This window comes from Maribacter sp., assembly GCA_020629415.1.
GTDB classification, from domain to species: Bacteria; Bacteroidota; Bacteroidia; order Flavobacteriales; family Flavobacteriaceae; genus Maribacter; species Maribacter huludaoensis.
Genome location: JAHDDL010000001.1, coordinates 1 through 46,974, shown reverse-complemented (window position 1 = coordinate 46,974; position 46,974 = coordinate 1). Strand labels below are relative to the sequence as shown.

Annotated in this window: 39 protein-coding genes; 26 read left to right on the top strand and 13 right to left on the bottom strand. The window is 36.8% G+C overall.

All coding sequences use genetic code 11. The annotated features are described in order from the left end of the window. The 3 genes from QZ657_RS00195 to QZ657_RS00185 all read left to right on the top strand — a co-directional run. A partial coding sequence (locus QZ657_RS00195; protein ID WP_291964204.1) for a class I tRNA ligase family protein occupies positions 1 to 711 on the top strand: 711 nt, incomplete at its 5' end. A 258-nt stretch (positions 712 to 969) separates the two neighbouring features. After that, a complete protein-coding gene (gene ald / locus QZ657_RS00190) occupies positions 970 to 2,070 on the top strand; it encodes an alanine dehydrogenase (RefSeq protein ID WP_291964202.1) in 1,101 nt (366 codons plus the stop codon). 135 nt (positions 2,071 to 2,205) lie between these two features. Then, positions 2,206 to 2,901, top strand: coding sequence for a zinc metallopeptidase (locus QZ657_RS00185; RefSeq protein ID WP_276470931.1), 696 nt, complete (start codon positions 2,206 to 2,208; stop codon positions 2,899 to 2,901). 50 nt (positions 2,902 to 2,951) lie between these two features. Here the strand turns inward: QZ657_RS00185 and QZ657_RS00180 are convergent, their stop codons facing one another. Together QZ657_RS00180 and QZ657_RS00175 are read right to left on the bottom strand one after the other, a co-directional pair. Next, positions 2,952 to 3,422 carry an Lrp/AsnC ligand binding domain-containing protein gene (locus QZ657_RS00180; protein ID WP_276470932.1) on the bottom strand — a complete coding sequence of 157 codons (471 nt, stop codon included), beginning with the start codon at positions 3,420 to 3,422 and terminating at the stop codon, positions 2,952 to 2,954. Positions 3,423 to 3,574: 152 nt separating this feature from the next. Then, entirely contained in the window at positions 3,575 to 4,948 is a 1,374-nt protein-coding gene (locus QZ657_RS00175; protein WP_291964199.1) for a saccharopine dehydrogenase family protein, read from the bottom strand. Positions 4,949 to 5,029: 81 nt separating this feature from the next. Between QZ657_RS00175 and QZ657_RS00170 the strand changes: the two genes are divergently transcribed. The 4 genes from QZ657_RS00170 to pckA all read left to right on the top strand — a co-directional run bounded on the left by QZ657_RS00170 (position 5,030) and on the right by pckA (position 9,952). Continuing rightward, entirely contained in the window at positions 5,030 to 5,422 is a 393-nt protein-coding gene (locus QZ657_RS00170; RefSeq protein ID WP_291964197.1) for a DUF423 domain-containing protein, read from the top strand. A 61-nt stretch (positions 5,423 to 5,483) separates the two neighbouring features. Next, a complete protein-coding gene (locus tag QZ657_RS00165) occupies positions 5,484 to 6,950 on the top strand; it encodes an SLC13 family permease (RefSeq protein ID WP_291964196.1) in 1,467 nt (488 codons plus the stop codon). Next, the gene (locus tag QZ657_RS00160) at positions 6,951 to 8,078 is read left to right on the top strand and encodes a glycerate kinase (protein WP_291962222.1); all 1,128 of its coding nucleotides are present in this window, start codon (positions 6,951 to 6,953) and stop codon (positions 8,076 to 8,078) included. Between the two features lie 257 nt (positions 8,079 to 8,335). Then, positions 8,336 to 9,952, top strand: a complete 1,617-nt coding sequence (gene pckA, locus QZ657_RS00155) for a phosphoenolpyruvate carboxykinase (ATP) (RefSeq protein WP_291962221.1) — start codon at positions 8,336 to 8,338, stop codon at positions 9,950 to 9,952. A 53-nt stretch (positions 9,953 to 10,005) separates the two neighbouring features. On the opposite strand, the gene QZ657_RS00150 is transcribed toward pckA, so the two are convergent. From QZ657_RS00150 to QZ657_RS00140, 3 genes are read right to left on the bottom strand one after another with little or no spacing between them, the layout of a single operon-like run. Then, positions 10,006 to 10,749, bottom strand: a complete 744-nt coding sequence (locus QZ657_RS00150; RefSeq protein WP_291962220.1) for a uroporphyrinogen-III synthase — start codon at positions 10,747 to 10,749, stop codon at positions 10,006 to 10,008. Positions 10,750 to 10,757: 8 nt separating this feature from the next. Beyond that, positions 10,758 to 11,357: a DUF4271 domain-containing protein gene (locus QZ657_RS00145; RefSeq protein ID WP_291962227.1), complete on the bottom strand. Its 600-nt coding sequence runs from the start codon at positions 11,355 to 11,357 to the stop codon at positions 10,758 to 10,760. Positions 11,358 to 11,410: 53 nt separating this feature from the next. Continuing rightward, the gene (locus QZ657_RS00140; protein WP_291964194.1) at positions 11,411 to 13,084 is read right to left on the bottom strand and encodes an ArnT family glycosyltransferase; all 1,674 of its coding nucleotides are present in this window, start codon (positions 13,082 to 13,084) and stop codon (positions 11,411 to 11,413) included. A 135-nt stretch (positions 13,085 to 13,219) separates the two neighbouring features. Between QZ657_RS00140 and QZ657_RS00135 the strand changes: the two genes are divergently transcribed. Genes QZ657_RS00135 through QZ657_RS00125 form a run of 3 tightly spaced genes read left to right on the top strand, consistent with a single transcriptional unit; the run spans position 13,220 to position 15,719 of the window. After that, a complete protein-coding gene (locus tag QZ657_RS00135; RefSeq protein ID WP_291962218.1) occupies positions 13,220 to 13,948 on the top strand; it encodes a polyprenol monophosphomannose synthase in 729 nt (242 codons plus the stop codon). A gap of 2 nt (positions 13,949 to 13,950) precedes the next feature. Beyond that, positions 13,951 to 15,288, top strand: coding sequence for a dihydroorotase (locus QZ657_RS00130; RefSeq protein ID WP_291964192.1), 1,338 nt, complete (start codon positions 13,951 to 13,953; stop codon positions 15,286 to 15,288). Continuing rightward, a complete protein-coding gene (locus tag QZ657_RS00125) occupies positions 15,285 to 15,719 on the top strand; it encodes a DUF4296 domain-containing protein (protein ID WP_291964190.1) in 435 nt (144 codons plus the stop codon). The genes QZ657_RS00130 and QZ657_RS00125 overlap by 4 nt, the downstream gene beginning before the upstream one ends. Here QZ657_RS00125 and QZ657_RS00120 read toward each other — a convergent pair. Continuing rightward, entirely contained in the window at positions 15,700 to 16,707 is a 1,008-nt protein-coding gene (locus tag QZ657_RS00120) for an SDR family oxidoreductase (RefSeq protein WP_291964188.1), read from the bottom strand. The two genes, QZ657_RS00125 and QZ657_RS00120, sit on opposite strands and share 20 nt — an antisense overlap. 104 nt (positions 16,708 to 16,811) lie before the next feature. On the opposite strand from QZ657_RS00120, the gene tyrS reads away from it, so the two are divergent. The 4 genes from tyrS (at position 16,812) to QZ657_RS00100 (ending at position 19,640) form a co-directional block, all read left to right on the top strand. Continuing rightward, positions 16,812 to 18,104, top strand: coding sequence for a tyrosine--tRNA ligase (gene tyrS, locus QZ657_RS00115; RefSeq protein WP_291964186.1), 1,293 nt, complete (start codon positions 16,812 to 16,814; stop codon positions 18,102 to 18,104). 22 nt (positions 18,105 to 18,126) lie between these two features. After that, complete coding sequence (locus QZ657_RS00110; protein ID WP_291962212.1) at positions 18,127 to 18,510, top strand: hypothetical protein; 384 nt, start codon at positions 18,127 to 18,129, stop codon at positions 18,508 to 18,510. A gap of 77 nt (positions 18,511 to 18,587) precedes the next feature. After that, entirely contained in the window at positions 18,588 to 19,121 is a 534-nt protein-coding gene (locus QZ657_RS00105; protein WP_291964184.1) for a hypothetical protein, read from the top strand. A gap of 69 nt (positions 19,122 to 19,190) precedes the next feature. Next, positions 19,191 to 19,640: a hypothetical protein gene (locus tag QZ657_RS00100; protein WP_291964183.1), complete on the top strand. Its 450-nt coding sequence runs from the start codon at positions 19,191 to 19,193 to the stop codon at positions 19,638 to 19,640. Here QZ657_RS00100 and QZ657_RS00095 read toward each other — a convergent pair. From QZ657_RS00095 to QZ657_RS00075, 5 genes are all read right to left on the bottom strand, one after another. Next, entirely contained in the window at positions 19,637 to 20,614 is a 978-nt protein-coding gene (locus QZ657_RS00095; protein ID WP_291964181.1) for an acyl transferase, read from the bottom strand. The genes QZ657_RS00100 and QZ657_RS00095 overlap by 4 nt on opposite strands. 74 nt (positions 20,615 to 20,688) lie before the next feature. Next, on the bottom strand, positions 20,689 to 21,012 hold the full coding sequence (locus QZ657_RS00090; RefSeq protein WP_276470949.1) for a T9SS type A sorting domain-containing protein: 324 nt from the start codon (positions 21,010 to 21,012) through the stop codon (positions 20,689 to 20,691). Positions 21,013 to 21,279: 267 nt separating this feature from the next. Next, positions 21,280 to 21,588 (bottom strand): T9SS type A sorting domain-containing protein, encoded by a 309-nt coding sequence (locus tag QZ657_RS00085; protein ID WP_276470950.1) that lies wholly within the window; start codon positions 21,586 to 21,588, stop codon positions 21,280 to 21,282. A gap of 244 nt (positions 21,589 to 21,832) precedes the next feature. Continuing rightward, positions 21,833 to 23,887, bottom strand: coding sequence for a hypothetical protein (locus tag QZ657_RS00080; RefSeq protein WP_291962144.1), 2,055 nt, complete (start codon positions 23,885 to 23,887; stop codon positions 21,833 to 21,835). 54 nt (positions 23,888 to 23,941) lie between these two features. After that, a complete protein-coding gene (locus QZ657_RS00075) occupies positions 23,942 to 26,770 on the bottom strand; it encodes a TonB-dependent receptor (protein ID WP_291964179.1) in 2,829 nt (942 codons plus the stop codon). A 184-nt stretch (positions 26,771 to 26,954) separates the two neighbouring features. Between QZ657_RS00075 and QZ657_RS00070 the strand changes: the two genes are divergently transcribed. From QZ657_RS00070 to QZ657_RS00050, 5 genes are read left to right on the top strand one after another with little or no spacing between them, the layout of a single operon-like run. Beyond that, on the top strand, positions 26,955 to 27,641 hold the full coding sequence (locus QZ657_RS00070; RefSeq protein ID WP_291964178.1) for a response regulator transcription factor: 687 nt from the start codon (positions 26,955 to 26,957) through the stop codon (positions 27,639 to 27,641). Further along, entirely contained in the window at positions 27,642 to 28,712 is a 1,071-nt protein-coding gene (locus QZ657_RS00065; protein ID WP_276470954.1) for a sensor histidine kinase, read from the top strand. It begins immediately after the preceding gene. Positions 28,713 to 28,764: 52 nt separating this feature from the next. Next, on the top strand, positions 28,765 to 29,433 hold the full coding sequence (gene trmB / locus QZ657_RS00060) for a tRNA (guanosine(46)-N7)-methyltransferase TrmB (RefSeq protein ID WP_058104947.1): 669 nt from the start codon (positions 28,765 to 28,767) through the stop codon (positions 29,431 to 29,433). A 4-nt stretch (positions 29,434 to 29,437) separates the two neighbouring features. Further along, a complete protein-coding gene (locus QZ657_RS00055) occupies positions 29,438 to 30,064 on the top strand; it encodes a LysE family transporter (protein WP_099190987.1) in 627 nt (208 codons plus the stop codon). A 13-nt stretch (positions 30,065 to 30,077) separates the two neighbouring features. Continuing rightward, positions 30,078 to 30,422, top strand: a complete 345-nt coding sequence (locus tag QZ657_RS00050) for an MGMT family protein (protein ID WP_058104949.1) — start codon at positions 30,078 to 30,080, stop codon at positions 30,420 to 30,422. 2 nt (positions 30,423 to 30,424) lie between these two features. On the opposite strand, the gene QZ657_RS00045 is transcribed toward QZ657_RS00050, so the two are convergent. Beyond that, positions 30,425 to 31,771, bottom strand: a complete 1,347-nt coding sequence (locus QZ657_RS00045; protein WP_291964173.1) for a sensor histidine kinase — start codon at positions 31,769 to 31,771, stop codon at positions 30,425 to 30,427. Further along, entirely contained in the window at positions 31,771 to 33,135 is a 1,365-nt protein-coding gene (locus tag QZ657_RS00040; RefSeq protein WP_291964171.1) for a sigma-54-dependent transcriptional regulator, read from the bottom strand. Before QZ657_RS00040 ends, QZ657_RS00045 begins: the two co-directional genes overlap by 1 nt. 202 nt (positions 33,136 to 33,337) lie before the next feature. Between QZ657_RS00040 and QZ657_RS00035 the strand changes: the two genes are divergently transcribed. From QZ657_RS00035 to QZ657_RS00005, 7 genes are all read left to right on the top strand, one after another. Beyond that, complete coding sequence (locus tag QZ657_RS00035; protein ID WP_291964169.1) at positions 33,338 to 34,690, top strand: TolC family protein; 1,353 nt, start codon at positions 33,338 to 33,340, stop codon at positions 34,688 to 34,690. Between the two features lie 8 nt (positions 34,691 to 34,698). Next, positions 34,699 to 36,006, top strand: a complete 1,308-nt coding sequence (locus QZ657_RS00030; protein ID WP_366934130.1) for an efflux RND transporter periplasmic adaptor subunit — start codon at positions 34,699 to 34,701, stop codon at positions 36,004 to 36,006. A 174-nt stretch (positions 36,007 to 36,180) separates the two neighbouring features. Continuing rightward, positions 36,181 to 36,876 carry an ABC transporter ATP-binding protein gene (locus tag QZ657_RS00025; RefSeq protein WP_291964167.1) on the top strand — a complete coding sequence of 232 codons (696 nt, stop codon included), beginning with the start codon at positions 36,181 to 36,183 and terminating at the stop codon, positions 36,874 to 36,876. 147 nt (positions 36,877 to 37,023) lie between these two features. Beyond that, positions 37,024 to 39,441 carry an ABC transporter permease gene (locus QZ657_RS00020; protein ID WP_291964165.1) on the top strand — a complete coding sequence of 806 codons (2,418 nt, stop codon included), beginning with the start codon at positions 37,024 to 37,026 and terminating at the stop codon, positions 39,439 to 39,441. Positions 39,442 to 39,464: 23 nt separating this feature from the next. Continuing rightward, positions 39,465 to 41,810 (top strand): ABC transporter permease, encoded by a 2,346-nt coding sequence (locus QZ657_RS00015; protein ID WP_291964162.1) that lies wholly within the window; start codon positions 39,465 to 39,467, stop codon positions 41,808 to 41,810. 151 nt (positions 41,811 to 41,961) lie between these two features. Further along, positions 41,962 to 44,394 (top strand): ABC transporter permease, encoded by a 2,433-nt coding sequence (locus tag QZ657_RS00010; RefSeq protein ID WP_291964160.1) that lies wholly within the window; start codon positions 41,962 to 41,964, stop codon positions 44,392 to 44,394. 36 nt (positions 44,395 to 44,430) lie between these two features. Beyond that, positions 44,431 to 46,860, top strand: a complete 2,430-nt coding sequence (locus QZ657_RS00005) for an ABC transporter permease (protein WP_291964158.1) — start codon at positions 44,431 to 44,433, stop codon at positions 46,858 to 46,860. Positions 46,861 to 46,974: the final 114 nt, after the last annotated feature.

Genomic DNA, 46,974 nt, shown 5'->3' with positions numbered 1-46,974 from the left:
CGCGAAGTCGAAAAAATGTCCAAATCCAAATACAACGTAGTAAATCCAGATGCTATTTGTGAAGAATATGGGGCGGACAGTCTGCGCTTGTATGAAATGTTCTTAGGTCCGTTAGAGCAATCTAAACCTTGGAATACGGCAGGTATTACCGGAGCACATGGTTTCTTAAAGAAACTGTGGAAATTGTACACGCCATTTTTAGATGAAACCGCGATCGCTGAGCGTAGCCGAAGTGGAGAAGAACCTTCTAAGGAATCTTGGAAAACATTGCACAAGACCATTAAAAAAGTAGAAGAGGATATTGAAAACTTTAGTTTTAATACATCGGTATCTACTTTCATGATCTGTGTCAATGAACTTTCAGCTCAAAAATGTATCAGCAGAAAAGTATTGGAGCCATTGGCAATATTGGTATCGCCATATGCGCCACATATTGCGGAAGAACTGTGGAGCAAATTGGGTCATTCAGAGTCTATTGCTACCGCACCTTTTCCAAAATTTGAAGAAAAGTATATCAAAGAAAGTGATAAAGAATATCCGATATCCTTTAACGGTAAAATGAAATTTACCATGCAGTTGTCCTTAGATTTAAGTAAAGATGAAATAGAGGCTGCGGTCATGGCACATGAAAAAACCCAACAGCAGTTGGCAGGGCGTACTCCTAAAAAGGTGATTGTAGTACCTGGTAAAATTGTAAATATTGTTGGTTAACTCTTAAATAGTATAACTGGAAAAGAGGCAATGAGAATTGCCTCTTTTTTTTTGCATTAATTATGTATCAAGATTATGGTTAAATTGAGGGGTATAATTTAAAAATTAATATAAAAATGAAATATACCCCCTAAAAAATTAGGGTATGTTTGTGCTAAAATGATAATTATGACACAATACCCCTGTGTTTTGTCGAATTAATGTTTGATATGTTATTAATTAGTTTCAATTTTGCAATGTAACATTAAATGATAAATCATGATTGTTGGTATTCCAAAAGAAATTAAGAACAATGAAAGCAGGGTAGGTATGACACCGGCCGGAGTTTTCGAATTGGTAAAGAACAACCACAAAGTATATGTACAATCAGGTGCTGGTGAAGGAAGCGGTTTTTTCAATCAAGATTATCAACAGGCAGGTGCTATAATACTAGATACTATTGGTCAAGTATATGCTATGAGCGAAATGATCGTAAAGGTAAAAGAGCCTATTGCAGAAGAGTATAATTTAATACAGGAAGGTCAAATACTATTTACATATTTCCATTTTGCGTCAAGTGAGGCATTGACCAAGGCAATGATCAAGCAAAAAGCGGTTTGCATAGCATATGAAACGGTAGAGGATGAAGAAGGAACATTGCCACTTTTAACGCCAATGTCAGAAGTTGCCGGTAGAATGGCCATACAACAAGGTGCTAAATATTTAGAAAAACCTGTAAAAGGCCGTGGAGTGTTATTAGGTGGTGTGCCAGGTGTGGCCCCGGGCAAAGTTTTGGTGTTAGGTGCCGGCGTAGTGGGCATACAGGCTGCTAAAATGGCAGCAGGTTTGGGGGCTCATGTAACTATTTTAGATATTAACATGAAACGTCTGCGTTATGCAAATGATGTAATGCCACCACATGTGGTTACTGAATTCTCTAATGAATTTAATATAAGAAGATTGATCAAGACTCATGATCTTATAATAGGTGGGGTATTGTTGAAAGGTGCCAAAGCTCCAAATTTGATTACTAGAGACATGCTGAAAGAAATGAGACCGGGAACGGTAATCGTTGATGTTGCCGTAGATCAAGGGGGTTGTGTGGAGACCACAAAGCCTACAACACATGAAGATCCAATTTATATCATTGATGATGTGGTGCATTACTCGGTAGCAAATATGCCGGGAGCAGTACCTTATACATCTACCATGGCATTGACCAATGTAACATTGCCGTATGCATTGAAATTGGCAAATTTAGGTTGGGAAGCTGCTTGTGAAAAAGATGCATCTTTGAAGAAAGGATTAAATATAGTAGAAGGGAATGTAGTATATCAAGAAATTATTGAAGCCTTTGGTTGGGAAGAGATAGTGGCTTAATCTGTACATTTTGTCAGTAAAATATGCCTCGTCATATCCGAAAGGAATTTGGCGGGGTTTTTGCTTTTCTATAAATAGATTCTTTAAAAAGTGGGAATCTTTAGTATATTTAATCGATTTAAAAATTGAAACATTATGATGGGATATTATATATTGATCGGAGCAATTGCTTTGGTCAGCTGGTTAGTGAGCAGTAAATTAAAAAGTAAATTCAAGCATTACTCTAAAGTACATTTGCAAAATGGAATGAGTGGTGCGGAGATTGCGGAAAAAATGTTGGCAGATCATGGTATTAGAGATGTAAAGGTTGTTTCTACGCCTGGTATGCTTACCGATCACTATAACCCTGCAAACAAAACCGTAAACTTAAGTGAAGGGGTATACAATCAAAGAAATGCTGCTGCCGCGGCAGTTTCGGCACATGAAGTTGGGCACGCCGTACAACATGCACAGGCATATGAGTGGTTGGGCATGCGTTCAAAGTTAGTGCCTATTGTAAGTGTTACATCTAGCATGTCTATGTGGGTCGTATTTGGTGGTTTGGCATTAGGTGCCGCTGCCGGTGTAGGTTTTGGATATTGGGTAGCCGTTGCCGGTCTGGTAATGATGGGCATGGCAACATTGTTCAGTTTTGTGACCCTACCGGTAGAATATGACGCCAGTAATAGAGCATTGGCATGGTTAAAAAACAAGAATATAGTTACACCAGAAGAATATAAAGGTTCTGAAGATGCGCTGAAATGGGCTGCACGTACCTATTTGGTCGCTGCAATAGGTTCATTGGCAACTTTGGTCTACTGGGGGCTTCAAGTTTTTGGTGGTAGAGATTAAGTTATAATTGTTAAGAAATAGAAAAGCCTTCCGTTCCGGGAAGGCTTTTTTTATATGCTTATTTGTCGGTCTATTTGTTGGGCCAAAGAAATGAAAGTTTCTGTTCTTGAGACACCTTCTATGGCTTGTATTTCTTTGTTGAGTACCTGCATTAAATGCTCATTATCTCTACATAATACTTTAATAAGGATAGACCAGTTACCGGTGGTATAATGGCATTCCAAAACTTCGGGTATTTTTTCAAGCTGCTTCACGGCCATGGGGTTGCTCATCGCCTTGTCCAAATAAATACCAATATAGGCCATAGTTGTATAGCCTAAAGATTTTGGGTTTACAATGAACTTTGATCCGGATAAAAGTCCTGATGCTTCTAGTTTTCTTAAACGCTGATGTATGGCCGCTCCGGAAATACCGATACTTCTTGCAATTTCAAGAACCGGTTTACGGGCGTCTTCCATTAAAAAACGTAAGATTTTTTTATCTATTCCGTCAATTTTAGCCAAAGAAGATGGTGTTTTCATGTTATCTAAATCAAAGATCTCTTTTCTGGTGCTCCAGCTATGCTTCTACATACCTTAATTCTAGCAGGGCAAACCTTATTGTAATTTCAGTTGCTTTAAAGGTTTAAAATATAAAAGTACTTATTTGGTTTCAAAATGATACTTAAAATGTACTAATTGACTACAGAATTTGGATTATACCCCAAATAAGGTATATCGTATTCTTTAAAATTAACACCGTAATCTTCAAGTTCTTTAAGTATGGGTTCGTAAACTTCCTTGGATATCGGAATTTGAACTCCCGGTGTGGTTATTTTTCCGTTCAATATTTTTAAAGCGGCCATGGCTACCGGTAATCCTACGGTTTTTGCCATTGCGGTAAACGTTTGGTTTTCGCCGGTAACTACAAGTTTGGAATCAATTTGTTTCTTTTCACCGTTTAACTCGTAACCAAATTTATGATACATAACGATCATGTCCTTTTCGTTTGATTTCAACGTCCAGCTATCTTCAAGAATTTTCTGAAGCGCTTGGGCCGGAGTAGCGTTTGGTATGCCTATGAATTTATTTTGATCAAAAATGTTCAGCTCTAGCAACTTGTCCCAACGAATATCATCTTGATCTAATTTTAGATAATGTCTAAGTTTTAGCTCTACGGAATCGGTAGGGGAATACGGAAGAAATAGATTTATGAATTCTCGGTAACTCATTTTTTCAGAGTTTTCAATAGTATAGGTGTCATCTGTAGCGCCTAATTGAATGAACATGTTCCAAGCTTTTGAAAAGCCTACACGGCGCATGGTGCCTCTGTAAATTGTTAATGCATCTTGTAATTTATAAGCTTCGCGATAATTTAATGAATCGCGGTTGGCATAACCTTCAAAACGGCCATAACCTTCAATTTCAAAGAATTCTGTACGTCTAAATAACCGATGATAGGGAATGTATTTGTAAGTGCCTTCTTGTAGAAATTTGGCGGTACCGCCTTGTCCTGCCAAAACTACATTTCTAGGGTTCCAGGTAAATTTATAGTTCCAGAGGTTATTGTCATGTTCTGGGGCAACCAAGCCACCACAGAAAGATTCAAACAATATTATTTTACCGCCTTTATCACGAATACGGTCAATTACTTGCATGGCACTCATGTGATCCACACCTGGGTCCAAACCAATTTCGTTCATAAAAACTAGTCCGGCTTCCTTCACCTGTTCGTCAAGGGCTAGCAATTCATTACTAACGTAAGATGCTGTTACCAAATGTTTTTTTAGACGAACACAATCTTGGGCTACCATGATGTGAAAACGGGCAGGAAGCATGGAGATTACGATATCTGAATGTTCAATTGCTTTTTGTCTTGCGGTATCTTCAAAAATATCAAGAGCAATTACGGTGCAGTGTGTATGTTCGCCAATCGATGATGGAATTGCAGCGGGATTTATGTCGCCAATGGTGATTTCCAAATTTTCAGCTTCCGCTTTTCCTAAGAGATAATCCAATAAATAAGAGGTGGATTTACCTGCGCCAATAACAAGAATTTTTCGCATCATACGATTTCAGTATTTTTGATTTGTAACGAAGGACTAAGGTATCAAATTGTTACATTTATAAAAAAAGTTATCTTAAAAGTTATGAAAAAAACAATTTTAGGTACTGCTTGTTTGTTGGGAATGTTGGCGGTCATACTTGGTGCCTTTGGTGCACATGGATTGAAAAATTTGGTAGACGCACAATCCGTTACCACTTTTGAGACAGGGGTACGGTACCAAATGTATCATGCATTTTTCTTGTTTATACTTGGCCTGTTGCCCAATGAATACATAAAGTCTAGGAAAAGTATTTACATATGTACGGTAATTGGTGTAGCGTTATTTTCGTTTTCCATTTATATACTTTCTTTAAATTCATTAATGTCATTTGACTTTAAGGTGATCGGTATTATTACGCCTATAGGTGGTTTGTTTTTAATAGCTGCTTGGGTACTTATGGGTTATGGTATACTAAGGTCAAAATTTGTAAAATAGCGGTCAAATAAGTCAATGAAGCTTATAAATAGCGTATTTTCAATGTATCAATGGCATTTACATGACTAAAACAAAAATATTAGGACTAGTCTTGGGTCCGCTTTTATTCGTATTGATCCTTTTATTTTTTCGTCCGGCCGGGCTTTCACAACAAGCAAATGCGGTTTTGGCATCTACTATTTGGATTGCCGTTTGGTGGATTACGGAAGCTATGCCCATTGCTATAACGGCATTATTGCCCTTGGTGCTGTTTCCTTTATCCGGTGGGTTGGACTTGTCTTCAACCTCTGGTTCTTTTGGTCATAAATATGTATTTCTATATATGGGCGGCTTTATCATAGCCATTGCCATAGAAAAATGGAACCTGCACAGAAGGATTGCCTTGAATATTATCAACCTGATAGGTTCAGATGTTAGAAAGATCATTCTAGGTTTTATGATGGCAACTGCATTTCTGTCAATGTGGATATCGAACACGGCAACCTCTGTAATGATGCTACCAATAGGTCTGGCTATCATAAAACAGTTACAGGATAATCCGGATACGGTAGAAGATGAAAACAAAATATTCGGTAAGGCGTTAATGTTGGCAATTGCCTATAGTGCCTCTATTGGCGGTGTGGCCACTTTGATCGGCACGCCGCCAAATTTGGTTTTGGCAGGTGTTGTCTTAGATACCTATGGTTATGAAATTACCTTTATGCAATGGTTTGTCTTTGGTCTGCCCATATCTATAATTCTGATTTTTATTTGCTGGAAATATTTAACAAGGTATGCCTTTAGCTTTAAGCAGACATCTTTTCCTGGAGGAAAACAGGAAATTAAACGCTTACTATCCAATCTGGGTAAGATATCATATGAGGAGAAAATAGTGGCCTTTGTATTTGCATTGACCGCTTTCTGTTGGATCACGCGTTCGTATCTTTTGCAAAAAGTTTTGCCTGGTTTAGATGATACTATAATTGCCATATTCTTTGCTATCGTCTTGTTTTTAATACCTTCAAAGAAAAAAGCGGAACAGATTATTAATTGGGAAGAGGCGGTTAAAATGCCATGGGGCATAATTTTATTGTTCGGTGGTGGTATGGCATTGGCAAAAGGATTTGAGGTTAGCGGGTTGGCCGTTTGGATCGGTGGGCAAATGACATCATTAGCTGGTCTGCCTATTGTTGTCCTAATTTTAGTTTTGATAGCCGCGGTAAATTTTCTGACCGAAATAACATCTAACCTAGCTACAACGGCAATGCTTTTGCCCGTATTGGCGCCAATGGCGTTGACAATAGATGTACACCCGTTCGTATTAATGGTGGGTGCAGCGGTTGCGGCATCATGCGCATTTATGCTGCCGGTTGCTACACCACCAAATGCGGTAGTATTTGGTTCAGGCTACCTAAGAATACCAGATATGGTGGGCAAAGGATTATTTATGAATATAATTTCTATTATTATATTGACCTTTTTTGTATATTTTGTTCTCCCAGAGTTATGGGATATTTCAATAAATAGTTTCCCCAATAAATTCAAATAAATGAAGCTATTACTTATTCCGGATAAATTTGACGGTTCACTAACAAGTGAATCATTTGCCAACGCCTTTAATGATGGTATGAAGAAGTCTGGCGTTCCTTTTACATCGCGCTATATTAAAGCAACGGATGGGGGAGAGGGTTTCTTGAAGGTCATAAGTCACTATAAGCCTTGTATTTCTGTTGAAGTAATAAGCGAAAATCCATTAAGGGAGCCTATACGGTCATATTATTTATACAATAAAGAAGACAATTCTGCTTATATAGAGCTTGCCAATGCTTCGGGTCTGGATCTATTACCTTATGAAGAACGTAACCCAATGTTGACAACTACGTTTGGTACAGGCATTGAAATTAAAGATGCCGTAGAAAAAGGAATCAAGCATATTTATATAGGCTTGGGAGCAAGTGCTACCAACGATGGTGGAATAGGTATTGCAAGTGCTTTGGGTTATGATTTTTTAAATGCTAATGGAGTGGTGTTGCCCCCTGTTGGCTCTAGCCTGCAATTGATAAGGTCTATAGATGATTCTCGGGTTCCGGATAAACTAAAGCAGGTAAAGTTTTACACAGTTCATGATGTAATAAATCCGCTATTCGGTAAAAATGGAGCAGCGTATGTATATGCTAAATACAAAGGCGCAACGGATGATGCCATAGCAGAATTAAATAACGGTTTAATTAGATTGAACAGAGTAGTTTCAGATAGATATAATGTAAATTATAATGAAGTGCCGGGTACCGGTGCCGCAGGAGGGGCCGCTTTTGGTTTAAAAGCTTTATTGAATGCGGAGTTTTTAGGTGCAATGGATTTTATTTTGAAATTATCCGGTTTAAAGGAGATATTACAAAAAGAGAGTTTTGATTATATTATTACCGGTGAAGGTAAAATTGATGAACAAAATTTAAACAGTAAACTACTGCAAGGGGTGATAGGATTGGGCAAAGAATATGAAATTCCTGTAATAGCTATTTGTGGAGCACTAGAAATTTCTAAAGACGATCTAAAAAAGGTTGGTGTTTTTGATGTGTTCGATATTAAGGATGAGCATAAGGATCTTGAGTACAATATGAAGCACGCAGCCCTGCTTTTAACTACAAAAACGGCTGAATATTTCTCTAAAAACTAAGAATTGAGTGTCAAAAAAAGATCTCTTTTTTTATTTATTTCTTAAAATATTAAGCCTTAAATAACAATAATGCATTTAAAATACGTTATCTCCTTATAATGTGTATTAAAAGGAATAAAGTGCATGCGAATTTTTTTCATTTATAGCGATTCTATAATTGAATTCGTATTTCGACGGGAAATGACGCTAATTGAGCTCTGAAAATCAGTGGTTCAGCTTTTATTTTTTTAGTTTTACACGAACAAATTTTCTAAAGCATGAAAAGCTCAATGACAAATGCGAATACCATATCCCTAGAAAACTACGGGATTACACACGCCAATTTTCATTATCAGGAAACACCGGAACAACTTCAAAAGGCCACTTTAGATCTGGACATGGGAGTTGAAACCAGCAATGGAACACTTGCAGTCAATACCGGTGAATTTACAGGTAGGTCCCCCAAAGACAGATATATTGTTAAAGACGATATAACTAAAGATAAAATATGGTGGGGAGATATCAATATTCCTTTTGAAAAAGAAAAATTTGATGCCTTATACACTAAGGTCATTAATTATTTGAACGAAAAAGAACTTTTTGTTAGGGATAGTTATGCCTGTGCAGACGAAGATTATAGGTTGAATATTCGTGTTATCAATGAATATCCTTGGTCAAATATGTTTGCTTATAATATGTTTTTACGGCCTACGGAGAAAGAATTGGAAGATTTTACACCAGAATGGACCGTTATTAATGCACCGGGTTTTATGGCCAATGCAGATGAGGATGGTACAAGGCAACATAATTTTGCAATCTTAAACTTTACTGATAAAATTGCCTTAATTGGTGGAACAGGATATACAGGTGAAATTAAAAAGGGTATTTTTTCTGCGTTGAACTTTATTTTACCTGTTTATAAGGAAACTTTGCCAATGCATTGTTCATCCAATGTTGGTAAGGATGGTGATACGGCAATCTTTTTTGGATTGTCAGGAACAGGAAAAACAACCTTGTCTACTGATCCTAATAGAAAATTAATAGGTGATGATGAGCATGGCTGGACCAGTAGGAATACGGTATTTAATTTTGAAGGAGGTTGTTATGCAAAAGTGATCAACCTTTCTGAAGAGCAAGAGCCGGAAATCTACGGAGCTATCAAGCCTGGTGCTATACTTGAAAATGTAGTCTTAGATGATAAAGGCAATGTTGATTTTGCGGATACTTCTATAACGCAAAATACAAGGGTTAGTTACCCAATTCATCATATTGATAATATTCAACAACCGTCAATAGGTAAAAATGTAAAGAATATATTCTTTTTAACAGCCGATGCTTTTGGTGTTTTGCCTCCAATATCCAAGCTAACTCCTAGTCAGGCAGCTTACCACTTTATATCTGGTTACACTGCTAAGGTTGCAGGGACGGAAGCTGGTGTTGTAGAGCCTGTACCATCATTTTCTGCTTGTTTTGGCGCGCCTTTTATGCCATTGCACCCAACAAAGTACGCAGAAATGTTGAGTAAGAAAATGAAAGAATCTGGCGTAGATGTTTGGCTTGTAAATACAGGTTGGACAGGTGGACCTTACGGTGTTGGTACCAGAATGAAATTAAAGTATACTAGAGCAATGATCTCTGCTGCATTAAGTGGAGAGTTAGGTCTTTACTCTTATGATAAATACCATATACATTCAGTATTCGGTGTTGCACAGCCAAGGGAGTGTCCTGGTGTACCTACTTCGGTTTTGAGTCCAAGAGCAACATGGAACGATGATGAGAAGTATTATAAAACTGCATTTAAACTGACAAATGCCTTTAGGGAAAACTTTAAAAAATTTGAAAGTTATGCCAGTGAAGAAATAAGAAGGGGCGGTCCACAACGGTACGCGTTCTAAATAAAAAAAAGCCTTGCAATGCAAGGCTTTTTTAATATCTGGTTATAAACGTTTTATTTGTTTACGCTCATAATATATTTCTGTAGCGCCATGGTCATTGAAGGTGTCTCGGGCGTTGGAGCTTTAATATCTATTCGTAAGCCGGCATCTGTAGCGGCATCTACCGTAGAGTTGCCAAAAACAGCAATTCTAGTATTTTTTTGGTCAAAATCCGGAAAATTCTGTAATAACGACTCTATACCAGATGGGCTAAAAAATACTAGTATATCATAGTACACGTTGCGCAGATCTGAAAGGTCGCTAATTACGGTTTTGTAAAAAATAGCTCTTTTCCATTGAATACTCAAAGAGTCTAGCGTATCTGGTACATCTTGCTTGAGCACATCAGAAGAAGGAAGTAAGAATTTTTCATCCTTATATTTTTTTATCAACGGTACTAAATCCGTAAATAATCTTTTACCTACGTATATCTTACGTTTTCTATAGACAACGTATTTTTGAAGGTAATAGGCAACCGCTTCTGACTGACAAAAATATTTCATGGAATCGGGCACTTTAAAGCGCATCTCATCCGCAATTCTAAAAAAGTGGTCTACTGCGTTTCTACTGGTTAAGATTATAGCGGTAAAATCATTCAAATCTATTTTTTGCTGACGTACAGATTTGGCGTCAACTCCTTCTACGTGAATGAACGGTCTAAAATCAACCTTTACTTTCTCTTTATCGATAAGTTTGGAATAGGGGGAGTTTTCCATTTTCGGCTCAGGTTGAGAGACCAAAATCGTTTTTACTTTCATATGCTGCACTATTTTAGAAAGCTTCCCATAATAACTAAGGGTGCAATTTCGAGTGCGCAAAGGTACAAAATAAAATAGAAAAAATAGCTGCTTATAAATTTTTGGTAATTCCTGAGGACTGTTACCCAACCAATTATATTGATCGCCAAAAATAAAATGAGTGCAACAATTATTATGATTCTTGAGTCTTTAAAAACATAAGCAAGAAATACGTTGGCAATGAAAAGAACAAAACCTGCATAATTAAGATAGGTTAGTTTCTTAAAAATCAATTCATTAAAGGTGTTGTAAGAGTTAAATATGAATCCATTTAACAGTTGCGCCATTGTTTTCGCGGAAAAAAATAAGAAAACCCCTGCAAGCAATAAAGGAAAAATATAGGGGTTTTTTGTTCCTGAAATATTTATATAAGAACGCCAAATAAAAAAAATAAATAAGGTTAGATTGATGATCTGGAACACGCTCATTAGAAAATGAAACCAGTTGAACAACTTCTCTTTCTTCGTGTACATGGTAATGTACTTATTGTTAAAAGGAAGAATTATAAAGTTTAAAAAACGTGGGTAATAGATACTTTTGGCAATCAATGGAAATACAAGACTTGCCATAAGTGTAATGGTGATCCAGTCCGTCTGCTCTAAGGTTCTTGTAATAGGTTCCATCAATTAATATGAATTGCTTTTCCGTTTAGGCCGTATAAAAGATCATTTTCAGAAATTACCACTCTAAAGTAGCCAATCTTTTCCTTTTTCGTTTTAGGCAATTGAAATATAAAATGGGTAGTGTCCTGTTGTTTTAAGTATGCAGTGTTAACTTTTGTGGGTTTAGGTGTTATCTGCAGTGTTTCCTGGGGCTTTTTATAATCGTCCATATAACTGACCGCAAATTTCAATTTTTTAGGATCAATATCTTCCTTGTAAGGGTTGTAAACTTTAAGCTCAATTTGCTCCTCTGAATTTAAGGATACCGGGGTGTCGTCAATACTGCAATCTAATTTTCTGTACGATTGAAAGTTACTAATGAATTTGCCCTTATAGAGACCGCCATTCTCTCTGGTATAGGTAAATGTAGGGTCGTTTAGATATTTAGAAACATAGGCAACATCCTTGCCCCGTACTTTCTCTTCTGAATCATTGATGGAATATTGATTTTTTCGATACATAAAATTGTTCAAAGAAAAGGTAGGTGTTGCGCCAGTGTAAAAAGAATACATTGGTGCGTTTCTATAGGAGTTTTCAAAAACTACGGGGATATTACCTACTTCTTCTTTTATTGCAGCTGCCCACTCTTTATTGCCATGGCTTTCATAATAAAAATTGAACAGTAATGGTTGGTAGACGAGCCCCATTCTTAAATAAATAATCAATACCGTATTGATAAGGCCAAGTTTATAGATCCAAGCTAATGCTTGTTTATTTTGTAGCATGTAATTGTAAGCTATAACCGCCAGGGGAATACATACAATAATGATCCATTGAGTTTGTACCCTTCTGTTAAAACTCGATATAAAAAAGAATATGAGTACACCGTAGGTTAGATAAATCAGTGCCCTGTCGAAAAGATCGTTTCCTTTTGTTTTAAACAGTGATTTGTATATGAACGGAAAGGTAAGCCCAAAAATGGCCACTAAATTTACCAAGAAGCCCAAAGTGTATTTTTCAAAGCTATACGCACCATTTGGCCGCTCATATAAATGATATTTTATGGACACAAAGTCGTTCTCGTACAACCAATAAAAATGTGGGGAATAACAAAATAGCGCAATAAGAACGGCAAGCCAAGCATATTTGTTGGTAGTAAGTTTAAGATTGGATAACAGTACAAAGAATATAACCAGTACGGCATGATATTTACTGTACATTAACGCGGCCATAAATAAGCCTAAAAGAATGGCAGATCCCACACCTTCATTTTTTATAAAATGCTTGTATGTGAGTAAAAAGCAACTTGTAAAAAATAACAACGGCGTATCCGGTAAGGTGAAAAACCCGTAAGCGTTGAGCAAGGTCATTGAAAAAACCAGTACAAAGAAATGTTTAATGTAGTCGTTCTTTTTGGGGTTGTCTATCATTAACCAAAGAATAATAATGTTGGCTGCAGATAGCACACAGCTCATAAAGCGAACACCCAATTCACCATTAAAAAAGAAGTTACTGATCTTCACCAAAAGCGCTACCATAGGTGGATGGTCAAAATAGCCCCATGCCATATTTTGACTGTAATACCAGTAATAGGCTTCGTCAAAAATGAGTTGCGTAAAACTAGATTGAATAAGGTTTAAAATGAATATGGCAGCTAAAAAATAGTAAAACTGCTTTGGTATTTTAGTCAACATCTGCTTAGGTTACTAAATGGTAAAATTACAAATTTAAGGTTAGGTAACTAATGTAAAAATATCATAAAGGTATTGTTGCCCATTTTAATAAGACTTTTAAAACCTTACTTTTGTCGAAACACCTATAATTAACATATGTCCAATAGTATCGTAATCATACCTACGTATAACGAAATTGAGAATGTAGAGGCTATAATTAGGGCGGTATTTGTTTTGCAGAAAGAATTTCATGTACTAATTGTCGATGACAATTCACCGGATAAAACAGGGGACTGCGTTCGCGGACTTCAAGAAGAGTTCAAGAATAAATTATTTTTAGAGACAAGATTGGAGAAATCAGGATTAGGTACTGCCTATATTCATGGTTTTAAATGGGCAATTGACAAGGGCTACGATTATATTTGTGAGATGGATGCGGATTTTTCGCATACGCCCTCAGATTTGTTACGGTTACAGAAAGCATGTGAGAACGGAGCGGATTTAGCAGTTGGCAGTAGATATAAAAAAGGAGTTAATGTAGTAAACTGGCCCTTGTATAGAGTTTTGTTGTCCTATGGGGCATCAATCTATGTAAAGTTGATTACTGGTATGCGTGTAGATGATCCTACAGCAGGTTTTGTATGTTATAAAAGACATGTATTGGAAGCCATAGACTTAGATTCGGTTCGGTTTGTAGGTTACGCATTTCAAATAGAAATGAAATTTAGGGCGTATTTAAAGCACTTTAAAATAGAGGAAGTATCTATTATTTTCAGGGATCGGATATTGGGGAAGTCTAAAATGAGTTCCTCAATTATCAGTGAAGCTATTTGGGGTGTATTTATAATGAAAATGAGAAGTCTATTTTTGAAAAATAAGTTTTAAGTATGGGTAAAATTTTGTTGAAAAACGGAATAATGGTCAACGAGGGGGTAACACAGGAAAGTGACATCCTAATTATAGATGACGTTATCGCTAAAATAGGAAAAGACATATCTGATCCAGATGCAGAGGTGATCGATATTGCGGGTAAACATGTTTTACCCGGTGTTATAGATGATCAAGTTCATTTTAGGGAGCCGGGCCTTACCCACAAAGGAACAATTGCAACAGAAAGTAGAGCGGCACTTGCAGGTGGTATTACTACATTTATGGAGCAACCTAATACAACGCCACAAACGACTACTATAGAAAAATTGGAAGAGAAGTTCGCTACTGCGGCAAATGCTGCTTTTGCCAATTATTCTTTTCTTTTTGGCGGTACCAATGACAACCTGGAAGAATTAAAAAGATTGGATAAAAATGCCTGTTCAGGTATTAAGTTGTTCTTGGGTTCTTCTACAGGCAATATGTTGGTAGATGATGAAAAGGTAATAGAGAATATTTTCAGCAATACAGAAATGGTCATCTCCGCACATTGTGAAGATGAAACGACCATTAGGGAAAACTTGGCAAAATATAAGGCAGAGTATGGTGATGATATTCCTGTAGAAATGCATCCTATTATTAGAAGTGAAGAGGCTTGTTACCTTTCTTCGTGCAGGGCAATTGCGTTGGCCAAGAAAACAGGTGCAAGATTGCATGTTTTTCATCTTTCTACCGGAAAGGAAACAGATCTGTTTCGTAATGATATTCCGTTGGAACAAAAGAAAATTACGGCAGAGGTCTGTATACACCACCTTTGGTTTTCAGATGCGGATTATGCAAACAAAGGCACTTTAATAAAGTGGAACCCTGCGGTAAAGACCGCTAAGGATAAGGATATGCTTTGGGATGCGCTATTAGATGATAGAATAGATGTCATTGCAACAGATCACGCCCCACACTTATTGGAGGAGAAGAGTAATGTGTATACAAAAGCGCCATCTGGCGGTCCGTTGGTACAGCACGCATTAAATGCAATGTTGGAAAAAGTAAAAGAAGGAAAGATTACTTTAGAAAATATTGTACAGAAAATGTGCCATAATCCGGCAATATTGTTTCAAATAGAAAAACGCGGGTATCTTCGTGAAGGTTATTATGCAGATTTGGTTGTAGCGGATTTAAATAGTCCTTGGACGGTTACCAAGGAAAATATCGCCTACAAATGCAAATGGTCACCTTTTGAGGATACTACGTTCTCATCTAAAGTTGTACATACTTTTGTAAATGGCCATTTAGGTTATAGCAACGGACAGTTTTCCGAAAAGCGAAATGCCAAAAGGCTAACATTCAATAGACCATGAAACACATATTGTTTTTAGTGGCGGCACTTTTGTTGGTAACTTCTTGCGCCGAAGAATTAATTGAGAAGCCGGATAATTTAATACCAGAGGATAAAATGGTATTGATTATTAAAGAGATGGCTATCGTTAATGCCGCAAAAGCGACCAATTTGGGTAAGCTGCGAGAGAACGGGGTAGAGCCTACATCTTTTATATTTGAGAAGTTTGAAATAGATAGCGCTCAATATGTTGATAGTGACAGGTATTATGCTTCTAAACCTTTGCGATATGAGAATATGTACAAAAAGGTAGAATCTGATTTAGAGGAACAGCGCTTAAAATTAGAAGCAGAGAAAAAAATTAGGGATAGTTTAAGTATTGCCGAGAAAACTAAACAAAATATAGAAATTAAAAAGAAAGACTCGGTTTCGTCTAAAAATGTTCAGAAGTAAAAAGTTTAGAACTAAATTTTATTTGTTCGTCTAAATTCTCGAACTCTATATTCAAGGTATTTTTTATTTTCCCATTGTTGAATACAGTAGTGTATTTTAGTCCGTAAATAGCATTTTTTGTAATAGTTCTAGGGCTTCCGGTGAGTAAATTTCTAATTTTGTCTACAATCTTGCCTATTTCTAGTTGCCAAAATTTAAGCACGGTTGTAGGTGGTTTTTTGTTCATTGCCAAGGCTATCTTTTCCAATATTCGTTGGTAGGTCAAATTTTCGGCGACCAGAATAAATCGTTCGTTATAAATAGTAGAGTTCATAAGTGCGATCATAATATTGGTAACATCGTTTATGGTAATAAAACCTGTTCCACCGGGTGGGTAATATTTATATCCTTTTGCGGCAGTTTTAAAGAAAGCGCCACTACCACTGTTCCAAAATCCGGGTCCAAGAATAACCCCAGGATTTACGATCACAACTTTTAATTCTTCTTGTGCGCCACGCCAAACTTCCATTTCGGCCAGGTGCTTTGTTATGGCATACGGATTGGCATTTTGGCGCGTCCATTCAGTTTCTTCATCAGCCAATTCTCCGTTTAAAGACCTACCTATTGCGCCAATGGTACTCACATGGCACAATTTACTTATGGCATATGAGATACAAATATTTACAATGTTGGCCGTGCCTTCACGGTTTATGCGTTCAAGCTTTTTAAAATCTGAGGGGTCAAAAGAAATATAGGCTGCACAATGATAAACTTGGGTAACACCCTCTATGGCATTTTCTAAAGAAGGGATATCTAAAATATCTCCCTGTACCCATTCAATTTGGTCAAATAGGGTTATGGCGTTATCAGAATAATAAGAGAAAATTTTTTTTACCTGAACAAGTTTGTCCTTAGTTCTGAACAACGCTCTAACCTTTGTGTTGTTCATCGTTAATTTTAGTAGCAAATGGGACCCCACCAAGCCTGTGCCTCCTGTAACTAATACCATAATTCAAATTTAGGAAATACCGGTGGATAAATTCATGCTTTAAACTTCTGTGTACTGGCAAGAATTCCATTTATATTTGCAGTTCAATTAAAATTAAGCAAGAAATGACAAATTTTGTCAAAGAATTACAGTGGCGCGGTATGTTGCATGATGCAATGCCAGGAACGGAAGAACATTTATTGGAAGGTATGCAGTCTGCTTATGTAGGTATTGATCCTACTGCAGATTCTTTACATATAGGCCATTTGGTGGGCGTAATGATGTTACGTCACTTTCAACTGGCCGGGCATAAACCGTATGCTTTGATCGGTGGTGCTACAGGTATGATCGGTGATCCATCCGGTAAATCTGCAGAACGTAATTTGCTTGATGAGAAAACGCTTCGTCATAATCAAAATGCATTAAAAGAGCAATTATCCCGTTTCTTGGATTTTTCTGGCGATGAGGATAATGCCGCTGTTTTGGTCAATAATTATGATTGGATGAAAGACTTTTCATTTTTGGAATTTATTAGAGACGTAGGTAAGCATATTACCGTAAACTATATGATGTCTAAAGACTCGGTCAAAAAACGTCTTTCATCAGAAGCAAAAGAAGGCATGTCTTTTACTGAATTCACTTACCAACTGGTTCAGGGATATGATTTTCTACATTTATACAGAGAGAACAATTGTAGCCTTCAAATGGGCGGTAGTGACCAATGGGGAAATATTACCACGGGTACAGAGTTGATCAGAAGAATTGCAGGTGGTAAGGGCTATGCATTAACGTGCCCGTTAATTACAAAGGCAGACGGTACCAAGTTCGGCAAGACAGAAGGCGGTAATGTTTGGTTAGATGCAGAAAGAACATCGCCGTACAAGTTCTACCAATATTGGTTGAATACATCAGATGAAGATGCTGAGAAGTATATAAAGATTTTTACATTTTTAGGTCAACAAGAAATTGAAGATCTAATAAAGGAACATAAAGAAGCTCCGCATTTAAGATTATTACAGAAGAGATTGGCGGACGAGATTACGGTAATGGTGCATTCACAAGAAGATTTGGACAATGCGGTTAAAGCCAGTCAAATATTATTCGGAAAATCTACGGCATCAGATTTAAAAGGGTTGAACGAAAAGACATTTTTAGAAATCTTTGATGGAGTGCCACAAGCAGAACTATCTAAATCTGAATTGGTTGACGGATTGGATATGATTGGAGCTTTGGCAGCTAAAACCAGTTTTTTAGGCTCTAATGGAGAGGCTAGAAGAGAGCTCAAACAAAATTCTATTTCGGTCAACAAGGAGAAAGTAAAAGAAGATTTTTTGATTACTGCAGAAGATTTGATCAATAACAAGTTTGTATTATTACAGCGCGGTAAGAAAAATTATTTCGTATTGGTGTTCAATTAAATCTTTTTAAACAGGCTATTTCATGAAGTTTAATCTAGTAGCAATACTATTATTGTTTTTTATTTCTTGTAGTGATGATGATCGTATAATAGATGATCTGGCATTGGAAGGTGACTGGGTGCTCTCAAATGTAATATGTTTTTGCAGTTTTACTGAAGATGTAGATTTTTCTTTAACTACAATTAATTTCGATCCTAGAAGGGGTATGGTTACCGTTGACCATGAAAGTGACTATGAATTTTTTAGGAAAAGTGGGGAACATTTTTACGGCGGCCAGGCCAATAGAATTAATTTTTCTGATGGGGCCGTGTTTTTTTTCGAGACTCAGGGAGATCAATTGACACTTACTTTTGAGGATAACCCGGATATTGCCGATGATGAGGTAACCTATATTTTTAATAGATAATATATCTCTCGATAAATTCACTAAAAGGTTTTAAATATTTTTTGCAGAACGGCGTTTACTAATTTAAACCCCTAATTATGTTTAAAAAGTACATTGCCGTTATTTGTTTATTTGCATTGTTTACCGCTTGTGATAAGCTTGATGAGTTGACAAAATTTGATATGGAATATAGCCAACGCGCTACCATACCTTCTTCTGCTGGTATTGATTTACCTTTCGATGTTTTTACTCCTGAAATTGAGACCAATTCAGAATCTACTTTTGAAGTTAACGATACTAGAAAAGACTTAATTGAAGAGATTAAGTTGACAGAGTTGGAATTGGTCATTATATCGCCCGATGGTGCAGATTTCAGTTTTTTAAATTCGATAGAAGTATATATTTCTGCCGATGATTTAGATGAGATAAGAATTGCCTATTTGGAAGAAGTGCCAGATGATGCTGGTAGTGTCATTACTTTAGACACTTCAGATACCGATTTAAAGGAGTATATAAAGAAAGATGAATTTAGTTTAAGGCTAAATACCGTTACCGATGAGCTGATGAGTACGGACCATGAGTTGGAAGTAAATTCTACTTTTTTTGTAGATGCCAAGATTTTAGGACTTTAATTTAATACTGCGTTAACGCAACTATTTGTGGTTTAGGGTATCTTGTAACTAGTTAAAGGTCTAGGTACTATGAAAAGATATTCCGTTTTGTTTCTGTTTTTATTACTTTTTATTTCATGTGCAGATGACGATGACTTTGGTCTAGAGTCAACACAGTTTGTGTTCTCGGAGCAAAGATGGGAATTGGTTCAAATGTCTGGTAGTTTTACGGGTTCTGAAACTACGGGCAAAGATATGCAGTGGCAAGAATATTACATTTTCTCACCAGAAGGTACTTTTCTAAAATCTAGAACGGTTAATGATGAAGTTACCGAGGCTACAGGTACTTTTGAGGTTGTAGAATATGATAATGATCTCAATCATTATTTAGAACTTACGTACCAAACCGGAAATACATTGGTAGGTAATTGCACAGGCGATAATAAAGAGCTCTTAATGTACAGAAATACCACTATGATCACTAGCTTATGGTTGGCTTGCGATGGACCAGGGTTAGATTACCAGCTTAGAAAAAACTAAAGTACCATTAAATTACAACCTCTAATATCAGAATTATCGAATCTACCGATAATTTCAAAAGTGTTGTCTTGGTTAATTTTTCCAAGATCTTGAGTTGCAATAAAAGAACAGGAATTAATATTGGCCAAATCTATAACATTGATTCCGCCAGATTTACCGGTGTTTAAATACGTAAGGGGGTCTTCGGTATCCCTTACCATTATTTTCATCCAGGCAGGGCAATTGAACACTCCCTCACCTTTAGAGTAAGCTTGCGAAAGTAGCTCTGTCATTCCGTATTCAGAATGTATTTTAGTTACACCAAATCCGTTAGAAAGTATTTCATGTAGTTCTTGGCGTACAATTTCTTTTCTACGCCCCTTCATACCACCGGTTTCCATAATTATGGTGTTTTGCAAGGACATTTGGTATTGTTCGGTAAACTCCAGTAATGCAAAAGAAACACCAATGATCAAAATTTTGGTATCTGTTTTTTGAAGCTCAAGAAGAAGTTGGTGCAATTGTTCATATTCATTTAAAAAAAAGCCACTTTTTGGGTGATTTGATTTTTTTATCAAATCATCTGCCATATAGATCAAAGAAGAACCGGTACGTTCTAAATAAGAAGGTAAAAGCGCAATAACGCAATAATCTTCAATAGAACCATAAAAGTGATCAAAGGCCTTTAGGTAACTTCTTTCGTACAAACTTAGGTCACTAACAAAATGCTTACTGGTCTCGCTACCTGTGGTGCCGCTACTGGTAAAGATTATTTCTGGTGTTTTGGTTGTGCTTAGAATACTTTTAGACTTAAAGAATTCAATAGGTAAAAAAGGGATCTGTTCTAAAGTTAGAACTGTATTTGGGTCTACATTTAAATAGGAACAGAAAGAACGGTATACAACATTGTTGTGGTATTGAAAATGAAATACGCGTAATGCCTGGATTAAAAAATCCTCTTTAGTCTGTATATCAAAAATTGCCTTGTGTTCCATGTACCTAATCAATTATGACAAAGGTACTGAACCAAATTATTTTAATGGTTTTGAGATGAGAATATGTAAGTTATCTATTTAACTACTAGCTTACGGGTAAAAGAATTACCATTTTCAGTTACTTGAACTACATATACGCCTGGTGATAATCTAGAGATGTTCATGGCTTTTGCAGATAATTTTTCGGTCAATACCAATTCACCGAATACATCATAGATTCTTACTTCTTTAAATGAATTCTGCTGGGTGGTTACATAAACCACATCTGCAATTGCTGGGTTTGGGTATAATTTAAAACCGGAAATTTCATCTTTACGTAGGTTGTTGACATCTATAGTGTCTTGGGCATATAAACCAACGGAGACTACCATAAATAGCATAAAGTAGATTTTTTTCATTTTGTATTGATTTGGGATCAACACTATAAAGGTATATAGAAGTGTAACTAGAACACTGAAAATGTTGTGAAAGGTAAATTTATGTAGGTCAATGAAATACGCGGAGTATTTCGTCGTAAAAACGTGTATTTGACCGATATTGAATTTTACTGATTAAGAAGGAAACTGATGCTGATCTTGTTCGGTATATCATAAAATAACCTGTGCTTAAGTAGAAATCAACACTAAATTTAAACCTATTATTATGTAGATTTTCTTAGAGGTTTTTTACTTAACGATCAACTTACGGGTGCACATCTTGTTCTTTTCAAGAACACGTAATACGTAAACACCGGCATCTAAATCAGAAAGATTTAATTCTTTTCCTAAGATGGTAGTTTTGAGCAATAATGTACCAAATACATCATAGATGAAAATTTCTTTGGGAGCATTAAGGTTTGTAGAAATAAATACTTTACCTGTTGTAACCGGATTTGGATACATATTAAAACCATCAATATCCCCATTGCTTTGGGTACTTTGCCCATAGCTGAAAGAAATAATAAAAAAGAAGAGGATTAGGTAAAGGTGCTTCATATATAGCTGGTTACAAATGCTATGCCACAAATATAGGAATTTAACACGCTCTTGTGTTTTTGTAGGAGGAGATATTGTGAAAAGATCGATGAAATGCAAAATAATCGATGAAATACACTATTTATGACTTGAGCTACCTGTTTTATTGGGCTTGTAACTTGCGTGTAGTCCTGGATTGTAAGAATATTTTTAATCAAAAAAGCCCGCTATTTGCGGGCTTTTAAATAGAATATAATACTGTTAATTAGTTGCCGGTTGCCCAAGCAAAAATTGTAACATCAACTGCAGTTCCGTTGAAAACGTCATCTTCAGTTGTAGTAAGGGCAGTTCCGTCCACAATTACATTTTCCAAAGGACCATTGTCTTTCATGTCTACATTTGTATCATAACCAACTAGACTTACGTTTGTCAATGTGGCCCCAGAAGTCGCTTTAAATTGTAAAGCAGTACCACCAACTGTAGAGACAGCGGTAAAGTCAATTAACTTAGGGTTTCCGTTAGCTTTATCAGCTTCCACAGCAGTTGAGAAACCTTCAACATTATGTAGAACGTAAGCGGTTGTTACTGTACCGTTCCAACCTTCTGTCCAGTCAATAGAATCATCTTGGTTGTTTTCAAAGTATAAGTTTGAAGCCGAAACTGTGCCGCCAAAGAACTCAACACCATCATCTTCACCGTCGATCATTGCAACGTTGTCAATAGTTGTTTCAGAACCTACAGCATAAAGAGTAAGACCGTTATACTGAGACTCGGCATTGATTTGTGCTCCTGCATTTTTAATAATCAAGTAGCTTATGGAACCAGAGTTGTCTGTATCGTTAGTACCACCGTATTTGAAATCACCTACCTCGGCAGTAGCATCTATACCTTCAGTAGTAGTTGCATCTCCTAAAATTACCAAACCTCCCCAATCTCCAGGGTTGTTATTGGTTGAAGTCATTACAACAGGATTCGCTTCTGTACCTTCAATTACAATTTTACCTCCACGTTGAACAACGATGTAAGTTTCAGTTTCGTCACCAGACTCAACTTGTGCACTAATAGTTGTACCTGCAGGAATGGTTAGCGTAGCGCCATCCTCAACACTATAATTTTTTGATAATAGGTAGTTGATGCTTGCATCTAAGGTAAGGTCGTTGGTTAAGTTTCCTGTCAAAATGCTGCTCCCTACAGCTGCATCTGTATTTACCCAATCAAAAATTGCAACGTCTACAGTTGCATTTGCATTGTAGCTATTATCTGGATTACCAGCTTCGCCTTCAATGACAACATTAGCCAAAGGACCATCGTCTTTCATGTCTATAGAAGTTTCGTAACCACTTAAAGAAAGACCTGTAATGGTAGCGCCAGAAGTAGCTTTGAACTGTAAAGCCGTACCACCAACGGTTGAAACAGCGGTAAAGTTTATTAAACTAGGGTTTCCGTTAGCTTTATCAGCCTCAACTGCAGTTGAGAAACCTTCTTTTGTATGAAGTACGTAAGCATTGGTTACAGTACCGTTCCAACCTTCTGTCCAGTCGATAGAATCATCTTGGTTGTTTTCGAAATATAAGTTAGAAGCAGAAACAGTTCCTCCAAAAAACTCAACACCATCATCATCACCGTCGATCATTGCAACGTTATCAATACTGGTTTCAGAACCTACAGCATATAATGTAAGCCCGTTATACTGAGATTCGGCGTTAATCTGAGCACCTGCATGTTTTATGATCAAGTAGCTGATTGATCCGGAATTATCGGCATCGTTAGATCCACCATATTTAAAGTTTCCAACTTCTGCAGTAGCATCAACACCTTCAGTAGTAGTGGCATCTCCTAATAATACCAAACCACCCCATTGACCTGCTTCGCCACCTGTAGATTGCATAATTACCGGCGCAGCAGCTGTACCCTGTACATCTATTTCTCCACCTCTTTGAACAACGATATAAGTTTCAGTTTCATCACCAGACTCAACTGTTGCATTAATAACAGTACCTGCAGGTATTATTAATTTACCCCCAGCTTCAATACTGTAGTTTTTTTCCAGTGTATAAGTTTTAGAGGCGTCAAGAGTTCTTTCTTCTGATAATTGTCCAGTTAAAGTAGTACTTTCTTCTGGGTTTGTTGCTTCGCATGCAGTACAAGAACCACCGCAATCAACTCCTGTTTCATCACCATTTTTTATACCATCGGTACATGTAGGGGCAACCGCATCTGGTCCATCATCTGGATCATTGTCGTCATTACTACAGCTAGCAAAAGTAATAGCTGCTGCTAGAGCAAAAACTTTTACAAAATTTCTTGTTTTCAATTTCATAATAAACATTTTAAAGAATTAAAATTAAAGATTAGTGATTATTGAGTGATCTAATTAAAATTTGTAATTAAGACCTAAGCTAATACCCATACCTGTTGAATATGAGCTTACGGTTTGTTCAGTTTCAATATTTGTTATCGGGCTTTTAATTAACTGAGTTTGTTTAATTTCAGGATTTAATAAATTTTTTCCTGTAAGACTTACTTTTATGTGCTTTCCGAATTCTTTGCTTATTTGAGCGTTCAACACAACGAAGCCATTTTCAATAATAGCATCGTCATAAAAAATATCTCTGTTAGTTTGGTCGGTTGGTACGCCTAAAGAGTAGATTTTATCGGAAGCGTAATTGGCATTTAAAGATGCAGCAAATGGGTTGTCACCGGCAGTATCAAAATTCAAACTTGTGTTAAAAATCCAGTCTGAAGCACCTTGTAAATCGGTTTCGGTAATTCCTTTATATTGAAAGCTTCGAAGTAAGTTGCCGTTTTCATTATAGATTTCTTTTAAGTCTTGTTGGTGCCACATACGGGTTACATTTAATACCATATTTAAATTGTAACCAGATTCAGAACCATTGTCGTCGTCGTATGCAGGTGTAACTAAATCTATTTTAGTTTCTGCTTCAAGACCGAAAATTTCAGCTTTTTCGCCTGAATTGAAGTAAGAGAATATTCCTGCGGAACCTCTTTCTCTTACTCTGTTGATCGGGTCAGATATATCTTTGTAGAACGCGGCGACAGAAACTAATTGACCTGCAGATGGAAAATACTCCCACTTTAAGTCCATATTAATATCTTTTGATGCGATCAAATCTGGGTTACCACGACTTATTTGTCCTGTTGGAGATACATAACTGAAAGGTGCAATTTCCTTAAATTCCGGAAGTGTAATAGTACGGCTAACCGCTAAACGTAACGCATGCAGTTCGTTAATGGTGTATTTAATATTTAGGCTTGGGTAGAAATTGCTGTAATCTTGGTTACTTTCTCCTGTTCTAGGTGATAGGTTACCTATATCATATGCAACTTCAATTTCATCTCTCTGAAATCTAAGACCGGCGTCAAAATTCCATTTATCAAGACCTACATTAAAAGAAAAGAATGCAGCCTTAGAATCTAGTGTACCTAGATAGATATCTTTTCTTTCGCCATTTGCATTTGAACCTAAAAGATTAATTTCTAACAGACCGACGTCAAAGTAAGATTGACGGAAAATAGCACCAAGATTATCTATAGATGTTGGGTTTACTGCGTTGGTACTTATTTCTTCTACACCAACGAATTCCGAACTAAAATCACGCTCTTTGTTTCTATAGGAAATACCAAAGTTTAATTTAAAGTTCTTGGTGTCTTCGTCAATAATTTTTAGTTCGTCTTTTAAAAAGGCACTAAATTCTTTGTCATCGATTTCTTGGCTAGACTTACGTTGTTGAAAACCACCATTTCTACCTAATTGAACAAGTGTACCGTCTGGGTCAAAGTTTACTTCGTTTCTAATTCTATTTGGTTCATTGGCATTTAGTAAATTATATCCTGCAGCCCATTGCAATGTGTTTTTTTCGCCTATTTGGTGTCTACCTATTAGCTGGGTTACCAATAGTCTGGTTTGTTTTGTATTTTGATCTCTAATAAATTGGAAAAGACCTTCGCTAGGACTAGTTTCTTCAAAGATTGTTGCTTCCCCGTTACGTCCGCCTTCAAAAACATTCTCATCCAATTTGTTTACAAAAAAGGTACTGGATTTAATTTTATGTTTGGCATTGGCCAAGTAAGTAAGGTCAAGTAATGCCGTGTTGACAATTTTCTTTTGGTAAGTTGTAGCATCGGTAATGGTGTCGTCAATAAAATTAGACCTGAATTGTCTGAACAAACCTTCTCTATGCTCAAAAGACCTTGAGTGTGAAGCTGTAAAGAAAACGGCAAGTTTATCTGCAATTTTTTTACCAGCTGCAATGGACATGGAATAATCTATAGGGTTTTCCTGTCTTAAAGTGTTCCATCCTTGATTGGTGATCAGTTGTTGCGTAGATAGGTTTTGGTCGTAGAACCCAAATGTAGTATTCTTGCTATTCTGCGATATTTTAAAGTTGTCATACACGCCGCTTTTCACAACATTTGAATTTACTCCTCCGGAAACTCCGATAGCAAGTTCACTTGAACCCGCTAATTCTCTAGAAGTAATGTTTACATTACCAGAGGCTTGATCGGCAGATCCTTCAACACCGTAGGTTTTACTGATACTTACATTTTGTAGAACACGTGTAGGAAACAAAGAAAGGTTGATGTTCTTTTTATCAATGTCATCAGATGGTACGGGAAGTCCGTTTAAAGTAGAGGATAAATATCTATCGCCCAAACCTCGTACAAATACATCTCCAGAAGCTTCACTACTAGAAACCCCTGATATTTTTGTAGTTGCTGTTGCTGCATCTGATACCCCAATTTTAGCAAGCTCTACGGCACCTATGCTCTCTTTAATTTCAATAGCTTTTTTCTGATCCAAAAGAAGAGCTGTTTCAGAATCTTTTCGCGCTACAGTTGTCACTGTTACTTCATCAAGTGATACACCTTGCGATGCACTTAAGGGGACATCAATTGTAGTAACCTTTCCTGCTATAATTTCTACATTAGGAATTTCAACCGTCTCGTAACCTAAATAACTAAATGTTACAGTATAAGTCCCGGGCTCAATAGCCGATATCTCGTATAAGCCGTCAAAATCTGAAGTGGTACCCTTTGTGGTACCTTTTAATAATACGTTTGCAAATGGTAATGGCTCGTTGTTCAATTCTTTGTCAGTAAGTGTTCCGACAATGCTTCCCGTGTCTTGAGCATTTGAAATAATAGTAACAATAAGGGATGCAAAAATTAGTAATTTGTTCATTATATATATTGATTCTTTAATCAGCGGCAAAGAAAGAGAGAGGTTGTAATCTTCGGGTTAGATCCATGTTAAACATTTATTTTGTTAATGTTATCTAAATGTTACTACATTAAATCAATGTTAACTGGCTTTGCAGTAATAGTATTATCTTTACTTTTGAGCCAATCAATCTAATTTTAAAACCATGAAAAAGAAGGACATTAGAATACTTTTAGTTGATGATGAACCGGACATACTAGAGATAGTAGCCTATAATTTATCTGCGGAAGGATATGATGTATACACGGCTAAGAATGGTGCCGATGGTGTTGCCAAGGCAAAAAAGAAAATGCCACATCTTATAATATTGGATGTAATGATGCCCGAAATGGATGGTGTTGAAGCTTGTGAGATCCTAAGAAGAACTCCTGGTATGGAAAACACCATAATTACCTTCTTAACAGCTAGAGGGGAAGATTATTCTCAAGTAGCAGGTTTTGATGCGGGTGCAGATGACTACATTACAAAACCAATAAAACCAAAAGTTTTGGTAAGTAAGGTAAATGCGCTACTAAGACGCATGAAGAACGTAGAGAATGCCCAAGAAGATATTACCAAAGTAGGTGATATTGTAATTAATAGAGAAGAATATAAGATTGTTAAAAAAGGTAAAGAGATTATTTTGCCTAGAAAAGAATTTGAACTTCTAGCTTTATTAACTTCAAAACCTAGCAAAGTTTTTAAAAGAGAGGTAATTCTTGATAAAGTTTGGGGTAATGAAGTTGTTGTTGGTGGTCGTACCATAGATGTACACATTAGAAAACTTCGTGAGAAAATAGGTGAGGATCATTTTAAAACTGTTAAAGGGGTAGGTTATAAGTTTGTACTCTAGATGGCTGCACCGTTACGTTCAAGAAAGTCATATCGTTTTGCATTTCGCTCATCGCTGTACATTGTAATAATCGGCATATCTGTGCTGGCATTATTGCAATGGCGTTTTAGCACCATAAATTGGGCTATTTTATTATTTGCGGCCTTGTTCTTTTTTGTAATTTCCTTTGTTACCCTACAATTAAGAATTGAAAAATTCATCTACAAGCGTATCAAGAAAATTTACGATGATGTAGAGTTGCTGGAATCTAGTACCATACTCTCTTACCCTGTAACTACAGATATGAGAACCTTGACACAAGAGATAGAGAAATTTGCGAAGGATAAGAAAATTGAAATAGACACTTTAAAGATTAGGGAAGAGTACCGTAAAGATTTTTTGGGTAATGTATCCCATGAGCTAAAAACTCCATTGTTTACCGTACAGGGTTATATAGAAACCTTGTTAGATGGTGCTATGGAAGATAAGAATATTAGGAAAAAGTATCTTACCCGTGCCAACAAGGCGGTAGATAGATTAATATATATTGTTAAAGATCTAGACTTGATCACTAAATTGGAAGTTGGTGACCTTAATCTTGAAAAAAGCTCTTTTGATATTATAGATTTGATCCAAAGTGTATTTGATCTTTTGGAGATGAAAGCGGCCAAGAAAAATATCACCCTTACTTTTGATATGGAATATGCAGATCCCATATTTGTCTTTGCCGACAAAGAAAAGATTCAGCAAGTACTTACCAATTTGTTGGTCAATTCTATCAAATACGGAAATGACAACGGTACCACAGAGGTAAGCGTAGAAGACTTGGTCAAGAACAAGGTTATTGTAAGGGTGACCGATAATGGAGAAGGTATACCTGCAGTACACATACCAAGACTTTTTGAACGTTTTTACAGGGTAGATCAAAGTGGTAGCCGTCGTGAAGGCGGTTCTGGCTTGGGGCTTGCCATAGTAAAACACGTCATTGAGGCACATGGCGAAAAAATCTACGTAGAAAGTGCCGTAGAGGTAGGATCTGAGTTTTCTTTTACATTAGAGAAAAGTATCGTTCAAATAGAGGAAGTACAATAAACGCTAACCCTTGCTTTTTTCTTAGATTTGCCCCAGTTTAGATGTAATCATTGTGGGAAGTAAGAATAAGTTAAAAAGATTTCAGGAAAACGAAACGTTTTCAAATGTAATTCAGCCAACAAGAGAAGAGGTGGTAGGTGGTTTTCCATTAAAGGGAAAATGGAATACACACTTTAAAAATGACAATCCTATTGTTTTAGAATTGGGTTGTGGTAAGGGCGAGTATACCGTTGGCTTGGCAAAGAAATTTCCAAACAAGAATTTTATTGGTATAGATATCAAAGGTGCCCGTTTTTGGAAAGGAGCCAAAGAAGCTATTGAAGGTGATCTACCCAATGTTTGCTTTATACGAACACAAATAGAACTGATCGATCATATTTTTGGTGCGGCCGAAGTTTCTGAAATCTGGATTACCTTTCCTGATCCGCAAATAAAATATAAGCGTACAAAGCACCGTATGACCAATGCGGTATTTTTGGAGCGCTATAAACAAGTTTTAAAACCAGAAGGTACCGTAAATCTAAAAACAGATAGCGAGTTTATGCACGGGTATACCTTGGGCTTATTGCATGGTCTTGGTTTAGAGGTACTGTATGCTAACCATGATGTATACAAAAATGAAGGCAGTCCTAAAGAGGTTTTGGAAATACAGACTTTCTATGAAAATCAGTATCTTGAAAAGGGAAAGCCTATAACCTTTGTTAGGTTCAGGGTAAACTAAATCAATGCAGCAACTACCAACCTTGTTTGTTTTTACTTTTGGTGCAGCTTTTATTGCATCATTGCCACCAGGCTTGCTCAACTTAAATGCAGCCAAGACCAGTGTGGAGAAAGGTAAGGCAAATGGTATTATTTTTGGATTGGGAGTAGCACTGGCCGTAATGTTACAGACCTATATTGCTGTACGTATCGCCAAACTAATATCAAGAAATCAACATGTTATAGAGGTGTTGCTACAATTGGCATTGGGCATCTTTTTTATATTGGCAATCGTATTTTTTATCAAAGGGAGAAATCAGAAAAGTAAACCCTTAATGTTGGTGGAGACCAAAAAACGAAACAGTTTTTCAAAAGGGGTGTTCTTGGCACTCATTAACCTACTGGCCATACCTTATTACAGCGGACTTAATACTGTGTTTCACTCTCAGGGTATTATGACCTATGAAATTATAGATGAGGTGCTATTTATATTGGCAACGGGTAGTGGTACCTTTTTGGCAATGTATTTATATGTTATTTATTTCAATAGATGGGAGCATAGAGCGGCTTCATTCTCTAAGAACAGTAATTATATTTTAAGCGGATTAATGGTATTGCTATTTATCATCACTGCTTTTCGATTATTTAATTAAACGATAGGATGCCATGAAACCTGAAAATGAGAATTTCTTTGAAAGAGTATATCAGGTGGCACGGTTAATTCCTGAAGGTAGGGTAACTTCCTATGGTGCCATTGCCAAATATTTAGGTGCGGCTCGTAGTGCAAGAATGGTAGGTTGGGCAATGAACGCATCTCACACTATGGATGATATACCTGCACATAGGGTCGTCAATAAGGCTGGGATATTAACCGGCAAACACCATTTTGACGGTACCAACCTTATGCAACAATTGTTAGAGGCAGAAGGTGTTCAAATTAAAGATCTGCAAATAGTGGATTTGGATAAACATTTCTGGGATCCGTTTACTGAGCTTAAAGCAGAATTGTAACGCTATTGAAAGGTTAACGTAAACGTTGTTGTTTCATTAGATGTTACACGTATTGATCCCCCATGTAAACGCATAATCTGTTTGCTTAAACTAAGCCCTATTCCGGTACCAGTACTTTTGGTCGTAAAAAATGGAACAAAAACCTCATCTAACATTTCAGGAGAAATACCAGGACCATTATCCGTTACGGTAATATATTTCTTGCCTTGTGGAGATTCACCTGCCGTGATCACTATTTTTCCTTCTTCTTGACCTTCTAACGCTTGTTGTGCATTTTTTCCTAGATTTAGGAGTATTTGGGTAAGTTGTTTTTCATCAATATACAGTTCTAGATCTTCAGGTTCTGCGATTACTTCAAGAGTGATGTCATGTGCATTGGTATATTCTTGTAGTAGGAGGCGTACTTTTTCTAAAATTTTGGTCGCTGGTATTAGTTCTCTTTCAGGTTCAGGTACACTTAAAAAAGTACGGTAAGACTGTACAAAACTCATAAGGTCATTACCCTGTTCTTTAATGACTTCAAGACCTTTGGCAGAATTCTTTATTTGTAGTTCTCCAAATTCTTCTGGGATAGTCAGTTCATTTCCTTTCTTAAAGTATTTTAAAATAGATTCAGAAATAGAGGTTATTGGTGTAATGGTATTCATGATTTCATGCGTAAGTACACGTATAAGTTTTGCCCAAGAATCGGTTTCTCTGTCATCCAATTCTTTTTGTATATCATGAACTACGACTAATAGTAGTTGCTGTCCTTCAATGGAAATTGGGGTGCATTTTAAAGTTAGCTCTTTTTTTCCTCGTTCATTACCAAGTGAGTGTATGGTACTTTCAAACGGTTGTAGATTTTCAAACAAGCCATAAAGACCAGGGTCTATTTGCTTTAATTGTTTTACATGGTTTAAAGGTCTGTAATTGAGCAAATCTTGTACGGTAGGGTTGGCATAGAGAATGTGTCCTTTATCATTGACGGTAAAAATGCCTATATCCGCTTGTCGTAAAATCTCTTGGTAGTATTGTTCTTGCGCCTGTTTTTTAAGGTGAATATCTTGAATCATATTGTTCAACATATTCAAACTATGGTTCAATTCTTCAATAGACTTTACGCTTAGTTTTTCGGGAAAGCGTAGGGTAAAATCCTCATTTTTTATAGCATCAAAAAAATAGGCTATTTTTCTATTCGTTTGGTTTACGTAATGTATAAGAGCGTACACCAATCCTATAAATACAACGGTTAAAATAACACCGAGTAAATACTGTTCTTTAGAAAAAAGAAAAGCGGTACAAAGCGCACAAATAGCAATGAGAACTATGCGAAATACAAGTTGGTAGTATATGCTTTTGCTGACCATTATTTTCCTGATTTTTTAAGTTTATTGTAAAGTGTTTGTCTGGAAATACCCAATTGGTCCGCTGCGGCACTGTAATTACCGTCATTGTCGTTAAGGGCTTTGGTTATCATCAACAATTCCATTTCTTCAAGGGTTTTTGGTCCGGCTTCCATTGCAACAGCTGGTTTTGCGTCCAATAAAAAATCAGTTGGTTTTAGTACATTTCCTTCAGATAAGATTACGGCACGTTCCATAGTGTGTAGAAGTTCGCGTACGTTTCCTGGCCATGGGTAGGCCATTAATTTTTCTTCTGCAGTTTGGTTTATTTTTAAACTTGGTTTACCATATTTGTGGGCATATTTTTTTAGAAAATAATCTGCCAAAACCAAAACGTCATTATCACGATCGCGCAATGCAGGCACCTGTACTTGAATGGTATTTATTCTATATAACAGATCTTCTCTAAAAAGTCCGTCTGCCACCATTTGTTCTAAATTACAATTGGTTGCACATACCAATCTTATATCTACAGGTATGGGTTTGTTTGATCCTACCCGTACCACCACTCTGTTTTGTATGACCGATAATAGTTTGGCTTGCATCTGCAAAGAAAGATTCCCTATTTCATCTAAGAACAAAGTACCTCCATTAGCAGCTTCAAACTTACCGGCACGGTCATCTTTGGCATCTGTAAAGGAGCCTTTTACGTGGCCAAAAAGTTCGCTCTCAAATAAATTTTCAGAAATAGACCCCATATCCACAGAAATAAAAACCTCATTATTTCGGGCAGATGATTTATGAAGTTCTCTGGCTATAAGTTCCTTTCCAGTACCGTTCTCCCCGGTTACTAAAATATTTACATCGGTTTTGGCAACTTTCTGCACAAGGCTCAGTACACTATTAAGTGCTTTTGAATTACCTATGATGTAATTGGAATTCTGATTGATAACCTGTTTTAGGTTACTTTCTTTCTGTTTTAAGTGTTGTACTTCTTTCTGTGATTTTCTAAGCTCGTAGGCAGATTTTACCGTAGTTAAAAGTCGTTCGTTATTCCAAGGTTTCAATACAAAATCTGTTGCCCCTTCTTTAATGGCTTCTACTGCAAGCTCAACGGCACCATAAGCCGTCATCATAATAACCGATATGTGCGGAGCCTTTTTCTTAATTTCTCGCAGCCAATACAATCCTTCGTTACCGGTATTCACTCCGGCAGAAAAATTCATATCCAATAATATGATATCTATTTCCTTAAGGTTGGGAAAAGATGAAAGTAAATTAGGGTTAGAAATGGTTTGTACACTTTTATATTCAAACTGTAATAGTATTTCTAATGCGCTGAGCACGCTTTTGGTATCATCTATTACAAGAATCTTGGCATCGATCATGGTTACATTCTTTTTTACTCATTTAAATCTACACATAGAAGTTTGTATTTTCATATCCCTGTAAAAAATTTTGACAATATCTGTACAACATTTTTACACTGAGAAAATATGGTCAAATTTTATTTCAAGTTAAATACCTGTAAATCAATATCTTAAAATTATGGCACGCATATAGTATAGAGAATGGCATACCAATAAAGAAATGAACAAAAAAATTAAAATAACGACACTTTTACTGCTGACCATTTGGGCATCTGTATTTGCTCAAGAAAGTTGGACATTAGATGAATGTGTTTCATATGCCTTAGTGCATAATTTACAGTTGAATGATTTTAAGTATACCAATCAATCTAATAAAGAAACCTATAGACAATCGGTTCGTAACTTGTTACCATCGGTAAATGCATCATCTAGTTATCTTGTTAATTATGGTAGGGCAGAAGATCCTAATACGGGAACATTTGTAAATCAGGATTTCTACTCTAATAATTATTCGCTGGAGTCCTCCATTGATTTGTTTCAGGGATTTCAAAAAATAAATGCCATTAAAGCATCTAAATTGTTGTTCAAAGCAACCAAAGAAGATGTATTGCAACAAAAATATTTACTGGCATTTAGGGTAATGCAAGCGTTTTATGATATTCAGTTTTTTGAAGGATTGGTAGCAATCTCAAAAGAACAGTTAACGGTATCGCAAACCAATTACAACTTGGTAGAAAAGCAGGTAGAATTAGGCTTAAAAGCCGGTGCCGATCTTTATGAGGCAGAGTCGTTACTATTGACCGATAAATTGAACGTAACACAAAGTGCCAATCAATTGGCGACGGCAAAATTAACCTTGATCCAAGAAATGAACTTGGAGAATACCTCTGAAATTGAAATTACAAAAGAATTGCCGCAAGTGGTAACAGATGCAATGGTTAACGAAATAAAATCTGATGCTGTTTACACCGAAGCTCGCGAGTTTTTACCAATGATAAAAGCACAGGAATTAAGAGCTAAGGCAGCAAGAAAACAGGTTGCGGTCTCCAGGGGAAGATTGTATCCGTCACTTTCTTTCTTTGCAGGAATTGGTACTGGGTATTTTGAAACTACGAGAGACACGCTTGGCAAAACCTTACCGTTTAGGCAACAATTTAGGGACAATACTTCGCAGTATATTGGAGTGAATTTAAGTGTGCCCATTAGTAACGGTTGGTCTGCACGATCACAGGTGAAGCAATCTAAAATAGAAAAGCTTCGTGCAGAGAATAATTTAAAGACACAAGAGCAAGAGCTGTTTCAAACCATTCAGCAATTAGTGCAAGATTATAATTCATTATTGGTAGAATTGGTGCAGAGCAACCAAAAAATGGAGGCGCAGAATTTAGCCTTTACCATTGCTCAAAAAAGATATGAAAAAGGACTGATAAATGCTTTAGAGCTTTTTACTGCCAAAAATTTATATGCTAGTGCACAAAATGAGAATTTACAGGTAAAATTACGTTCAGAGATCAATAAGAGCACATTGGACTTTTACCGAGGACTACCAGTATTTAATATTGAAGCCAACTAAATTTTTATTTGGAACCAGCAACCAAAAACGAACAAAGAACAACGAACAACGAACAAACGATTACCATGGATATAAAATTAGAAAAGAAAAAAGGATTAAAACCAAAACACTACGGTTACATTGCTCTGGGTGTATTGCTACTATTTGTAGGTTACCAACTGTTATTTGCCAGTTCGGTATCCACATTCAGAACCGAGAAAGATAAACTTTCGGTTGCTGAGGTGTCTGCAGGAAAATTCGATGATTATATTACCATTAACGGTAACGTTGCGCCTATTGCAACTATTTATATGGATGCCTATGAAGGTGGTCGTGTAAGTGAAAAGTTGATTGAAGAAGGTGCCATGGTAAAGAAAGGAGATATCATCTTAAAGCTGGAAAATATGAATTTGTACGAACAGATTTTGGCAAGTGAAAGTAACCTGGCATTAAAGCAAAACGATTTAAGATCCACAAAATTGAATTTCGATTCTAGACAAGTAGAAGGCAGAAGATCGTTGGCAACCGTAAGTACAGATTTACAACGCTTAAAAAGGAACTACGAGCAGAACAAAGCGTTGTTCGATGAGGAATTAATATCTCGAGAGGCATATCAATTATCAAAAGAGAACTATGAATTATCTCAAAAGCAACACGAAATTGTAAAGTTACAAACAGAACAAGATGATGAGTTAAGAGAAACTTCATTAAGAGGTTTGGATACAGATTTGGCACGTATGCAAAAAACATTGGGTATGGTGTACCAAAGGCTGGACCATTTAAATGTTCGCGCTCCTGCAGATGGTCAATTAGGGTTTTTAGATGCTGAAATTGGTCAGAGTATTGCCCAAGGGCAGCGTATTGGGCAGATCAACGTATTAACAGATTATAAAATAGAAGCAGATATAGACGAGCATTATATTGATCGTGTAAAAAGAGACCTTACGGCGGTTTTAGAGCGTAATGGCGCAGAATTTCCGTTGCGTTTACGTAAAGTATATCCAGAAGTTAGAAATGGTAGGTTCAAGGTAGATTTGGTATTTACGGATAATAAGCCAGAGACCATACGTTCAGGACAGAGCTACAATATTAAATTACAATTGGGAGAATCTAACGATGCTCTTTTATTACCAAAAGGAAGCTTTTTTCAAAGTACCGGCGGTCAATGGATATTTGTACTCAACCCAGATGGCGGAGAAGCTATAAAAAGGAATATAAGAATAGGAAAACAGAATTCTAGATACTATGAAGTATTGGAAGGCTTGGAACCAGGGGAAAAAGTAATTACCAGTAACTATGATAATTTTGGGGAAGCGGAGAGAATTGTACTAAAATAGCTTCGGCTAAGTTTAAATTGAGCGCAGTCGAAATTCTCAGCTACCTATAAAGTTCAGTTTCGAACCCTGAGCGCAGCGGAAGGGTAAAAAGGAGGAAAGAATAGTATTAAAATAAATAAAACTGTCACATTTGGGGAAACTCAATGTCATTATAACAATCAAAATAGCAGGAAAATGATAACCATTACAAACCTAAAAAAGAGTTTTAGAACAGAAGAAGTAGAAACCTTGGCATTGAACAGTGTCAACCTAAAAGTAGAAGATGGCGAGTTTGTTGCCATTATGGGACCATCTGGCTGTGGTAAATCTACATTATTGAACATCATTGGTATGCTGGATAACCCAACCGAGGGTAGCTACAATTTTGCAGGTAATGAAGTGGGAGGCTTAAAGGAGAGCGAACGTACCCAACTGCGTAAGGGTAATTTAGGTTTTGTATTTCAGAGCTTTAATTTAATAGATGAGCTTACCGTTTCTGAAAACGTAGAACTACCATTGATCTATTTAAAAATGGGAAAGGCAGAACGTAAGGAGAAAGTAATGAAAGTGCTGGAACGTATGAAAATAGCACATAGGGAAAAACATTTTCCGCAGCAATTATCAGGTGGTCAGCAGCAACGTGTGGCAATATCAAGAGCGGTCGTTACCAATCCGAAATTAATACTTGCCGATGAGCCAACGGGGAACTTGGATTCTAAAAACGGAATTGAGGTAATGAACTTGTTGACAGAATTAAACCAAGAAGGAACCACAATAGTAATGGTAACACACTCGGACAGAGACTCACATTACGCGCATAGAGTTGTAAATCTATTCGACGGTCAAATCGTAACTGAAAGTCAGAATAGGGCTATAGGTGCCATGATGTAAGGGAGTTTATTCATCAATCAATCATTAATTCTGTTCACTGAGCATAGCCGAAGTGAAGAGTACTAATCGATTAACCAACCAAACCAACCAAACTTATCCCTTAATCACGGATAATAATTTAATCATCGATCAATAAAAACGAGAGCCATGTTCAGAAACCATCTTAAAATAGCCTGGAGAAGTATTAAGAAGGATACGCTATTTGCCACCATTAAAATTGGTGGTTTTGCTGTTGGTATAGCGGCTTGTCTTTTAATAGCCTTATTCATTCACAATGAAGTGGGTTATGATCAGCACTATACCAAAAAAGATCAGTTATATAGGGTAGTGTTAGAAGGCATGTACAAAGGTGAAGTCATGAAAAGCACTCACTTTCAATTACCCTTTTCAGAAGCCTTGCAAAATGATTTTCCAGAAATAAAAAAGGCAGGGAAAATAAATACAATTGAAATTTTTGGGGCAGGTAAACGCGGTATTCGCTTAGCTGGGGCAGCTCAAAATAACTTGGAAACCGGCTTTGTGCTTGCGGATCAAGAAGCATTTGAACTTTTGGAAGTGAAGTTGCAACAAGGTAATCCTAAAACCGCATTGGCAAACCCAAAAAGTATTGTCGTATCGGAAACCAAAGCGGCAAAGTATTTTAAGGGGGATAAAATTTTGGGCGAAACCATCATTTTAGATAATGATGAGAGTATTCCGTATACGGTAACCGGGGTCATGGAAGATGCTCCAAAAAACTCACATTTAGCCTATGACTTTCTTTTACCTATAGAAGATACCAATGCAAACTGGACCAACCAGAATTACTTTACCTATGTGTTGGTAGGTGACCATACGAACGTGCGGGAATTGGAACAAAAAATGGTTTCTATTGTAGAAGACTATATTATACCTGCACAGCGCGAACGAGGGCGTGCTCCAGACTTTATTGAGGTGCTTAGAACCATGAAGTACAAACTACAGCCTATAACCGATATTCATCTGCATTCGGATATTAAAATGTCAGACGGACTTAAACATGGCGATATTCGTTTTGTTTGGCTTTTTGCCGCTGTAGCCGGTTTTGTGTTATTATTGGCGGTAATCAACTTTATTAATCTTTCTACCGCAAAGTCTGCCAATAGGGCTAAAGAAGTTGGCTTAAGAAAAACCATTGGTGCTTTTAAAAGCAATTTGATAACGCAATTTTTGACCGAATCTATAGTGTTTAGTTTTGTGTCTTTTCTATTAGGCGTGTTATTGGCTTGGGCATTACTGCCAACATTTAACAACATGGCATCTAAAACTATAGAAATGCCTTGGTCTGCTTGGTGGTTTGTTCCGGTAATAATAGTTGCTGCTCTTTTGGTAGGTGCTTTGGCGGGCTTATATCCGGCATTTTATTTGTCGGCATTTAAACCGGTAAATGTTTTAAAGGGAAGTCTTAGTATTGGCAGTAAAAGTGGCAAATTAAGGAGCGGACTCGTTATTTTTCAATTTACCACATCGGTAGTGCTGATCATTGCCACTTTGATTATTTACAAACAAATGGACTTTATTCTTCAAAAAGAATTGGGGTATGATAAGGAACAGGTTGTTGTTCTAGAAGGTACCGGAATCTTAGGGGAGAGTGCTGAAAATTTTAAAGAACAACTACTTCAATTGCCACAAGTGAAATCGGCTACTATTTCTAATTATTTGCCGGTAGATGGTGGTAGTAGAAACGGTAATACATTTAGAAGGGAAGATGAAGGAAATGAAGGTAGAGGTATACCTGCCCAAATCTGGAGAGTAGATTATGATTACATTAAAACGCTGGGTATTTCGGTTAAAACAGGACGAGATTTTTCTAAGCAATTTGCGTCTGATGCTTTGAACTCAATTATTATAAATGCCAATATGCAACGTGAATTGGGTTTGGAAAATGCTATTGGTAAAGAACTAAACAATAACGGTCAAAAGTTTAAGGTCATAGGTGTAATAGATGATTTTCATTTTAAGTCCTTAAAAGAAGATATTTCTTCGCTATCGCTCGTAATCGGTAAGGATTTAGGGTCTATATCGCTAAAGTTGGAAAAAGGAAATGTGAATGAAGCCCTGGCTTCAATTACTTCGGTTTGGGATAAAAATGTGCCTAGTCAGTCCATTAATTATAGTTTTTTAGATCAAGAGTTCAGCCATATGCACGATGATGTGGAACGCATGGGTAAAATATTCAACAGTTTTGCCCTGTTCGCCATTTTAGTTGCTTGTTTAGGCTTGTTTGCACTATCTGCTTTTATGGTAGAACAACGTAAAAAAGAAATCAGCATCCGTTTGGTTTTAGGGGCTCCGTTTAAAAGCATCTATAAATTGCTTACCGTAGATTTTATGAAACTGATTATAATTTCTATCGCCATTGCCATACCTGTAGGGTGGTATTTAATGAGCCGTTGGTTAGAGGATTTTGCCTACCACATCACTATTGGTTGGGGCATATTCTTAATCGCAGGATTCATTGCACTGACCATAGCTATTTTGACCATAAGCTATCAATCTATAGGCGCTGCGCTGATACAGCCTTTAAAAAGCTTGCGTAAAGAATAATTCATCATCAAAAAACAAAAATCATGATCAAAAACTATTTAAAAATCGCTTGGAGAAACCTTTGGAAGAACAAAGGCTATAGTATGCTGAATATTTTTGGTCTGGCAATAGGTATCACCTGTGCCGCCATGATTTTGCTTTGGGTAGAAGATGAGGTTGGTTATGATGCTAATTTTGATAAGCAAGACGTGGTATATTATGTACCCACAAATCAGCAATATGAAGGTGAGTGGCGTACATTTCATTCAACTCCCGGTCCGTTGGCAGAAGTTTTAAAGGAAGAGGTGCCAGGTATTGTAGGTGCAGCCCGAACAAAAGAAGAAGATTTTTTGTTTCAGGTAGGTGAAACGGCCATCAATAAAAATGGACGTTACGCAGATCCTGATTTTTTAAGTATGTTCAGTCTCTACTTTGTAGAAGGAAATTTGGAAACTGCTTTTGATGATGTAGATGCCATTGTTATCTCACAAGAAACAGCTACACAATTATTTGGTGAGAATATTTCAGCAATTAACAAAGTAATTAAAATAAACAACGAAGAAAGTTATACCGTTTCAGGAGTTTACGAAGATTTGCCGCACAATGTAACCTATAGTTTTGATTGGGTTGTTCCTTTTGATCGATTTGCAAAGGATAATGAATGGGTAAACGAATATGATAGAAACTTCGCGGACACTTTTGTGGAACTTTCGCCAGAAGCAAATTTTGATGTGGTCAATAATAAAGTAAAGGCAATACTACCAATGAAAACCGAGGACGATGAAACCATTGCCTTTTTATTCTCCATGAAAGATTGGCATTTACGTTCGGCATTTGAAGGCGGTAAAAATATAGGAGGACAAATAACCTATGTACGGCTGTTTAGTCTTATTGCGCTCATTATTCTATTAATTGCCTGTATCAATTTTATGAACTTGGCTACGGCTCGTAGCGAGAAAAGGGCAAATGAAGTAGGGGTGCGTAAAGTTTTAGGCTCTGGGAGAAAAGGACTGATCTCTCAGTTTATGGCAGAAGCGATAATCACAGCAGGGTTATCTGCCGTGTTAAGTGTGCTTTTGTTAAAGTTATTGGTGCCGCAATTTAATACCATGATCGGCAAACAATTAGCGCTAAACCTGGTAAACCCAACGCATTTGTTAACGCTGTTAGGTATCACATTGATCTGTGGCTTGGTTGCAGGCTGGTATCCGGCATTTTATCTGTCATCTTTTAAACCTGTAGACGTTTTAAAAGGAGCAAGAAGGTCAAAAGGAAGTGCCTCAATGATAAGAAAAGGGCTGGTAGCTACTCAGTTTGTTGTATCCATAGTATTTATCATCAGCACCATTATCGTCTATCAACAAGTACAGTATGTAAAAGGACGCGATTTAGGCTACAATAAAGAAAATCTGGTGAAAATTCCCGTTAACGGAGATATGATCAAAAACTTCAAACCTATTGAAGAAGACATGAAAGCTTCGGGGAGGATAGAAAGCATCGGATTCATTAATTCTGATATTTTATCCGGTGGAAATAATACATCGGGGTTAAGCTGGCAAGGCGGTGTAGATACTGAAGATGTACTGGTATCGGTTAGAGATATTACAGTAGATTTCTTCAACACTACAGGAATGAAAATTATTGAAGGACGCGGATTTAGTAACAATCCTGCACAGGACAGTGTCAATATTATTGTAAGTGAATCTTTTGCAAAACTTATGGGTAGCGGCAGTGCCATTGGTAAAACTATAGAAGAAGATTATCCTGTGATAGGAGTTGTAAAAGATTATGTGTACGGAGATATGTATGGTTCAAGTGATCCTGTCATTTTTTTCAACGACCCTAGTCAAGCACGTTTTATGTATGTAAAAACTAAAACGGGAATAGAAACAGCATTGGCACTAAATGCAATGGAAGCAACGTTGCATAAGTTTAACCCGGCGTTTCCTTTTGAATATGAATTTGTGGATGACACTTACGATGCCAAATTTAAAAGTGAGCAATTAATAGGCAACTTATCCCAGGTTTTTGCACTGCTGGCCATCCTAATATCTTGTTTGGGACTCTTTGGTTTGTCCGCTTTTACTGCAGACCAACGTAGAAAGGAAATTGGCGTACGAAAGGTGCTAGGTTCAAGTATTACAGGTATTGTGGGCTTATTATCTAAAGATTTTATGAAATTGGTAGGTGTGGCAATAATAATTGCAACGCCAATAGCCTGGTTGTTAATGCAGAATTGGTTAGAGGGTTTTGCATACAGAACTTCAATTAATGCTTGGGCGTTCATAATTGCCGGGGCGGTAGCCATTGTAATAGCGTTATTGACCATTAGTTTTCAAGCTATTAATGCAGCAAGGGTAAACCCGGTAAAAAGTCTAAGAACGGAGTAGGGGTTTTGTAAATATATTGGACATAATCTGTCTAAATATTTGACACTTAGTATTTTGTGTATTTACATAAATAACTGAAAATCAATATTTTATATTTTGGCATAGAAATAGAATTTGATATTCCGTAATCAAGCATCAAAAAACGAGAACCATGTTTAAAAACTATCTAAAAATCGCCTGGAGGAGTCTAAAAAAGCAAGCCTTTTTCACTTTTCTAAATACCTTCGGTCTAGCTATTGGTATGGCGGGGGCATTAATTATATCTCTTTATATCTACGATGAGCTTAGTTATGATAAAATGTTTGCCAATGCAGATAGGATTTATCGTATAGACTCTGATATTAAATTTGGTGGAGCGGAAATTAAGGCGGGGGAATCTGCCGCACCCATGGCGGAAACCTTAAAAAGAGACTATCCGCAAGTAGAAGCTTCAGTGCGATTTAGAACCATAGGTAGTGCTTATGTAAAGAAAGTTGGGGGAAACAGAAGTGCCAAAGAAAACCATATCACTTATGCCGATTCCACTGTTTTTGAATTTTTTGGGATTGACTTACTTGCGGGTGATGCCAAAACAGCATTAACGGGGACTAATTCATTAGTGCTTACTAAAACTGCAGCAGAAAAACATTTTGGTTCTACTGATGTTATAGGTCAAAATTTATTGTTGGATAATACCGATACCTATACGGTAACCGGTGTCATAGAAGATATGCCCAAAAATTCTTATTTCAATGATTACAGTGTGTTTTTGGCAATGGCGGGCAACGTGGCATCAAGAGAAGATAATTGGGGCGGTAATAATTATTTTACATTTATAAAGTTAATTCCCGGAGCCAAGGCCGAAGATTTTCAAGAGCCTTTACAAGGTATGTTAGAGCGTTATATGTTACCATGGGCGCAAAAGTATTTTCCAGGTATGACGGCAGAGTCGTTTGCGGCATCCGGTAATTACATTCGGTACCACACCATGCCCTTGACCGATATTCATTTGCATTCAGATAAAAGCTCGGAAATGAGTGCAACGAGCAGTATTCAGAATATCTACATTCTTTCTTTTATTGGGCTGTTTTTGATCATATTGGCAAGTGTAAACTTTATGAACTTGTCTACGGCTCATTCGTTAAAGAGAGCTAAAGAAGTAGGGGTGCGAAAAACCTTGGGCTCAAATAAACTGAATTTGGTCTTTCAATTTTTAACCGAATCAGGATTAATTGCATTTGTGTCTTTGTTAGCGGCACTATTGATTACGCTGGTAGCTTTGCCGTTTTTCAATGGCTTTACAGGTAAATCAATTGAAATTCCGTTTACGCGGCCCTTATTCTGGTTGACACTTTTGGGGGCAACTATGTTACTTGGGCTGTTGTCAGGAAGTTATCCTGCATTTTTTATGTCGAGGTTTACACCTGTTAAAACGTTAAAAGGTAACAGTTCTGAAAGTGTGGGCAATGGTAGGGTACGTAATGCCTTGGTAATTTTTCAATTTTCAATTTCGGTATTTCTTATTATCAGCACCTTGGTAGTATTTCAGCAATTGAATTACATACAGAATAAAGATTTGGGCTTCTCCAAGGACCAAGTATTGCTAATAAATGAATTGGGTGCATTAGGGTCCAAAACCAAGGCTTTTAAAGAACAGATTGCTAATATGGGTTTTGTAGAGAGTGTTACGTTGAGCAATTATTATCCAACGCCATCTTGGCGGTCAGATACTTCGTTCTTTGAAGAAGGTTCTAGAGATCAAGAAAGTGCCATTCAAATGCAAGAGTGGGATGTAGATACAGATTATCTAAAAACTATGGAAATGGAACTGGTTGCCGGTCGTGATTTTAATCCTGCCTATGCATCAGACTCTACAGCTATTATTATCAATGAAGCTACGCTGCCTATTTTAAATGTTACGGCAGAAGAAGCTTTAGGCATGCGTATATCCGAGGAAATGGATCAAGAAAATCCTGCCTACTATACCATAATTGGAGTGGTCAAAGACTTTCATTATAGAACGTTAAGAACGAATATAGGCGCTTTGGGAATGCATTTGAATTCAAAGGCACAGAACATGGCGGTAAGAATGAGTGGTGGAAATTATGCCAATAATATTGCTGCGATAGAAAATACGTGGAACACCATGGCGCCTGGTCAACCTTTTGATTATCGGTTTATGGATGAAGCCTTTAATACCACCTACGAAGCCGAACAAAAACTGAGTCAGATATTTTTCATTTTTACTATGCTGTCCATTTTTATTGCTTGTTTGGGATTATTTGGATTAGCTGCCTTTAATGCCGAAAAACGAACAAAAGAAATCGGTGTTAGAAAAGTGTTGGGAGCTACTGTAAGTCAAATTTCTTACCGACTTACGGTAGATTTCCTAAAATTAGTGGGCGTAGCCATATTGATTTCTTTGCCCATAGGCTGGTTTGTCATGAATAAATGGCTTGAAGATTTCTCATACAGAATTGAGATTGGTGTTGGGGTATTCCTGTTGGCGGCTGTGCTTGCCATTATCGTAGCAATACTAACGGTTAGCTACCAAAGTATAAAAGCGGCAATTGTAAATCCTGTTAAGAGTTTACGGTCAGAATAAGAAAAGCATCAAACTTCATCAATCAAAAAGAACATCATGTTAAAGAATTATATCAAAATAGCTTGGCGTAATTTAATAAAGAACAAGCAGCAAACTATCATCAACTTATTGGGTCTTACGCTGGGTACCGTAAGCTGTTTAGTAATATTGTTATATGTATTTGCGCAGTTGGGTTATGATCAGCACCATACCGAGGCGTCATCAATTTATAGAGTGGAGACAATTATAGATCGTGATGGTCAAGAATCTTTTGATTCCGCCACCTCGTCGCCACCAATAGCATTTGCATTAAAAGAAGATTTTGCCGAGGTAGAAGAAGCAACCAGAGTTGTATTGACCGATGCATTTTACAGTCCACTAATTAGAGCGACAAATAGCAAAGATGCTTACTATGAACCAAGGGTCTATTTGGCAGATTCAACTTTTTTCAAAGTATTCAATTTTAAAATACTTGAAGGTGATGTAAAAACGGCTTTAGATGAACCAAATACCGTAATGCTGTCATCATACTTGTCCGATAAATTATTTGGCAATACCAGTCCTTTGGACAAAACTGTAGTTTGGGGCAGTGGAGAAAGTGCATTAACCCTTACCGTAAAAGGAGTTTATGATGAAAAGGCTTATAAAACGCATTTTAATCCTAGTTACATTGTAAGTATGAGTACCCCGGGAATGGGAACCTTTGTGCAGAACTTCCAAAGCTTTGCCACCAATAATTTTGCGTATAGTTATGTGAAATTGACCTCAAATGGTAGTGGCTTAGGTCTTCAACGGAAATTGCCCCAGTTTATGGAAGATAGAGGAGCGCAAGATTTAAAAGATGCCGGTATGAGCAGTAAGACGCTAGAGCTTACAAAGGTTACTGATATTCACTTGTACTCCAATGGAAGAAAAAATCAGTTGGGTCGTGTATCTAATAGTACCTACCTTTATTTTTTACTGAGTTTGGCATTTTTTATACAATTGGTGGCATGTATTAATTTTATAAATCTTAGTACGGCTAGGGCTAGTAAAAGGGCGCGTGAAATTGGGGTTAGAAAAGTAGTTGGTGCAGGTAAAAATGCATTAATGCGGCAATTTTTGGGCGAGTCTTTGTTATTGTCCATATTCGCCATGTTGATCAGTATTCCTATAGTTATATTGCTTTTGCCATTTGTAAATGAAGTAACACAGGAATCATTGACCTATACAAGTTTGTACCAATGGCAGATTTTGGTAATATTATTGGCTATAGGCGTAATTACAGGTTTGGCTTCAGGTGTTTATCCTGCTATAGTCCTATCTTCTATAAAACCGGTGAGAGCATTAAAAAGTTCGGCTATTTTACAATCTGGTAGCGGTACCTTTAGAAAGGCTTTAGTAGTATTTCAATTTGTAATTTCTATATGTTTAATAAGTACGGTAATTATTATAGGCCAACAGTTTAAATATGCCCAAACCAAAGACTTAGGTTATAAAAAAGATAACCTTTTGGCATTGCGGGTAGGGACCGAAGAATCATCTAATAAGTTTGAATCTTTAAAAGCATCATTTTTAAAAGTACCGGGCGTATTACAAGTGTCAAGTGGAAATTATTCGCCGTCGGAAATTATATTGGCAGATAATGGATTTTACTTGCCAGGCGGAAATAAGGAAAATAAAACAGTGGTAAAACGTAACGGCGTTAGCGATGGCTATTTTAACACCATGGGTATAGAATTGTTGAAAGGTAGGGATTTCAATGCTGCCGATACCGTAGACCAGATCATAGTGAACGAGGCTACATTAAAGGCTTTTAATATTAATATTGAAAACGCGTTAAGTGCCACTTTAATGCAAAGTTATGGCAATGAAATTGACGAATTACGAATTATAGGTGTGGTAAAAAACTATCATTTTGCTTCCTTAAAAGAAGAGATTCAGCCTTTGTTCTTGCATAAGGAAACGGAACCTAATTGGCTGTTTATTAAGGCAAACACAGAAAATTATGGTCAGTTGCTACAAGGTTTGGAACAACAATGGAAATCTACGTTAAGTAACATCCCTTTTGATTATAGATTTGTAGATAAAGAAGTAGAAAAGTTATACGAAGAAGAAAAGCGTTTAGGGTTTATCTCTGTAGGATTTACCATTTTAGCAATATTCATAAGCTGCTTGGGCTTATTTGGACTTATCTCCTATGTAGCGGAGCAAAAGAAAAAAGAAATAGGTGTGCGCAAAGTGTTGGGCGCAAGTGTACAGTCTGTAGTTAAATTACTAACGAAAGACTTTATTAAATTGGTACTCATTGCTTTTGTATTGGCATCACCAATAGCCTATTACTTTATCTCTAGATGGTTAGAGGGTTTTACGTATCGTATTGAAATTAAGTGGTGGGTGTTTTTGGCAAGTGGTGTACTTGTTATGGTAATCACATTTTTGACCGTGGGACTGCAATCATTAAAATCAGCAGCTGCAAATCCCGTAAAAAGCTTGCGTTCAGAGTAATTTTTGAAATGTATGGTAAAACTTGGTTTTGCATTAATGACAATGGTGTAACATTCTAATTTTTAAGCAGTCATTGTAAATATATTGTACATCTTTTGTCAAAATATTTTACAC

Coding starts and splice junctions, on each gene's coding strand:
- ald (WP_291964202.1), top strand. CDS start 970: ATGATTGTTGGTATTCCAAAAGAAATTAAGAACAATGAAAGCAGGGTA.
- QZ657_RS00185 (WP_276470931.1), top strand. CDS start 2,206: ATGATGGGATATTATATATTGATCGGAGCAATTGCTTTGGTCAGCTGG.
- QZ657_RS00180 (WP_276470932.1), bottom strand. CDS start 3,422: ATGAAAACACCATCTTCTTTGGCTAAAATTGACGGAATAGATAAAAAA.
- QZ657_RS00175 (WP_291964199.1), bottom strand. CDS start 4,948: ATGATGCGAAAAATTCTTGTTATTGGCGCAGGTAAATCCACCTCTTAT.
- QZ657_RS00170 (WP_291964197.1), top strand. CDS start 5,030: ATGAAAAAAACAATTTTAGGTACTGCTTGTTTGTTGGGAATGTTGGCG.
- QZ657_RS00165 (WP_291964196.1), top strand. CDS start 5,484: ATGACTAAAACAAAAATATTAGGACTAGTCTTGGGTCCGCTTTTATTC.
- QZ657_RS00160 (WP_291962222.1), top strand. CDS start 6,951: ATGAAGCTATTACTTATTCCGGATAAATTTGACGGTTCACTAACAAGT.
- pckA (WP_291962221.1), top strand. CDS start 8,336: ATGAAAAGCTCAATGACAAATGCGAATACCATATCCCTAGAAAACTAC.
- QZ657_RS00150 (WP_291962220.1), bottom strand. CDS start 10,749: ATGAAAGTAAAAACGATTTTGGTCTCTCAACCTGAGCCGAAAATGGAA.
- QZ657_RS00145 (WP_291962227.1), bottom strand. CDS start 11,357: ATGGCAAGTCTTGTATTTCCATTGATTGCCAAAAGTATCTATTACCCA.
- QZ657_RS00140 (WP_291964194.1), bottom strand. CDS start 13,084: ATGTTGACTAAAATACCAAAGCAGTTTTACTATTTTTTAGCTGCCATA.
- QZ657_RS00135 (WP_291962218.1), top strand. CDS start 13,220: ATGTCCAATAGTATCGTAATCATACCTACGTATAACGAAATTGAGAAT.
- QZ657_RS00130 (WP_291964192.1), top strand. CDS start 13,951: ATGGGTAAAATTTTGTTGAAAAACGGAATAATGGTCAACGAGGGGGTA.
- QZ657_RS00125 (WP_291964190.1), top strand. CDS start 15,285: ATGAAACACATATTGTTTTTAGTGGCGGCACTTTTGTTGGTAACTTCT.
- QZ657_RS00120 (WP_291964188.1), bottom strand. CDS start 16,707: ATGGTATTAGTTACAGGAGGCACAGGCTTGGTGGGGTCCCATTTGCTA.
- tyrS (WP_291964186.1), top strand. CDS start 16,812: ATGACAAATTTTGTCAAAGAATTACAGTGGCGCGGTATGTTGCATGAT.
- QZ657_RS00110 (WP_291962212.1), top strand. CDS start 18,127: ATGAAGTTTAATCTAGTAGCAATACTATTATTGTTTTTTATTTCTTGT.
- QZ657_RS00105 (WP_291964184.1), top strand. CDS start 18,588: ATGTTTAAAAAGTACATTGCCGTTATTTGTTTATTTGCATTGTTTACC.
- QZ657_RS00100 (WP_291964183.1), top strand. CDS start 19,191: ATGAAAAGATATTCCGTTTTGTTTCTGTTTTTATTACTTTTTATTTCA.
- QZ657_RS00095 (WP_291964181.1), bottom strand. CDS start 20,614: ATGGAACACAAGGCAATTTTTGATATACAGACTAAAGAGGATTTTTTA.
- QZ657_RS00090 (WP_276470949.1), bottom strand. CDS start 21,012: ATGAAAAAAATCTACTTTATGCTATTTATGGTAGTCTCCGTTGGTTTA.
- QZ657_RS00085 (WP_276470950.1), bottom strand. CDS start 21,588: ATGAAGCACCTTTACCTAATCCTCTTCTTTTTTATTATTTCTTTCAGC.
- QZ657_RS00080 (WP_291962144.1), bottom strand. CDS start 23,887: ATGAAATTGAAAACAAGAAATTTTGTAAAAGTTTTTGCTCTAGCAGCA.
- QZ657_RS00075 (WP_291964179.1), bottom strand. CDS start 26,770: ATGAACAAATTACTAATTTTTGCATCCCTTATTGTTACTATTATTTCA.
- QZ657_RS00070 (WP_291964178.1), top strand. CDS start 26,955: ATGAAAAAGAAGGACATTAGAATACTTTTAGTTGATGATGAACCGGAC.
- QZ657_RS00065 (WP_276470954.1), top strand. CDS start 27,642: ATGGCTGCACCGTTACGTTCAAGAAAGTCATATCGTTTTGCATTTCGC.
- QZ657_RS00055 (WP_099190987.1), top strand. CDS start 29,438: ATGCAGCAACTACCAACCTTGTTTGTTTTTACTTTTGGTGCAGCTTTT.
- QZ657_RS00050 (WP_058104949.1), top strand. CDS start 30,078: ATGAAACCTGAAAATGAGAATTTCTTTGAAAGAGTATATCAGGTGGCA.
- QZ657_RS00045 (WP_291964173.1), bottom strand. CDS start 31,771: ATGGTCAGCAAAAGCATATACTACCAACTTGTATTTCGCATAGTTCTC.
- QZ657_RS00040 (WP_291964171.1), bottom strand. CDS start 33,135: ATGATCGATGCCAAGATTCTTGTAATAGATGATACCAAAAGCGTGCTC.
- QZ657_RS00035 (WP_291964169.1), top strand. CDS start 33,338: ATGAACAAAAAAATTAAAATAACGACACTTTTACTGCTGACCATTTGG.
- QZ657_RS00025 (WP_291964167.1), top strand. CDS start 36,181: ATGATAACCATTACAAACCTAAAAAAGAGTTTTAGAACAGAAGAAGTA.
- QZ657_RS00020 (WP_291964165.1), top strand. CDS start 37,024: ATGTTCAGAAACCATCTTAAAATAGCCTGGAGAAGTATTAAGAAGGAT.
- QZ657_RS00015 (WP_291964162.1), top strand. CDS start 39,465: ATGATCAAAAACTATTTAAAAATCGCTTGGAGAAACCTTTGGAAGAAC.
- QZ657_RS00010 (WP_291964160.1), top strand. CDS start 41,962: ATGTTTAAAAACTATCTAAAAATCGCCTGGAGGAGTCTAAAAAAGCAA.
- QZ657_RS00005 (WP_291964158.1), top strand. CDS start 44,431: ATGTTAAAGAATTATATCAAAATAGCTTGGCGTAATTTAATAAAGAAC.